The following is a 55,488-nucleotide window of genomic DNA, read 5'->3' on the forward strand; positions in this document are numbered from 1 at the left end:
ATTCGCCTATGACTGCAGATGAGGCATATTATGCAATTGTCGAGGCAGGGTTATACACATTTCATGCGGACAATCCTCGGCATGTCGTTCGTAGCCAAATTCGCCGCCATAGTGAAGGGATTGTTTTTCCTAGCTCTGCACCCACGAAGCATTTCATCCTTGTTGGTGAAAATCGTTATGAGCTTCTGAATAAAAATTGGTTGCCTCAAACTTCGGAGGTGAAAAATTTTTTCTTGGATAAGGAGCATACGAGGGATCCACATGCTTCGACCCTTTCCGAGCTTCAGGCATTACATGAAAAATACATAGTAGAACTTAAGAAAAAGATATTGAGTGACCTGAAAGAGATGTCGCCGTCTGGATTTGAGTTGTTTGCAAAGAGACTAATGGATGTGTACGGGTTTCATGACACCGCCGTGACCAAAGTCTCCAGTGACGGAGGGATCGATGGTTTTGGAAAGCTGAAAGTCGGTCTAGCAAATCTAAATGTTGCATTTCAATGCAAACGCTGGACGAAGGGCAATATACAGCGTCCGGAGATTGATAGGTTTCGTGGGGCTGCCCAGGGGGATTTTGAGCAAGGATTATTTTTTACTACCGCATCATTCTCCCCTGGCGCCGTTTTCGCCTCAATTAAACGTGGCGCGGTACCGATTATTCTTGTTGATGGGGAGTCCATAGTAGATTTAATGATGGATAAGGGATTTGGAGTGCAAGTAGATACGATCTCGATCCCTTCATATGCCCTTGATTTAGCATTAGGGGAAGAGGCAGGCGGATCTTAGTTGACCGTTTTAACTAGATGGGGTGGATGTTAGTAGAACGTGTTAAGAGATTTAAAGCAGTATTATCTAGGTTTGATTTATTGATGGTTTTATTTTCAGTCAGTTTGCGAGGTCTAGAATGGTTGTTATAAAGCCCATCTTCAACGATGGGCTTTGTTTTAAACTTTCGTTATCAAAAGTGCTACATCTTTGAGGGACCGTACATGCCCCATCTTATGCAATCCAACCTCCACCAATGATGCTACATGTCTGATTGGGTTCCACTCCAAACCACTTTGATGCGTGAACTGTCTGAGCAGCGCTTCGTAAATATCCAAGTGCTCACCAAATAGGGTGGGAGCATTGAATTCCTGTCCTTCTAAATCCGATACGCTGGCATTGCCTAGGCCATTTTCATCGGCCAGCGCAAGAGCGATTGCGTACCTACTTAAGATATTTGGCGTTAGCCCAGTTTTCGATTTCAGATATTTTAGTTTCGCAGTAGACGAATTGGATATCTTAAATTTATGCGGAAATGTGTTCATGCGTTGTTAGCCCATCGCCAGAAATATCCTTCCTCGGCTTGAGTGGATCGAGTTTCTGAGTTGTATACCAAGTGATAAGAGTGCGAAATACTTCCTTGAAGTCCTTCATAGAAAGCGTAATCAATTTCCGTGTCTGTCGATAGAATAATCACTTGGTGACTGGTTTTGGGGAAATAATTTTCCACGAGTTTTTTCCGATGAATCGAGTCGAGTCGGCCAAGCGGTGTGTCGATTACTACGGGCAGACTTCGACCCGAAGTTCGCGCTAACGCCTCCAGGATAGAGATCGCAAAAATCTGTTTTTCACCCGCTGAGAGCTCATCTTTACGAAGCGTTATTCCCTCATCGTCGATAAGAACGACCTCGAAGGAGCTAGGATCAATCTGAATGCTGAGATTCCGATCTTCTTTGCGGGCGAGACCATTGAATGACGTGTAAAACTGCGATTCAAGCTCCTTGAGCTTTTCAATTCGGGCACGTGCAGAGAATTCTTTTAAGACATCTCTGGCATTTTGTGCAAGCCCGGTAAGACGTTCTTCTTCCTGGGACTCGGCAATTTCTGTATAGAGGTCATCTAAATGGCGTGCTGCAGTCGACAAAAGGTTGAGCAGGGCCTTTGCTTCTTCCACCATCAGGGATTTTTGTTCTTCTAGAACGGACAAGCGCCCCTGTAGCTGCCCTTGTTCGTTAAACAGCGGCATCAGCACTTTTTCTTCTGGGGCTCTCGCGATGTTTTCTCTCGCAGATTCAATTCCGGTGTCAGTGTCCTGAAGCGTTGCCACTAAGCCAGCAGCTCGTTGTTGGAGTGAGCTCACATCGTTCTTCAGGCGATGGGTGATGCTGAATCGCTGGGTGTCCGAGAGTTCGTGCACTGGTGATTGGCTTTGATCGCTGTTACCGAGTTCTGAGCCGAATGTCCTAAGAAAAATATCTTGGAGGGCGGGGCGCTGTTCCTTGGTAATTTCGAGTGCAGATTCGAGTTCTGCTAGGAAATTGCTTTGCTGACGCTCCAGATATTCGGAAAGAACCTGCGCCTTTTCCGCGCGTTGCTCAGAGTCTAATTGCGCAAGCAGTTTTTCGTTCAGACTTCGAGTAATTGCAAACGGCAGTAAGCCACTTAGCATTTCATGCAAAGTATGCTCTATGGCCTTTTTTTCGCTAACCAATGAGTCGAGGTTAGCTGTTTCTTCCTGCCTTGAGGCGCTCCAGGCGCCGCCACGCGCACTAATGCTTGCCTCGATATTGGCAAGATTTTTATTAGCCTCGACGGTATTCATACGCATAAAGACAAGCTTTTCGCGTGTTTCTGCGAGCTGCATCTTTAGATCATTGTACGTGCGTTCTGCCTCGGCTATCTTTTGCTTGCGATCTTCAGACGCTTTTTTTACTGAGCGGCCTCTGATGATCACGGATAGGTCGGAATGCAATCTGTCGATGAGGTCCAAGCCCAAAAGCTTGTTGATCGACTCTCGCAGAGCATCTCCGGATGTTTCTTCAGCGAGACTAGCGATTTTTTCGCCATCGAAGAAGAACAGCTCGGACACGCCAATTGGGATCAGCTCGTTGAGAAAAGCTTGTGCCTGATCATATGAAAGCTCGGTCAGGTGTTGCCCGTCCCTTGAAATGATTAGGCCTTCTTTTATCTTGCCGCCATGATCAACAAACCAATCCCGGGTCAATTGATAGCTCGAGATGATGCCGTATTGTGCATAGCGAAAGGTTAGCTCGACAGCCGCTCGGGTAGGTTTGGCGATGCTGTTGTGTGCTCTATGGATGCAGTCTCGAAGATATTGGTGGTACTCGGCGACCGTTGCGCCAGACCCCAGTACGCCTTTGCCGTACAGGGCAAGCTTCAGCGCGCTAAGAATGGTTGTCTTGCCACCGCCATTTAAGCCGCCGAACAAAACGATAGGCGCGTTTTTGCCTCTTTTGATCTTAGGAACTAGGTCAAAGTCGTGGGCTCCGCTAAAAACTCGGAAATCTAGTACTGAAAGGGAATCAATAATCATTGCAGCAAGCCATCTATGTCGGCTTTCAGAGATTCGAAAGCGGTTTTATATGTGTCATTAACTGTAGGTACCGCACGCCGCTCCAACGCTTCATCGAGCCCCCCCCAATCCTGTTCCAGGATCTTCTGCAGCTCTTCCAGAATTCCTTTCCGACGTGAGAGGCCAGAGAACGACAACTCGGTATCAATCAGCTTCATGATCAGGACCGCTGGCACTCCGTGTTCCTGTTCCAGTGCATTTAGGATGGCCGCATCTGGCTCAGTGAACGCGCCGGCGTCGTTCTTGATCCACTCAACCGTATCCGCGGGATACACCTCAGCGTAAATTTTGGGGAGTGAGTCAATCCAGTCCGGTTCATTCGGGTCTTTTAGCCATTGCTGGCGGATCACTTGCAGTTCATCACGGCCGATCAGTTCAATATCACGATCGGTCTCACGAATGCCTTTCTCAATTTCCAAAAGCAGCTTTAGCCACTCTTTGCGATATTTCATCCAATACGGGCCAGGCACATGCTTGGTCGAAGCATTTGAGTCGTCATCGATAGCGCCTCTAGCAAAGGTTACTTTCCCTGTGCGACGTTTGTAGTTGCGGTATTCAGTTTTATTTTCGGGTAGTGAGCTGCTATGCAGTTGGTTGCGAAACTGGAGCAACGGCAACATCCAATCCTCGCCACTGTTCACAAGGCCTTCGATTGCCTTGTCATGTGTCACCACAGTGCAAGTCCAGCATCCGAAACGAGAGTTTCCGCATGATGGCGTATTGGTGTCGATGACCAGCGGGCACTCTCCAGCGTTAGAGTCTTTGTACAACTCAAATAGCACCCGGTTTGAGCCACCCCAAGGCCTGGCGGCGCTCATGAGATATTCCCAGACATCATCAGCGTGCCAGAGCTCGATGGGCATGTAGGTATACGCATTCGGTAGTGTGGTATGCCGGCCTAACGCTGATCCGTCGATTTTGTGACGTGTGATCACTTGCGCACGCGTAGAGCTTTCCTCTCGTCTCGAGCCAAGCACCACCACAACCTCACCGAAACGGGCAACCTTGTCCTTGATAAACTCGCTCACTGGATCGATTTTCATCCGCTCTGTGCACCAGCGAAATGCCTTGGTTGGAGCGGGGTAGCCTTTACCAAGAAGGTTGGCCCAGAACGTTTCGCCAGTTTTAGGAGTGACAGAATGGGCTGTCATCGGAATGTGATCTTTAACTGCTTGAGCGTTCACCGAATCAAGCACCTGGCGGATCATGTCGACTACTACAGGAGTTTCTACTCGAGTGTCGGAGGAAACGACATACACGTGCTTATGGCGTTCCTCTGGTGGCAACATCTTCAAAGCATAGTATGTGAGAGAAAGGATGACGGTAGAGTCTTTGCCGCCGCTGAACCCCACTACCCAAGGGCGATTATCAGCCTTGTAAATGCTTTGAAGCTCACGGACAGCGTCCGCCAGTGGTCTACCAGAAATGATCGCTTCTTGGACGAAATCATCGTGCGATGGATAGAGAAATTGATCATTACTCATTGTTGAGGAAACCTGTTTTCTAACTCTCGTTCAACCGTGGACAGCGGTACGCCAAGTTTTTTCTTGATAAGACTTGCTGTGAGCGCCACGTTTATTGTGGCTTTAGAGATCCGACCGTGAACCATCGCGCGACCTTCCCATTCAGGGTTGGCCCGTGACCAATCGATGCTCCGGAGTTGGCTGATGGCATTTTTCCATTCAGACTCCTTACGAATGATTAGCTCTGCTCCGACGAGACCCATTGCTTGCAGCATCACGCCGTGGGCATGAATGTAATTGTCCCGTAATTCGGACGTCGACAGCTCTTTGTTTTTTGCTCTGATCCAATCAGGCATCTGCAAGGACACCTCTTCCCAGAACGATTTTGCGAGCTCCCGCTCATTCTGCTCAATGAGATCGCCTTTCCCTTTTTTTAATAAGACGCGGGAGGCGTTTTTTATAGCGCTGAGGGTGAATAGCTTGGAGCTGCGAGGAGAGAGGCTAGATTTCTCCAGCTCTGTCATCCTGGAGAAAATTTCGACGTTTTTGGCCAGGTACCTGGCCAAATCGGAAATTTGGTCTCGATGATCGTAAAGCGTGCTTATTGAATTACTCGGTCGTACAGCATGCTTGTTGAGATCCGCAAACATTTGCTGACTACGATTGAGGCCCTCATCAATGAAGAAAAGCACTGGAATGTTGTCGTAGCCAATTTCTGGATTTTCCCGAATAGCTTGCTCAATGGCTGCCCGACGGTGCTGGCCGTCATTGATTAGAATTTGAGCATCCATCGGTATGGTCAGCGTACCGATGCTTTGCTCTAGACCAGTATCGGAAGCAGGATTGAAATGGACTACCCCATCAACTGAAGCGGTGATTGCGGATAGGGTGTAGTCGTCACGATTATCAAGCAAATATGCGGAAATTTCAGGAACTCTAGCCAAGTTTAACGTGCGCTGCGCGCGCAAATCCGCAGGCACATTATCCTCGTTGAAAATGAAGATCTTTGGCACGAGGCGCATCGGGCACATCGCTATGTAGCAAGGCCTACCGGCTTGAATGCCTCTGACACAGGGGAAGGAGTGAATATAGGTCGTCATGTGTTCGCATGTCTTTTCTCAGCAGGTACGTCATTTTGCATATTTTTAACATACACGCAAGGCCGGATGCCACGACGGTCGTCTGGCAGCTTGTCGGTGAGGTGCAGGCCAGTCATTGGGGGGGCAAGCTGCGGAACGTGAGCTTCGCAGAAATCATGCAGCGCGGCGCTGGGACAAGAAATGATCGTATGCGGGCTTGTATTCTGGCGTTCCTTTAGATTCCGTTGCTTTGTGCGCATTTAACCGGTCGAAGCCATTGGTTACTGTCGTCAAGGCACCATGAAGGAGGTCAGTTGATGAGCCTGCAGCGCTCGTCGAACGGCTGCGGGTACTTCCCACTGAGGGTCTTTTATCAAGTGCTTTCGCGTTTGCCTATATACATCGCGCCAGAGAAAATTTTGCTGATTCGCAGCTTTTTCAATTTTGAGAATTTGTCTGATGACCGCGCGGGAAAATTCATTCGTCAAACTGGCACTTGGTTTGACATCGCCATGGGTGTAATGAAACTTGTTGCGCAGTTCGATATAAAACTTGCAGGTCAAATAGTCGCTGTTCTGTTCCAATTTGAAGTAAGTACCGATACCATCAAATACCTTTTTAAAACCAGAGATGCGGTCGTTTTTGATCATGTACGAATCAAGGCTTATGCCGCCTTTTGTATGTAAGCGAATCGTTGCATTGTCAAGAAACAGAGCACCTGATGTGTAGCACTCATATGCCCTAAAAATGTGCATAAAAGCTTTGCTGAACAGGTTTCGCTCCATGGCGAGCTGATAGGACAAGTAGTGCAACACCGACATAACTTTGTAGATACAGGGGAATCCATTTTGCAGCGCGGCTGTCGGTTGAATGTTCGCTAAATCTGACGCGCTACTGGGGCAAACGGCCAAGAGGGTGTTGCAGTGAGTGATCAGGCCTGTCAGCTCTTCTTGGAGCAGCGTAAAATTAGGCACGAGTCCAGTAAGGTGGCCAAGGAATGCTTGGAGCTCGTGCAGCTGTAGGCCGTCGAGATCGCTACCGGCGCTTTTACTTTTCAGCTGCTGATCTGGCAGAAAGCTGTAGCCAATAAGCAAACGGCACACCAATCTGGATACCTCGTTGTGCTGCGCACAAGCCGCTTCTACGACACTTTTGACTACTGGATGCAGTCCCTGCATGCCCGGCTCATAGTAGGCGCGCAGATCGGCGTCAATCATGAAACTGGCATCGCGCACTTGAGGTACTAGCGTCACCACTCCCGTATCAAGGCATACTTTAAAAAAACGACGATTGGCATCTTCATGTAAGTAAGCATGGTCAAGGAAATGTTCAACGGTCAACAGGAGGGCATTGCTGGATGCCAAGACACAGACCGGGCGGGTCGCAACTGTTGCATGTACATACTGCGACAAGTCGATCAACAAGCGCTCGCTATCCCCTACGAGGATGAATTCCTCATATTCTAGCACCGCCGCGCACAGCAGTTCACAGGGGCCAGGGGCGAGCGAGCGTCCTTCGACTACGGCGAAGTAGGCGTCCTTAGAGCTCTTCATCGAGCTCTTCACTCTTCGAATAAAGGAAGTCTTTAAATTTTAAGGTACGGGCTAAATCGTCGAACGAGTCCTTGAGATTCTCAGCAATGAGATCATCCACCAGGCGATCGAATGTGGTCTTGGATGAATCCCCAGCGAGCTCTTTCATTTCTCTGGACTTGTCCAGTTCGGCCGCATGCAGGCGCTCCCGATCGATTGCCGCCAAGTTAAAGTTGGTGCGGTAGGATTTTTCGAAAACCTTACGTTTATCTTCACGCATCTGCTTGATAAAGCTGCCGACTTCTTCCTTGGCCAACGCCGAAATCACGCTTTTTTCCTTGGCATCCTCACAAATTGCCTTCTCTCCATTGGATAGGAGCAATCGGACAATCTGGCGTTTGGCCGACTTGGTCACCTTAATGCGAGAGCCGCTGAAAATTGTATCTTGGAGATACAGATGTCGGTCGTCTAACAGGCCTGCCTTGACCGCAAATGAGTGCTCAACAAACTGTTTTATGTAGTGCGCGGCGCGGTTCACAGATATATCGTGAGCCACAAACTTTGAGCAAAGCAGCGACCAGGCCTCAATCATGGCTTTCTGAAAAATAGCCTTACGCGAGAAATCGGGGATGATGCCAGCAATCAGTTGCCCCAAGTCCGCACGTACATGAGCATGCATGGCCTGCGCCGGCTTGATAAGCATGCCGTTGAACAGTACATGATCCTTCACATTGGAGAAAATGTTTTGGTCACTGCGTCGTTCGCGGCGTATCTCCTCTTCTGTAGTAACGAAAAAATCGCGAAATTCCTGGCAATAGTGCGAGAAGAAGGTGGTGTTAAAGAACATCTCGATGAGTGAAGGGGTGATTGTCTCGTTGACTAATCCTACCAAACGCTCGCGATGGCGGGACAAAAAGTCACGCCAAGGGAAATACTCCGGCGCGCTCTTTTCTTCGTCGTACTCATCTGTTCCAAAGTCGAATTCGCTAGCACGCTTGTCAATCCCCAGTATCGCGGCGAGCAGTCGAACACCACTTTTGGTTTTGAAAATTTCTTCGAATGCATTATTGATAACCCCGATGCTGGTAATGGTGTGCTCGCGCGAAATCTCCAATGATTGCTTGTGATTTTTCGTGTTCCATTCGATCAAACCTAGGCCTTCACTCTGCTTCTGCTCGAGCACGGCTTTGCAGAATTCGCGACAGATAATTGAGCCTAGGGTCTGTTCCGACAAGAGGGTCAGGAAATGACCGCTGACCCTCTCCACCGTGGAGTTAACATCGACAAAAAGATTGCGCAAGACCTCGGGTACTTTAGGTTGGCTGTCTGAGTTGTGTGCAATTGAATTAGGCGGATACACAAGACAAATCGGCAGCGTCAGCCCCTCGATCAGCGAGCGGTCGTGAGTCATTAGTGTGTTTAGTGCAAACAAGCGATGCTGCCCATCGATGACCACTAATCGCGCACCTTTGACATTATCACGAGTCAAGTTGACCTCAATTTTAGCACTGTCGACCGTCACGGAGACCTCATGATCCCCATCCGCACAGCTGAAAGTACGCGACTGCTCTTGGGCCATCGCGTAGTTGGTCACCTTTAAAATACCTGGCCACTCGCGAACGTAGAGCTCGCCAACCGAGTCTGCGCCCTCGGAAAATGTCGAGTCGGGGTAGTAATCATCCAAGCAATTATCATGATCAACGGATACCACTGCGACGAGTAGCGGTGGAAGAAAGACGATGTCTTTCTGCACTACGCCCTCTTTCGCTGCGAGGTACTGACTAATCTCGGCGATCGCTCTGTCTTCATCAATGTCACGTTGGATTAAGTAATCAAAATTGAGCTCGGTGTTGACGTCTTTTGCATAGGAGAGGTACGGCAGTTCGTCGACCTTGAAGGAGGTCATGAAGTATTCAATAGGAACGGAACCATTAGTCTTGAAGACGCCAAACGCGCCATTTTTTTCGAATTCGTAACGGAATGGTGCTGCGGCTTGACGTCTGGACATAGGTACTCGCACGAATTTCTTGAATGAATTTGAGGGAGACAAAGGCGCGCGCCTTGGGTCAACGGGACCCGGCCCTCGAACGATGGAGCATGGTGATCAACCGTAGCACGTAAGTCTAGCTGTGTGAGCGACTGGCGGTTGGTCCTGACCATCGTCAAAGACCAAGCTACGGCAAGGCGCTCGCCATGGGGGCAGTTGTCGCTGTGGTCCAGCGGCTTACTGATAAACTTCACCCTCATCGCTAAGACCAGGCTGAAGGATTGCACGGGATATAAAATGCCTCGATTGATCTAGTGGATTGCCGAAGCGTGGCTTTGGAGCAAAGCGAAACGCTCCGGAAAGGGCAGGTCATGGACTGAAAAATCTGTAGGCCTGAATTGTAGGTGGCAAAAAATGCGGCTTCAGGGACGTTTTCTTCAGAAGCAGTACCCAAGAAACCAGTCGGGCTTGGGCTATCGATGTGAGGTCGCTAGCCGTCATCAAATGCAAGAAAAGGGTTGTTTGGTGGTATCGATGGTAGAAGTGAATTCGGCTCCCCAATCAGGTAACCCTTCAAGGTCGATTTCTTCCTAGGCCCTTGCACTATGCACACCCAGATGTTTAAGCCGTTGTCATGCTTCCTGTGGATCTTCAGTTTTTCGAACTGCTTCTGCACCCATCGCCATTCTTCATCGTCGGAGCTTGCGCCCATAGAAATGCCCGGAAACTCTTGAGCATAGCGCTGAAAAAGACCAGGCGTGACCAGGAAGAAGGTACCACCCACCGTGTGGATTTTGGCCTTGCTGTCATTGATGATTAGCTTGTGACTTTGGATGCCTTCCTTGACCCAATTCAGGAATACCTGACCAGGGTTGTCCGACAGGGGTGTTGAGACTTCGAGAGCAGTTGCTGACGGTGCATCACGGATATCGGGCTCCTCTAACTCGAACATATCCAGCAGCCTCCCGAGGTAATCGGCATCCTCCATCATGGCCAATGTATCTGGTTGAGATTCGCTTTGACGTGTTCCGGTACTGACTTCCTTGGGTGCCGGTGCTGATGGAGGAGCGTCAGTCGGGTGGTCATCGACTGCCACGCTCACCGTTCCGCTGAAAGCCTCGGGGCGGTCTTCTTTCCCCCAGATCAACGCCGGCTGAAGGCGCAGAAAGGTAAAGGTCTGCTGCCAGTTTCCCTGCGCGACAAGAGCGGTCCAGATGGCTTTGCCTTCCGGGGTCGACTCGACCAGCCCATGCGATTGCAGCTCGTCGAACACCGCGATATTGGAGGTGGGAATGCCCTCGATTGATTGCGACAGCAGATAGGCTCGCAGCTTGTCCGTGACCGTCTTGCTGACGAGCCAGAGTGTGTCTTGAGTCAACCAACCCGCGGCCCCCGGCTGGTTGAGTTTCAGCTCGTGCTGAACCAGATGACGCAGTCCGCTGATCAAGTGATGTTGCAGCGAATGAATGGGCGCTTGCAGCGCTTTGCTCGGATTGCCACCGATGTTCTGCGCGGTGGAAACACGGTCAGCTTGAATCACCAACTCGCCCAGCGCGCCAGCATGTTCATTCTGACCGGCCAGGACATACAGCAGACTGGCCCACAGCGACGGAAATCCACTGAGCCAGTCCAGGATCGGGCGGTCGAGAATCTGGGTATAGAGCAAGCCTGCGGCGGCACCGTGCAGGTGGTAGTCACGACCTTTGAGGTAGCGAAAACGGTAGGGCTGATCCAGGGGACCGTGCCAAGGGTGCCAAAGACGGCCATCCTGGCGTTCGACCTGCAGGTCCACGCTGATCTTGCCGATGTCATGCAGCAGGGCGCCATAAGCAATACCCGCCGACCAGGCATCGGTCTGGGCGGCCTGGTCTTCGGGCGCAGCGCCGGGGGGCAGAAGATACGACTGACGCAGTTTCAAACTGCAAGCGACCAGCTCCAGTCCATGGTCGAGCATGCCGCCGAGATACGCATGGTGGTGCGTTTCGCTGGCCGGGAGTTGCTGGACCTGTTCGGCGTAGCGGTGGATTGGATTTAAATAGAGTTGGATGAACTGTGCGTGGGAGAGGGCAGTGTACTGCCAGATGCGATCGAGCAATTGGCGGCGATGCTCCGCTGCTAACAAGCTGTGGGCCGACTCGATGGGCAGGTAACCTTCGGCGGCGCTCACGGTCAATGGCGGAGGGGGGGGCTGCCTTTTGCGGCGAAACAGTCTGAGCATCGTGACCTCCGGGAATTGGCTGGGTCAGTGGCCTTTTAGCCTTTTCGGATAGCGCTCTTACCCTTGAGTCCCCATTCCCTTCCAACCCTTACCCGTCCTTTTGGCGCGTGTCCCTTTGTGCGGCAATCGGAATATCGATACTGCTAGGCATCGTTTTGTTGGGGGGTTAGTACGGCAAAGACAAGAGTCGGTACACTGCGGTGCATATTTTTTGGGTCTTGCCATGAACCTCACTGACGCCACGCTCGTGCTGCTGCTCGCGGCGCGTATCCATGGGACCGACGAAGCCGTCAGGGCCTCGGCGAAGAGCGTGGTCAAGAAGTTACCGCGCAGTAAACGCGATCTGATCTACAAGGTGATCGACAGCCGAAGTCCGCTCGAGCTGGTGGATTTTCTGGCGCAGAATCTGGATTCGGAATGACAGGCTGCTAGTGCGCGCGCATCTCTTGTAGATTGCGTCAGAGTCCCGCGGTATGCGGATTTTTCTAAGCACAGAAAAAAGGGCACAACTCGCGTTGGGCCCTGTGAAGCGATTGCAGCGGTGAGGTAACGATTAAGCCCCATCGTTCATGCACAGCGAGTCATCCAAGACGGGGTGCTTCGGTTGCTGCTCCAAGTTGAGCACATACTCCGAGGCGCTTCGGGCCTGACCACTGGCGCGAAAAATCGCACGCTTGTCAGCCTTGAGCAGCCTGAGCCAGGAATCGATGTAGCCCTCGTGCCTCAGCTCTCCCTGTATACCGGTGTAGGCACATAAAAACGCCGCACCCATTTCGGCGATCAACTCCTCAAACGCGTAGCCTGGCGAACCGAATGGACAGGATGACGTCACGCCTTCGCGCTGCAACCGAGCGTGATGCCCGGTCCAGTGCGTCAGCTCATGCAGTGCAGTGGCGTAGTACCCACCTTCATCGTGAAATTGCGCTTTTGTCGGCAGTTGGATGAGATCCCTGATCGGATGGTAAAAGGCTTCGTCGGCAGATCGATGAACGATGTGTGCACCCGAACTTAACAGCAGATTTTCCGCAGCGCTGTTGGGCTGGAAGGGATCACTCTGTTCCGTCTCGAGCAGGGTTTCATTGAGCATTTCGAGCCCCTCCGTTTGCTCGATGTTGAACAGGAAATGCGTCCTGAGAATGCCAAAGTGAGCGACCTTGGGCTGGCCGTTTTCATCGAGTACGGGTTGGCCTGACTCGGTCTTTTCCTCGCGCTCCATCGGCTTGTAGAGCACCGCTAAAGTGCTGTGCTCACCCTTACGGATGTGCCCACCGGCCTTTTTGGCTTGGTTGAAGGTCAGCCAACGATCTTCAGTGAATCCCTGCAACCTGGCCTCGGTCCAGAGCAGCGGTAAATTGATACCCGAATAGGGACGACGCGTGATGGCGTTGATGGGGAAGGGTTGATGATGACCGACGTCAGCTGAGCCACTTGAGGACCAGGGTTTGATCCAGGGGGCTACGCCTTGGTCCAAAGCGGTAACGATCTTGTCAGTCACGTCTTGGTAGATATCGCGCATGGCATTTTCCTCAACAGAAACGGAGGAACGCCTTGCCCGTCGGGAAGGGTTCCCCGGTGGGTGATCGGTTGGATTGATGCAGGACTTGCATGCCGTCTGTGTGTGGATCTGGGTGCCGAGTACGGCAGTTTGCGTTTAGCGTTGGTGTTCTCCTGCAAGCGCTATCAGCAAGGCGTCAGGCTGGTCCGGATCTTGGAGCAGACTAAGGCTCAGTTGCAGCAACGGCTCATGGCGTGGATGATCCATTGAGGCGATATGGGCTACCTCGAACACTACATAGGGCTCGTATGGATAGGCCCGATGAGCCTCGAAGGCTGCGCGCAATACGTTGATCAGCCAATCGACCTGCAGCTTCTGAGGATGACCTGAGCGCTCGAGCAATACTGCGCGTTGCCACGCGCCAGGAGTGAACACGATGGGCAACCGAAGGGTGTTCAGTGTTTCCGGTGTAAGTGAGTCGGGCATGGTATGTCTCCGTTGAAAACGCGAAGAAACCTGTCCCGTGCGGGAAAGAACTTCCCCGCAGTGGGTTGAAGAAAAACAAGAAGGTTTACCTCACGAGCAGAACTCGAAAGGCGCTCAGGAGAGCAGTGGGCGTTCATCACCGTAGAAACGGTGACCGTGCGAACTACCGAACGCTAATCGCACTTGGGGAGAACCATCACCGAAGTGACGTAGCCTTGAAGGCTTTGGCTACCTGGGCAGGGTGCTGTCGATAACAGCGATCCGTACCATGTATTTAGCCGGACGATTTATATGGGTCAATCACTGTAGAGAAGCTGTTTCACGGGGCTTGTCTTCTGTCTTCCAGTGAAGATTTTTCGGCTGCGCAAACTGATAAACGGTCAGGCACGGACAGTTTTCAGTAGTAGGCTGTTATTCCTGTCTCAACCATGAAAACGTTCAGAAGAGGGCGAGGCCATGCCGACGCAGACCCCTGTTCAGAATTCACGTGCCCACCGCTGGGCATATGCCTGTGGCATGTCGATAAAACGTGGGTATCGCAAGTTGAAAGCGTTTGAGTCCCGCGTGGCTGAGCGTGCGGTGTCAGCAGGTATCCCCGCAGGTACATTACTTGTTCGCGGGAGCTTTCTGACTGCCAAGTTGGCGTTGGTTGGGGGGCTGCTCTTTATCGGTTTCTGGCTGGTCGCTTCTGTTGTGGTGATGATCGCTGTGATTGCTTTTCTGCAGTTCAAGGCTGTCATTGATACGGATCTTGAAGGGGATAATCCAGGTCCAGACTATCTTGGGGCTAACTCCTATCTTGGCAACTACGATGACAATGGCCACTACATAGGTCATTTCAAATCATCTGATGACGTCAGATGAGTTTCTTCGTAGCACCCATCAACTGATCTGTTCCTTTCCCCGCTGCTCCATGCGCGGCTTTGCTTGCACCTCCTAACATCCCCTCAAGGCTGTTGCCGATTGAGTAGCCAGCCCAGCTCATGGCGACCAAAAATAGTCCAGGCAGCACCAAGAACATCGCCCCCATCACGTACTCGATCACCTGCGCGGTGACAGTCCCATCCATAAGCCCGGATGTGGGCAGCGACAACAGCACCTGATTGGAAGCCGAAACTTGGTTGTACAAGGTGTCGAGCATGCTGGAGTCGACCCAGCGTGCTAACTCCCACCAGAAGCTCAACATGTGCAGCGTGAACAGCGCGAATGTCACAGTCATGACGGTCTTCAGCTGGTAGGTACTGACCAGCAGGATCAACGGCAAGCTGATGATGACGCCCATGATGAGGAAGGCCTGCACCATTGGCAGAGCGGCGCGTAGCGCATTCATCGCCGGGAAGTTGCTGAAGGAGCCGAGGGCCAACCCGGTGTTGGTGGCCAGGTTATTGAGCCCCTGATTGATCGAGCCGCCACGAGCGCTGGAGCCATAGTCCTGGTACACCTGTCCGGGCGACATGGACATCGATTGCTGGCGCGGGCTGACCAACTCGCGCAAGGTTGCATCCTCGATCTCGTTGTTCGAACGGCCAGTCAACCAACCTTTCAGCTGAGTCAGCAGCGAGGGATCAACCTGCTCGATCAATCGTTCGCGTAACCCTAAACCGCTATCGCTCCACCACTGCTTGCAGGTGGGGTAGCCCGCACCATTCTCTAATCGAGGTAAGGAGGCATCGCGGTTTTCGTCATACGGCCAACTGACTCGCGGCGTGCGTGAGCGATCCGTATCGTAGTAGCCAGGAGTATCGAGAAAATAGCTTGAGCCGATCCAGGACGCGTCGTGACTTTGTGCCTTGTCCAACTGCGGGCGATTGGTGAACAGCCGGGAACGAGAATAGCCATAACAGTCGCGGGTGAAGTCGGCGACTTCCTGCAGCAGTACCTGGCTGTCGATGCGCGAACTGTCGATCTCCATGCGCATCTGCCGGATATCCGGCGCGCAGGGAATGGAGGCGGTGGTCGCCGCGGTCACACCTTTGCTCAAGGTATGCACCAGAAACCACCAGATCGGTACGTTGGCGGAGCGTTCGCCGATAGTATTGAAGGTCGTCCCCCAGGCGGTATCCGCCGGCCTGGCCACACTCACGCCGCAGCGCTGACTCGCCGCATCATCGAACGCCATCGAGGCGAGGCTCAACGGAAAGACCGGCGCGCAGGCGAACAACACGACGATGTAGGCCAGCCACAGCCGATTCTCGATCCGCGGCACCGAGAGCAGTCCCTTGTTACCTTCATCCGCGCCTTGCTGACGGGCCGACAACCACTCTTGCAAGATGATCGCGCCGAAGGGTGCGGCGAACAGCCCAGTATCGGACAATACACTCCAGAGACCGTTATTGATGATCCAAGCCAGCAGGGAGAGGTAAAACTCGAGGTAGCTGTTGGTGCTCATGAGCATGGTGGTGGCCTCACAGTCGGGTGAGTTCGACGCAAGTAACGAGCACGAGCCCTAATGCTCCGATGCGCTTCACGCGCAGTCGATCCTGTGGTCGATGTCGGTAGCGTCGAAGCAGATCCCACCAGAGCGCAAAGAGGGCGCTGTAGAGCAAGGCGCGCCACCACCGCAGATAGGGCCGTACGGATTCGAATGCCTGCTGCCAAGCCTCGAAACTACCCAGCGCAATGCGGCCGAGCCATGCGACTAGTGCGGCGGTCAGGATCATCACCGCGGCAATCCCCAGACTCGAAAGCAAAGTGAATAGCCGTGAGTGTTTCATGGCTCACTTGCGCCTGGCGTCAGCATCATTGAGTCGACCGGGCTCGGGATCGCCTTGCTCGACGGTACGCGAAGCATCAGCACCACCGGCATGCCGATCGAGCACTAGGCTGGCGGTATTGGTGGTCAGCATCTGCCGGACCTGCAGTTCTGTCTGCAGCAGGCGGATTTCACGCTCCAGAGCATCGATGTTTTTCGTCAAGGCGGTCTGGGCCGGTTCGGCGGAAGCGATGTTCGGCTCGTGGCTGCCCGCCAGCAGGGTGCGCAGTAGCAGCAACGCTTTGTCGAGCACGCTGGACAAGGCCGTCTCACTGGCCAGGCGCCGTGCCAACAGATCCTGATCGGGATCGTCGCGCAGGGCTTCAACCACACCACGAGTCACCGGCAGCATCGGGCTGGAGGCTTTCGCCAGGTTGTCAGGGGTAGGTGGCAGAGAGCCAGACAACAGCCCTTGCAGGGTCTTGAGGCGCTCGTTATAGGCCTCCTGGATCAGCGGCGTCAGTCCACTGCCAGCGGTCGCACGCAGAGTTTCGCAGCTGTCGCAGGTCGCGACTTCGCTCTCGCCCAACACCCGAACGGCCCAGTCGGACTCCTCTTGGGGCGAAGCCCATGTCTGACAAATAGCCCCTCCCAGGCAATCACCGCTACTGATCGAGGCACTGTCATCCACCGGACGGTTATGCAGCAGGTTATAGCCTGCGCGGACCACGTCGGCGGTCACCCGAATGGGTGTCTGTCCGTAACCTCCGGCCTTCGAACCGCCGACCCAGGACACCCCATTGTTGCCGTTATGGGCTTCGGTGTTTTTCACCGCTGCCACCGCATCACCGCCGGTTTGCTCCAGATTGCCCTGCATCTCCTGGTTTTTGGCCAGCGAACCCCAACCGGCTTGACCGACCTTATCCGCCATCTTTTCGGCCATGGCCTGGCAGGTTAGCTTGGAGCGGTCGAAGTCGATCCGACCTTGCATCACCCCGTTACTGAGCAACTCATAGAGACCGGGGTTGGCGCGCTGGATGATCAATGCTGGCAGCGACATCACCGCCTGGGTCGCGTTCTGCACGATGCTGCCCATGATCTGCTGGAAACCTTCGGTCACGCCGTTCAGCTGGTTTTGCAGGGTATTGGTGAGGCTCATGTTTCCGCACATCATGTTCGCTCGCCAGGACCCGCCGACACCGAGACCACTGGGTCGGTAGAGCGAGCTCGGTGAGCCCACTGCCGAGCCCCCACCGATGGTGTACATCACCCGGTCGTCGAGCACTTCGCCTTGGGTGCCCAGGCGGTAATCGCCCTCGGCGGCGTGGGCATGCGTGGCAATGGCGAGCAGTCCGTAGAGCACCAGACTCATCACGCCCAACCATAGTCGCGCAAGAAGCCGACTCATGAAGCACCGCCTTCGAAGTCGATGCTGAACAGAAAGGTCTGCCCCTCGCGCTTGCAGCAGCTATAGGGACGCCACAACGACCAGGCGTAGCCGCCATCCACGCTCTGTTCCTGGTTGCTGGGGAAGATGGCGCACGTGGGCAGAATCTGGGGGGAGAGTAATTGCCATTTGTGGGTGGAAGCGTCGTTTTCAATAATCGGGCCAGGCGGCCAGTAGCCGTCGCGTTTGGCCGGCGTGAGCGGTACATACACATGCGGTTGCCCGTTACGGGTGATGACATCGCCGGCCCGTTGCGCCATGACTGCGGCGGCTTTGAAGTCGTCAGGCTGTACCAGAAAACCCTGACGGGGATAGACGTTGCCCCACATGTTTCCCGAGGCCTGACGGCCGATTTCACGGATCCCCGGCATGAGCGACTCGGGGTAAAAACTTTCCGGAATGCCATAACGCCAGGCCAGTGAGTCCAAGGTACTCAGGTAGTAGGGCATGACCGCAGTAGCGCCGCTGGCGCAGGCGTAGCCGGATTGCGAAGCCAGTTGTGTTGCGGCCCAGCCACCGGGGTGACCGATGCCATCGACGTTCTTGAAGCGGGGTAGGTTGTCGCGCTGGGTGTTCGGTGTGATCAGGTTACCGCCACCTTCCGCACCACTGATGGGAGCGGAGAGGGTGGCCATCTCGGTCCATGGGTTATTGCCGGTGGTGGCGTAGCTCGAGACCACCAAATCAGGAATGAAATGACGAACCTTGGTCGAGGTTTTGACTGTGCAGCCGAAGGGCGTGCAGAGGAGCCAGAAACAAATGCCGACGACCCTGTATTCGAGACAGCTTGGAGAAAGCACGGAGGACGTGATGCTGCCGGTGTCCAGTGCCATGCTTGGGCCGCACGCTAGCAGGACGCTCAGCGCCAATGGGCTTAGCTTTGTGGGTGGGATTGACGAGCAGGCAACAGGCATGATCCAGGCTCTCGGTGTATGGCCTGGGCAGATTCGGTTACGGACTGAAGACTGTCAGTGGAAATTATGAAGGCGGGTCTATCGGATTTGTGAGACGTGAGACTATTATTTGACGTGAAGGGAGCTGCGCAGGGTATCGGGTTCTACAAGTAACTGATCTGCTGTAATTTCGAAAATATTGGCGAGTTTGCACAGGACCAACAGCGACGGATTGCCCGTGCATCGTTCGATTTGACTGACGTAGGTGCGATCTACCTCGGCCATGAGCGCCAGCTGCTCTTGGGTAAGGTTCTTTATGCGCCGCATCAAGCGGATGTTTTCCGCCAGCTGCAGACGAAGTTGTTCGTAGTCTTGAGTCATGCGCGCAAATTGCGCCTTGAGGGACTCTCAATCCACGGGATATAGTCTACATTGGCATTGATCTAGGCCATTTGATGCTCATGCCTGTTATCGAGCGTTCATTTGGTTTCGTTAAGCTTTTCGAAGCTGGCTCCAGCGTCTAACAATAAATCAGAAATCTAGGGTGTGTATGGACGAAAACTACATTTCAATTCCTGCGGCGGATGGTTGCCCAAGTCTTCTGACACCTTGGGGCAACGAATTTGCCTCGATGATCGAAAGTGGCGTGCAATGTGCTCAGGCTTGGCTTGATACGCCCGGCGAGATTCCCCTGTGGTGGGAGCTGGCGCAAACCCGCAAGACCTTTCCTGTCGGTGACTGCCAAGATGCTTTTGAAGCCGGATTTCTGTTGAGGATTCAACAAAGGCTTAGGGGCGTAGCCCAATAACTTGGCTCTAGGCGCTCAAAACCCTTGAATGTCTTTAGGTTTGAGCGGCCGGTGACGCCATAACTGTTACTTCATACGTCAGTGGCGAGTGAGCTTGTTTCCGTGGCAACCCACGTCTGTGGACTCCTGTCCGTCACAGGTGATGAACTCAGTGAAAGCTGTGTCGATGAGGCCCAGCCAAATGCCTATTGCACCGATGGAAGTCCGAAGGGCCACCAGTGCTTCAAATACGAGATTCACTCGGGACGGATCAGGCGGGTCGGGTTAACATTGCAGCCTGCTCAGCAACCATAGAAAAAATCATGGATCCTGTCGTTCGAATCGACTCACGTGAAATTGAAAAGAGGCTGTCTTCATCGCTCATCTATGGCAATGATTTGCAGCTAAGCAGGATGCACAAACTCTGTGAGTTGACAGCTTCTCCGGCCTCTCGGGAGATGCTTGCGGCCTTGGACTTTCTGCCGACAATCCTGCTGTTTGGCCCGCCCAACACGGGGAAAACGACACTTGCATACAGGCTGCTAAGCAAGGTTAAGGAGTCAAACAACAATGCCAATCTGTATTACTTGAACTTTTCCCAAGTGATGTCCGCTGAATACGGTGAAACTTCAAAGAACATCGCCAAAGCCTTCGATTACCTGAGTCAGAACACCGCAGACGACGAGTTCAAAATCCTCCTAATCGACGAGATCGACCAGTTCTGCATGTCAAGGAGCAGGGCCAACGAGCACGACGCATCGAGAAGGGCCATGTCCGCCCTCATGCTGGAGCTAGACAAGATTCATCCCTGTAGCCATCCACGATTGGTTGTCATCGCCGCGACCAATGTCCAGGACAAGATCGACAATGCCATTGTCCGGAGATTTTGCCTGAAGCTCAAAGTTAACGAGAAGCTGCAACGGGAAGATTTCGAAGACTACACAAGCAAGCTGATTGGGTGCGTTAGCAGCCTCGCAAGCGGCATCAGTTTGAGCGTTAGCCAAATCAACAGCCTGTACCAAGCTTATATCGAATCGAACATCACCATCCCCGACATCAAGGGTATTTTCAGGAATGTCGTTCTTGAAGACATTCATGATTGGGATATGTTTTTTTCACGACTGGATCATGGGTTCAGATCGGGGTACAGCTCTATCGACAATACCCTGGAGGCCGTTTGATGAGCAGAACCTTTGAAACAGATGAAGACGAGATGATCTATCATCTGGAACTTCATCGTGACACGATCAGTTGGCTTTGCGAACAGTTGGACAGAAAGGGCATAAAAAATAGAAGAACCCGTGGTAACAGCGCTGAAGGCGACATCCTCCTGATCAAGCCAGAGGATGCGGAAATAGTCAGGCAGATGATCCGCGAGCTTCACAAGACCTTCAACGAGTAGCGTGATGACCAGTAAAAAAGTACCACCACCCTCAATCGAGGTGAAAACTAACTATGTTCACAGAGGCGTCGTTGAAGACATGATCAGAAAGCGAGAGGTCGCTGGCGTAGAACCCATTGCCATCCTGACAACAGCAAGGTTTTCTGGTCCAGCCATCGAACTGTTGGACAGCAAAAATATCGCCTGGGCGGTCATCCCAGAGTCGGAGATCAGAGGCACGGAAGGCAAGGAACAGGAGAAGCAGTAACACATGAACATTCAAATCCATGTAGTTGACAAGAATGGCAAGGTGCTGAAAACGCGAGTCTTCGAGATTTCAGAAAATCTGTTCCGGCACTTCGCAAAATCGGAATTCTCCACACTAGGGGTATCACGCAAGACCCCTGTTGTCATTGATGAGGAACTCGTGGAGCTAAAGCTGGTGTTGCTCTCCCCGTTCGTGAGGCAAGCGTTGACTGGCTACCTCAAAGACTACCTGGTCGGCCTTCTGAAGGGATCTTTGGAAAAAATGGGAGACTCCCCCTCAAGGCTCGAATACCAGGAGCACACAAAGGACCTGAGAGAGTTCCCGGACTTGATTCAGTGCATCGAGAACGACGAGTACACCCACCTTGACCGCATGGGTTAATCATCCTGGACCATCGGCCACACCAAACCCTCACGGCGTGCACCTCGCTATATCACCGGGCCGATCGTCCAGCAGCGCAGTTAGCTCGGATCCCGCGGGTCTGTCGTAAATCATAGTGGGGCGCGGCGGAGCTTCGGCTCTTATGGCTGCAACGTTAACACCTGGCTTTCTGGAAACCCTGAATAGATTCCCCTATGTGGGTTCTATCCCTCGGGCTCTATCGATCCGGTCAGCTACCCGATACGCCGCTTCCAGCTCTGAGCAGCCGTTCTCCTGCATCAGTGTCCAGCGCTCGGCTTTTTCCTCGGGTTCCGTCATGGCCAGGGCGAGATAAAGACTGGGCGGTACGGCTCGAAACAGTGTTTCGAGCTTTTTCGATAGCACCACTCCTTCAGTGTATTTCCCTGGCTCTTTGCTGGCGGAAAGCAACAGGGTTTTCTGTGCCGGCGTGAGCCTCTTGAAGCGAGCGATCTCTTCGATTTCCGCGGGTGGCATGTTCAAACAAATCCACCATTCGATCATATTGAGCATGGTCTGCGCCGCAGTGGGAAAGTCGGCAAGATTTTGCGTCGCCAGCCAGAACCAAGCGCCGAGCTTGCGCCACATCTTCGTCCCCTTGACCACGAAGGGCGCCAGCAGCGGGTTTTTGGTGATGATATGACCCTCGTCGGTGACCATGATGATCGGTCGGCCCAGGTACTGGTCGCGCTCGGCGAGGTTGTTTACGGTGTTCATCAGGCTGATGTAGCTGATGGACATCTGTGCCTCATAGCCTTCGCGAGCGTAAGTGGCCAGATCGACAATGGTCACATCGCTCTCGGGCCAAGGCGTGCCCTCGCGATCGAACAGTTCACCCTCGAAACCCTGGCAAAACAGGTCGATGGACTCGCCCATTTCCTGGGCACGCTCGCGACGCTTCTCCGGCAAGTGCGGGTCAGCGGCGACGCGCAGCAAGGCGTCGCGCACGTCGCGGGTCAGCACCTGACGGCCCGCGGTGACGCAGGTCTGCGCCGCATCGAGAATGCACTCGCGGATCAAGCTGCGATCGGCTCGGCTCAGGCGCACCTCTTCCTTGGCTTCGCCGCCGGTGATCATCAGCCGGGCGGTGATTTCCAGTTCGCCGAGAACATCGCGCTGGTCTTCGCGACTGGTTACCACCTCATCGTCCAGCTCATCGATCGACAGACTCGCCACTTGATCCGGTTGCTCGACCAGGCGCCAGGCATCGGCGAAGGGGGCGAGACTGACCGAGGCGCCAGGTTTCAATTGGACCTTGTTGACCGACAGGCCCTGTGTCGCGAAGTAGTCGCCCTGCAAGCCGAATGAGTTGCCGGCCTCGACGATAAACAGGCGAGGGCGGTATACGGCCATGACCTGCATCAGCAGGGTTACTAAGGTGGCGGACTTTCCGGCGCCGGTGGGGCCGAACAACAGCAGATGACCGTTCATGGCCCGGTCCAGGCGTGACAACGGATCAAAACTTAACGGCGAGCCGCCACGATTGAACAGGGTGATGCCCGGGTGGCCGGTGCCCGTGCTGCGGCCCCAGACCGGAACCAGGTTCGCCAGGTGCTGGGCGAACATCAGGCGGGTGTACCAGTTGCGTGTGTCGCGGGCCGGGTTGTAAGCCATCGGCAACCAACGCAGGTAGCTGTTGCAGGCGGCGACTTCATCGCCTTCGCGCACCGGCTGCAGCCCCGCACCTAACAGTGCGTTAGCCAGGCTGACCGAGCGCTGGTGCAACTGCTGTTCATCACGACCGCGCACATAGAACGCCAGCGTTCCCCGGTACAGCTTGTGCTGACGGCCGATGATCGCGCGAGCCTCTTCAACATCTTGACGGGTCTGGGTCGAGGCCAGGTTTTCACCGATGGCTTTGCGAGCCAGGCGGTTCAACTGATCTTCGAGTACATCCTGTGGTTTGACCACCAAGGTTAGGCTCATCACCGTACCTTCGGGTAACTGGTCGAACAGCGCATTCACCGCGTCGCCCTTGCGGGTTTCGCCAGTGAGTTGGCCAATCATCGGTGCCCGTCGCAGCTTGTCCACCACCATGACCCGATGGGGCTGACCATCGAAGTACCAGAGTCCGCGCTGCACATCCGAACGCGGCTCATTGAAAAATAGCCGTTCGGCGAAGTCGTGATCGAAGGGCAGTTCCAGCGACTCTCCCTCGCCCGACTCCGGATAAGCCACGCGGCGGTAGAACTCCTCGGGCGCTTCATCGGTGAGCCTGGGTGCCGGATTGAACCAGGGCACTAACCAGGCATACAGACCTCGGCCATCGACTCGTGTCGATTGCACCCCGCATGCTTGCAGCGAGGCACCGATTCGTTCGCAAGCCTGTTGCAGGGATTGCACCGGGGTGAGTCCCATCTCCTCAGGGTCAGACTCAAGCCAGCGATAGACCACTAGGCGCACGCGCCGGTTGTTGCCGCGCCACGGCAGGCGCGTGACGATCTTGTCTTCGAACAGCCCTCCCGGCTTGGCGATGGCCTTCAGATGTCGGCGAGTAAGTTCTAGGTAAGCTTGGGTGAAAACCGTGTCTCGCGCGCTGTCTCGAATATAGCCAGTGAGACGGCTCAGGTAGGGGGAGAAATCGTTGTCGTCCTGGCAGAAAAACTGCGCCACCCACGGCGCTTGGTCCAGCTCATCAAAACTATCCTGCAGGGCATCCTCAAGGGCATCGCGGGCGGCCATCAGCCAATCGGGTTCGCGCCCTTCGGTGCCGATGGGCAGCAACTCGAACACCGCGCCCACCGAGCGATTGTCATCGAGCAAAAAACACTGCTCGGTGTCGAGGTATTCGACCCAGGGCAGGTGATCGGTGAAGCTGGGGTTGTGTATATAGAGTGCGGCTTCATCAGCCAAGGTGGCGCGAGGGCGCAATGGATTGCGCCAGGCTTTCCACGCAGGAATACGGTTCCGCGAATCACCGGTACGCACTACAAGTCTTCCTGACGTTCACCCGGCAATGCGTACTGCACCCGTTGGTAGAACGGAAAGACAGTCGAGTACCCCGGGACCGGTGCCTGCTCGGTACCGCTCAGGTGCGGATACACGTACAGCACCAGATCGGGATTGGGCAGGCGAGGGAACAGGGTGCGGATCTCGTTCGCCGCTGTGCGCGTGTACGGTTCCTGGAGAGCCGCGGAGACGTCTGCCTGAGCCAGCGGGCGGCGTAACTGCTGCCGAGCCTCCAGCAGTTGCTGCTGAGTGCCTTGCGAACCGGCGCCGTTCCAGATGTCCAGCATGGTGTGCTCGCCATGGGGCAGCAGCGTCTCCTTGTCGGTGGAGCACCCCGCCAGGACCCAGCAGAGCAAACTAATCCAGGTCAGGCAGAGAAGTCTGGTCTTTTTCATGGCGAACGCTCCGGCCCTTGGGCTCGTAGTCGATGGTGATCTCATGGTCGAGGTGCAGGGCGACTTGGGCGGCCGGTGGCACGTACACGGCAGCAAAGGCTTCGCCATACAGTTTGTTGACCCACTCGCGGATGTCGCTGACGCCACCGCTGAGGATTGAATTCAGTGCGCTATTGCCACTGCTGCTGGTGACTCCGAAGGCACTGCCGCCCGAACTGATCACGCTGCTGTTGTTCTGCTCATCCCCGAGCAAGGCGGCGACACCCGCGCCAGCCGCAGTGACCAGGCTCTGGCTGCCGAGGTATTGCTGAGCGTTCGAGCGGCGCTCGCCAGCGATGCAAGGAATGCCATACGGATCGGACAGGTAACCGAGGCCGCCACGGATCTTGTCGGTGTTCGAGCTCTGGGTGGTGGAGGCATTGTGGGTGGCCACCGCCTTTGGCTGAGGCACCGTGCGGATGGTGCCATCGGTAAACACAAAGGTGATTGACTCGACCTGCCCGCGTACGCAAGACAGGGTCCAGTCACCGGACGCCGTGCCGCTCATCACGGCGCCCGCGACGTCCGGCAGGTCGATGCCGTTGGCAGTCAGGTTCTCCGGACCAACCAGCACCTTGAAGGGATAGGGATCATTCACTGTGCCGTCCACCGGGACTCGGCCGATTAGCGCGGTCATGGCGACCGAACCCATCAATGTCGCGTTTTCGGGAATCGTGTAGACCGGCTTCGCGCCTTCGGTACGATCAACGGATCGCGTCAGGTCGCGCTCACTCTTGGTGACGGCTCGCAGCTGTTTCTGGCCGCGATCAATCGCGTTATCGTTCAAGCCTTCCAGAGAGTTGAAAGCGGTAGGCAGACTCAGTGCGAAGGAGGACTTGGTTTTGCCTCGGGCGTCGGTGGACGGAGCATCCGAGGGTTCAATCCACTGCAGCGCATCATTGTCAGAATCCCGCCCTTCGAACTGAGCCCCATCGCCGGGCTCAAGCCCTAATCCGATCGGCATGTCCTTGCCTTTACCGGTCAGCCCCGACAACTGTTCCTGCAACTTCGTCAGCAGACCGCGAGCCTGGCGACTGTCTTGTTCTGCTTTGAGCCGGGCCTCGTTGGCTTGTCGGCGACCTTCATCGACCTGCTGGGTCACACTGTCTAGCGCCATCTGGATGCGCGAATCAACACTGTTTTCCCGCTCGCGCAAGCGATTGTTCTCCGACTGCAGCGAATCGTTGTGTTTCTTCAACCCGAGCATGTCGCTGCGCATGGCCTTCACCTGGCCGACCAGGGTGGCGACCGTATCGCGTGGGGTATCGCCAGCAATGCCGAGCGACTTGGCTTGCTCGGCGGATAACTGAAGGTTGCCCTGATCGGCCGGGTTCTCTGGAGAGGGGGGGCTGCCACCCGCGACCCAGGTTTTCAGTATGATCAACACCACGGCCAGCAGCGCAGCCGGTACCAACCATTTGAGCAAGGCGTTAGCTTTCATCGTCAGCATCTCGCGCAACGGGCGGGAGCAGCACGGCGTGTTCGAGGCCGGCGCCGCGAGTGACGACGTAGGCGATCGTGGTGTCTTCAGCACTGCCGACAGGCCCGAGGAAGGCATGCTGGAAGGCTGCGGCGAACAGCTTGGCCTGAAGCCGACGCGGATCGAGTGGCACCGTTTCTGAACCACGATTGCGCAACTTCACCGCCGTCACCCAGTAATCACCGAGTCGCCAGGCGGCGATGGGCGTGCTGGACACGTTTTCGGTGGGCAGCAGGGTCGGCACTTCGGTGCGCAGCTTGAGCGGGACGCGGCGTACACCAGGCAGGGATTCTACGGTGCGCAGCGGCGCGTACAGGCTCTGTGCGGCATAACGCGTCAAAGCGACCGGGATCGGTGTACGTTCTGGAACAGGGACGGTGCTAGATTCAGACTCGGCAGACTGCGCCTGAGCATTCTTGAGAATACGCATGGGCTCCAGCGGTTGGTCGCCAGGCGTGGCCGCGATATCCAGCAGGATAATCTCGCCCGTCGTGACCGATTGCAGTTGCAGTCGGGTCGGTGCAATGGCTTCCGACGCTCGCAGGTACAGCGTGCCGCCGGTTGATTGAATGCGCAGCTTGCCCGTCAGGGTTGAGGGCACGCCGATTCGAACATCCTCGTCGACAAAGATCACTCGTTCCTGATTGATCACCAGTGGGACCGCGAGGGGGAGGCGTTCCCAGTGCATCAGTTCGACGGCCTGCGCTGCAGCACCCCATGACATCAGTGCGACGGTGAGTCCCAGGGTAGAAATCCGCTTCATGGTTCACCTCCAGGCAGGGCGATTTTTTGCGGAGTGCCCTGATAGCAATCCAGTGCCAGCCCCCACTTATTGCGTTCGGGGTCCAGATCAAAACGCACCACGCGTAATGGATAACGCACCACGACCCGTTTCACCGGTTCGGCGGCGTAATACTCATCGGCGTTGAGGTCGAGCTTGACCAGCCAGCTGTCGCGATCGAGTTGCTTGACCCTGAGTTCTGGATCTTCGCTGTAGCCTCGGCCCAGAATTTCGTAGACGCCACGCACCCGCTGGCGCAGTTCGCCGGCGGCCTTGCGGTACTCATAATCACCGTCGAGGAAGGCCTTGCAGGCGGGTGTCAGGTAGGACTGCAAGCCATAGATGGCGCGACGATAATCCTGCTCGCCATCCGAGGGCCAGCGGTTGAGCTGGCCAAAGATGTACAGGGCAAAGGCATAGACATTCTCTGAGGGGATATCCCACCACTTGCGCGTGCTGCCCGAGCGCAGATCTGGGGGTACATGCACGGTCAGATCGGTCGGTGCCGAACGCCAGCCGTACCAGAGCCCGGCACAGACCAGGGCAAGGATCATTACCGCCAGACGCAGGCTGAAGATATGCGCCTGTTGGGCATCGACCTTGTTTCGAAATCGGCTCATGGCTGCCACCGGGACAGGGCAGGGCGCAGTCGACGCGAACGGCGAACCGTCCAGGCGCCGGAGTGGAGAATCAAACTTCCGCGCCCCAGGCGCCAACGGCTGGCGAGTACCCATTCGAGTTTGCGGTACAACCAGGTCTCGGGGCGGGCCCGTTTGGCCCGACGCAGTAGCGTGCCACCGGCCAATAACACCACGGCCATGCCTGCGATCATGCTGGTCGGCGCCACGGCAATGGAAGCGGTGGCGATCGTCAGAGGAACGCCCAGCAGCAGGCCAATGATTGCGCCGGTGCCAAGCGCTACCCACATCTCATCATTGGTCAAACCGCGTAATACGGCAGGATCGCGATTGAGCCGCTCCGGCAGAAAGACCAAGGTGCCGTCGGCAAGATGTTCGATTGTGTCGCTCATGCCGACCTCACAGAATCGCGGCAGCCTTGGTCAGGAACCAGATGATGATCACCACCAACAGGGCCCCGATGCCGACCACTGCACCCAAGTCCTTCCAGGTCTTACGCTGGTTTTGCACGTCGGCATACACGGTCAGCGAATGCCAGGCCACACCGAGAAACGCAAGCAGGGCGATCAGCAAACCGAGCAGGATGCCGCCGTCGTAAGCGTAGTTTTTGATCGTCTCGATCAACCCGGACCCTTCGCCACGGGAAGGTGCTTCCATGGTCGGTAATTCGGCAAAAGCCAGGCTTGGACCGAGCACCAGCAGCAGACTGATCAAGCGCTGGCTCGCATGATCACGCAGGTTGTTTTTCAGGGGGACAAAGCACTTGAACATGACGGTGATCTCCGCTGTTAGGACAGGGTGAAGAACATCAGAACCAACAACGCGAGCAACACGCGTGCAGCACTACCGCCAAATGCGCCGAAGCGCACACTGCCTGTCGCCCATCCCCGGTAAGCCGTCCACATCACCCAGGCACACCAAAGCAAAGCCAGGACGAGAACCAGTGACAGCCACAGTGTCGAACTGCTCTGTGCCGAAAAGCCGGAGGCATTTTGGAAAGCTGAGCTCTGCGCGTCAGTCATGCTCATGGCGAAGGCCCCGTGGGCGGAGTGTCGAGGCGGTAATCGCCGACCAATTCAGTGGAGTCGCGGGGTTGAGCACGGGAAGGAAACAGGTGGTCCTGCACGCCCTGGCGAATACGTTGGATGTCCAGAGACAGGCGGGGATAGTCGAAGCGATAGCGATCGTCGGGTTCAGCCGTGCTGGCTACCTCAGCTCGCGTTGCAAGGCGTTCGATGGTGTCGAGTTGCCGCTGGATAAGGCTGAGTTGATCCTGCTCATGAGCCGAGGCGGCATAGCTGCTGCCGTGAACGATAGCTAGCGAGAGTAGTAAGCAGCGAAAGACGGTAGTCGGCATGATGCTGTCCTATATGGAGCTGGGAGCAGAATCAAGTCAAAGGTCGAATTATTCCGTAAGAAACCTGAGGTCTGATGAATCGCTTTTTCTGGGAAAGGACTGGGGATGTTTACATTACAGCTAATGTGGTCCTTCGATCTTTGGTGGAGAGAGTGGTTGAGGCTTTAGGGAAATTCCACTCTCGAGGAGTTTCTTTGGTGACGGTACTGGTCCGATCATGCCGGACTACGTTCGCGAGCAGTAGGAACAGCTCCATATCGAATGGCTTGCTCATGTTCGACTACCAATGTAAGTCGATAACAGGTCGATACGGCCGAGCCCCAACTCGTAGCTGATTTGCACTCGGGCATCCTGATCTAGGTGTCGGTCGAGTTGGTAGCAACGGCCACCGTTGATGGGCGCGAGATGATGAGTGATCTTCTCATAGCGTTCGCACGCATAGGCGACCCGAAGTTCGTGGAAGCCTTTGAGGTTGTGCGAATGGAGGATCTCTCGTGCGGGGCGGACGATTTGCCGTTGTAAATCGACATAGCTTTCGTTCGGTGCAAGCAGGTTGCGGCTACCGTTGGGCGAAACCTGTTCGGCAAATTTCAGCGCGTCACGAATAGGATCATTTACCGTGATCCAACGAAGCGCCGACGCACGTGAGCGGCCACCTTGGATGCCATCTCGGATGTTGATTTTGTTGCAGTGTTCAGTCTCATGTTTTAGGCGCGGTAGATCGGCCAAAATGGCCTCGCGCAAGCGCATGCCGGTGGCTCGCGCCAACTGAACGATAGCCGCCGCACGCGGCATTTGGTGTTCGCAGAGCACGTCGACGATCCGCTTAACCTGTTCGTGGTCTTGGCCTTGCGGCACCGAGCGACGAACACTGGTGCGCCGCATTCCCAATGCCATACTCGGACTCGGCACCTTCACAGACTGATCGCCGCGAAGCGCCGCCATAGTCCGGTTCACGCTGGACAACCGGTTTTGCGCAGTAGCGATGCCGATATCACCTTGTTCAACTTGTTGGCGCAGATGCTCTGTGTAGTCCAGCAAGGTCTGCCGATCTATCTGTCGCGCATTGTTAAATCCCGGCCCATCCTCCGAACGACACCAGCGGACAAACGCCTGCCAGCGATCACTGTGCGCCTTGACCGTGGCGTAATGTCCTCCGCCAAAAAAATCGCGCAATGCTTTCGGTCCGGCATAACTCAGTTGTCGGCCATAGCCAAAATTGCGCCCGTCTCTTCTACCAACCAATGCCATGATCAAACTCCTCTCGAAGCCAAACACCTGTGAGGGTTGTCCACTAACGCGGGACTGGCGGTTCCTTACGACCGGGAGCTTGGGAATCTCATTAGCTGGCCTCCTGAACACTTCCGCAGATAAGCATTCGTGTCGCACTCAGAGATATTTTTTGAACGTCGCCGCTGTGATTGCCATGGCCACCCCGAGCATCACGGCGCAAGGCACAAAAACAACCATGGGATTGAGCGAAAAGGGCAGAGACAGGTAAAGGATCCAGGGCACAATAAGCAGTGGGATGACCGCTCGCTTGGCCCGGTGATAGACAAAACTGCTTTCGCGCCCGGCTCCAAATTTTCGCAGGTCGCGGCGCATCAGGCCGTCAATAAAGCCGGTGAACATGGCCAGCAGAAACAGGGGAGTCGCCAAGACCAAAATGATCAGGCGCACCACAAAGGTGAAGCTGACATACACCGCTGCCAGCAAAACGTCCTCAATACTCACATACAGTTGATTGATCCAGCCCCAGAAACCCTTGCCCTGGCTCGACACCTGCGCCTGCTGTGCAAAGTCCGAAAAACCGGTCTGGACCAACAACCATTGGTTGAGGAAGTCCAGCCACTGGACAACCGTCTGCCCAGGCTGCTGGAGGATCAGTGAGGATTTGAAGTGCTCACTGAGCCAGCCCAGTTCGCTGCTCAGCATCGCCTGACTGTGTCGCCAGCCTTGATCACCCCATAACAGCAGCAGACCGGCGAACTCGATGAGGATCGAGAACAGCAACGAGGCGATCAGTAAACCGATAATGCGCGGGACAAGGCCAATCACCGAAACGATCAGTCCAGGACGCTGGATCGGTTGCGATGGAGGGGGCTGAGCTGAAGTCACCATCCTTTACTCCACGATGCGCGCCTCACGGCGCCTCCTGAACGGGTGCACCTGAATCCACCACTGAGGAAGTGCGCGCTGGCGTAACCCTATCCGGATCAAAGTCCAGTGTCGGGCCACCACCGCTCGCGCTCCACCAGTGTCCCGATTGCTCGTTGTAGCTGGCGCGCATCCGCTGAGTCAGTTCCTGCAGATCTTTGGGCATGGCATCGTCGGGCGAAGGCTTGGGCAGTGGCATACGGACTTTCCAGAGCTGTCCGCCCACCTGGAAGGAGAACATCTGCCCCTTGGGCAAGCTGACGATGTGCGCCGGTTCGATCAGCGGCACGCTGGTGCTGCTGATCCGGTCTTGGGAGGACGAGGTGAAGTCCGTGTTGGCCTCCGGGTCGGAGGTGTCTGTTGCCCCCGAGACCAGGGTTTTGGTCAGCACGTTGATCTTGGGTAACTGTTGGGTGAGCAATTCAGCGGTGGCGGTTTCGCGCACCCTAAGCATCTGCAGGGTGTTGAAATTACCGATGACTTGGCCGGCTTTGGCCCGGTTGCCAATACGCGCCTCGATATCGCTGAGAGTTTGGGTGTACGCCGTCACCTGGATACCCGCGCCGCCACCCTTGTTGATCAGCGGAATGAATTCATCGCCCATCAACTCGTTGAATTCATCCGCATGCAGATTGATCGGCAGCTTGTTAGCACTGCCGGCGGAAGGTAAACCATGGTCGATGCCGTGCTTGTAGATATGACCCGCGACTGAGACCAAATCGGCGAACATGGAGTTGCCCACGGCGGCGGCCACTTCGGCATCGGTCAACGCATCCAGTCCGACATAGACGATGCCGCGTTTGCGGATGATCTGCATCCAGTCGAAGATCGGTCGCGGGTCATCCAGGTCGGTGTAGTTCGGGGCGAGCAACTGCGCGGTCTTGCCGGTGGTGAGCTTTTCCAACAACGGCAGCAGCGAGGCGACAATCTTGTCGAAGTAGGTACGGTCGTAACGCACCGCCGAGCGCAATCCATCCAGCACCGGGTCAAAGACCCGTTTCGCCGCCAGGAATTGCTCGATGGCTACCACGCGTTTTTCGCGGCCGACCATATGCCGGGGAATGTTCTTCTCGGTGAGCTTGCCTTCAAGCTGGACGATCACTTCCCACGCCTTTGGGTCGGTCTTGGCGAAAAACTGCTGGGCGTACTCGATGAACAGTGCGTCGATGTTGATCACATGTCGCTGGATCTGCAGGTAGTCTGGGCGTCGGCCCAGCTCGATCAGTGCGCGGGCGATGATGTTGACGAAACGCCAGGCGAACTCACGAAAGGCTGCGGAGTTGCCTTCGCCACTGAGTTGCCCAGCGATGCGTGACGCCACTTCCGAGATGCGCCCGAAACGTCCCACGGCGTTGTAACGCGCGGAGATCTCCGGCCAGCCTAGATGGAACACATAAAACTCCTTTTCCCGCCCGGCACGTTTGGCTTCGACGTACATGCGCTTGAGCAGGTCGGCATCGCCTTTCGGATCGAAAACGATCACTACCTCGTGTTCGATACGATGGATGTCCTGGGTGATGTATACCTCGGCGAGCCGGGTCTTGCCGACACGGGTAGTACCCAGCACCAGGGTATGCCCGACCCGTTCGCCCAGCGGCAGACTGACTTCCGTTTCGTCGGGCTCGACCCCATGCAACAGCGGCGAGCCACCTACTGGGGGCAAAGGGCGCAACGGATTGAAAGCGCTGTCCCAGGCGGTGACACGGGCCAGTGACGAGAGTGGAAACGGTGCATGTTCCAGGCGCCGTTCGAGTTCACGGGCCAGGCGATAGCGGGTCGGTTGCTCGACATAGTGAGCGACCGCCGGATCCTGAGCCTCGACCAAGCGCTGGGTGTGCAGGCGGGTCCAGCGAAAGCCGCGACCCATGAACAAACGTTTACTACTGACCGGAATCTGCCGGCTGGTTAGTTCGTAGCGGGGCAGCCGGCGGATATTGCGCCGATAACGCAACACGTCCCAAGCTTGCCGCAGCCGGATCAGGCCGAACAGGGCATAGGCCAGCGCTGCAACCAGACCGATCTCGGGTGACAGGGCCACGGCCCAGGGTGAGTACACGCACAACACCGCGGCGGCGATACAGATTGCTACGGTGTACAGCTCCACCGCTGGCCGGAGCTTGGACTCCATCGCATGCTCGGCCATGACCTGGACTCACTGTTCCAGTGAGGTGGCGGTGATCAAGACCGGGTAATGCTCAATCTGTAGGCGGGTGGCGATGTCGTTGCCGTTGACCGGCAGGATGGTGATGCCCGGCGCGGCTGCGCGAATCCGGGCCAAGGCTTCAGTATCGGCCACTTCGACGGCGAGGCCGGCCGCACCCATTTCCTGCAGTTCAGCCGCGCGTTGACGCAACCAAGACAGTGACTGGGGATCCTCACCGACCAAAAAAAATGGCCGCAAGCCCGGCATGCTCAGGGCGCGAGACGTGATCTGGCCGGGGCTCAAGTGAGCGCTGCGGACGGGCAGTATCCAGGCTTCATCGGCAAAGGTGGGCAGGTCCGCATGCATAGCCCGATCAGGCAGGATCTGGTTGTTTATGGGCGGCCTGGCAGCTTGAAAATGGGGTCGAGTGGAGTCGCTAGGCTGACCCCCGGCTACGGTCAATTGCGGCTGGGCGAACGGTGCCACGAGCAGGATGCAATAACAGGTAAGGGATATTCGCTTCATGGTGGTGTGCCTTGTTCGACGGAAGTCAGCAGCCGTGCGAGTTGCCGGGAAAAGCCGGCGCGGTAGCGTGCGGCCGGCGCGCCTCCTGCCGGGCGGTGATAGCGTCCGGCCGCTGACACCCAATCACCGGTAGCGGCGTGATGCTCCTGCAACAGCGCGGCGGTCACGGCGAGATTTCGGTAGGGATCAAGGGATTCGCAGGGCCTGGAAAAACGTTGCCCGTGATAACCCAGGTTGGTTTGGCCGAGTCCGGCATCGACCCGCTTGGCGTCATATCGGGCGAGTGCCTGAAGCAAGGCATGACAGGCGCCCTGGCGAGTGCTGAAACGGTAGGGGGTTCCGGCGATGTTCAGGGTCCACGGCCAGGGCCGCAGTCGACCACGGACGCGGGTACCACTCTCCTGCAGGGCAATCGCGAACAGCACCATAGACGGGATGTCGGCGTCATGCGCCACCAATTGGTAGGCAGGCGGCGGGAGTTCATCCGCCTGGATGGCGAGCACCGTCAGCAGGAGCGCAATACCACTCAGTCGAGGCGTTGCCATTGTCCATTCACCTGTTGAAATGTGGCGGGCAATGACCCCGAGGCACCCAGGCTGAACCAGCGACCACGGTCATGGTTCAGGGTGATCTGCCGGCGTTGAACCTTGGCCGGATCGATGTCGGCTTGCCGAGCCCAGCTACGGACGCGTTCATCCTCGCCTTGGCTGCCCACCAGGTAGATATCGAACGCCGTGTCGCTGCTTTGCAGACGCTGCGCTTCGGCGGTGCACGCTGGGCAGTGGTCCTCCACAAATAGAGCCTGGCGCGGCTCGGCCGCTGAGCTGGTAGGGGGCGGGGATGCCATGCCCTGGATCGGCAGCAGCCCGGGAAACAGCTTGGCCCAGGCCGCAGTGTAAGCGTTTTGGTAGGCCAACTCGCGCTCGGCGCGTTTGGCTTCCAGCGCTACCTGTAATTCGGCATAGCGCTGGCGCTCTTGGTCGGTCTGGGCCTCAACCCCAAGTGCGGTCAACGGATCGAGGTTCGGGCTCCAGAAACCGCGCGGGCCGGCTTGGATCTGTTCGAAGCGCGTCCACTCCTGCTCCGTTAGACCCCAGCTTGCAGCCTGTTCAGAATGAGAGCGCCCCAGGGGAGCGGACTGCGTGTCCTGGATCCGTGACTGTGTAGTGGCGGGGTTGCCCATCGCAGCGCCCATGGCCAGTAGCGAAACGAGACAGACAATGGTGGGCAGTAGTGCTCTGTTCATGATCGCTTCTTAAGGGAGGTGCACGGTCTGGTCTGGCTGAGCGGCCACTGCGAAGATGGCTGAGTTCGGTTCCAGCACTTTCAGGTGCCAAGTTCCGAGCTGCTCGCCGCTATGCAGCAGCCGAACATCCATGAGCGAGCGACTGTCATGAGGAGCGACCGCCAGAAAACGCTCACCACCGCGGGACTCGACACTCAACACTGAAAACGGCGGCGAGAGCGATATGGGTTTGGGGTGAGCGGTCTGTTTCGGCTTGGCCGTGGAAGACGTCGATGGTGGAGTTGATGGCTGGGTCTTGAGCTCCAGGAGCTGTTGCTCGACTTGCTCAAGGCGTGCGCGTAGCGCTGTCATGTCCGCTGCGGTGGCGCGGGCTGTCAGACCGTCGCGCAGTTCCTGTATTTCTTGCGCCCATTGATCCAGCATGGGATCGAGGGTATTGGCCTGTTGCTCACCGGAATCGACCATCTGCTTCAAGTCTTTCAGCGCGTACTGCAGTTTCTCCTGTGTATCCATGAGAGTGGTTGAATCACGTTGCAGGGTGTCCAGGGTTTGTCGGTATTGCGTGTTCGTGTTTTGTAGCTCGGCCAGGCGTTGATACTGGTTATACAAACCACCGCTCAGACCGGCAATTGCCAGGCAAAGCAGCCCAATGATGAGGTTTTGAAACGTCGAGGCTTTCATGGGCGTGACTCCGACTGATGGGGCGAGACTGGGGTTATCAGCACGATGCCGGCATCAGTTTTTTGCTGTTCGAAGCAGACCGAACGGCCGACTTCATCGGTCTTGAGTTGCCAGGCGGGGCCAGCCAGCACTTGTAGCGCGCTGCGCAAAGAGATCGGGCCGAGCCGGTAATGTGCTGCGGGCAGAGACCGGGTAAAAAGCACCTTCACCGCCGCGGCATCGGGACAGAGCGAATAGCCCGAGCGCTGCAACACGTACTGCAATGCATCCTGCACTGAAGGGCTCAGGCTGGACGGGATGTTCACGTCAATGATTTGGGCAAGAAGATCGCGTTGTTCCGTGGTGGGCTCGGTGCTGACCAGTGTGTAGCGGCCATAACGAAGTTCTGCCGGATGGCTTTCTTCGGCTGTGCCCCTCGAGTGCTGGGCCCGATTGGAGCCACTGTCGATTTCTGGATCGGTCGGCAATGTATTGGGGATTTGCGCGGTGCAGGCGCTCAACAAACCCAGCAGGCAGACAGGCGTGAAAAAACGCTCCATGGAAAAAACCTCATGTCAGATTCAGTGCAGAAACTGACATGAGGTGAAGGAGCGATTCAGTGAGAAAGTCGATTCAAGGCGGGTCGTGTTAAAACTGAACGCGTTGTTACTCATCAAAAACGGCGAGCCCATCCAAGACGGCAGCGTCGGGGTCGAAGATCAACAATCGCACATCTGCCAATGCCGCCAGATACAGTACGTTGACTAAGGCTTCCGGCGTGCCGGCGTCGAGTTGTTCTTGTCTCAGGGTTGAATAAGGTTTGCCGTCAATGTTCAGCACGTTTTCGTCCGTCCATGGTGTGCCGATCAGTTTGCATCCGATACCGTTGCAATCCGGCAACGCGAACAGTTCGAACAAGAGGCCAGTTTGCCTCGGAACGAAGTGACGGACCCATTCTTCCAGATAAAGCATCGCTTCTTCGGGAAGGTGTGCGGTACTGATCTCCCAGGCTCGACTGTAGTGTCCCGTTTCGAAGTTCAAGCGATGGACCACGGCTTGGGCTTCTTCCAGGGAGTACAGGTCGCCGACGTGATGCCGCTCGTTGAGCACTTCTCCCATCACGGCGTAGATCACTTGGCGCACCAACCCGGTGGACTGGCAGCGTTCATCCAACTCATCCGGAATGGATTGGCCTTCGCTGATCAAGGCGAAATCGTCATTGAACAGACAGGGGAACAGCTGCAGCTCATCGTTGGGCAGATGGGCTTGTGAGTCGTGTACGGGTCGAAAGCAGGGAGGGCAGTCGTCTTCGTAGGTGATCTGCAGCAGCCGTTCGATATGCAGGTTGTCATAGCCGCGAGCAAATGGGTTTGAGGCCGCAAGCAGGGCTGCGGCTTGGTGTGTTGGGTGCATGAGGGGTCTCCAGGATGAAAATGAACAAGGCGCCCGAAGACGCCTGTGAGGATTAAAGCCAGCCATATTCGGCAAGGGAGAGAGGACGACCTTCACCCACGATGAAGTGATCTAGTACGCGCACTTCGATCAAGGCCAAGGCCTCCTTCAGCCGTGCGGTCAAGACGCGATCCGCCTGGCTGGGTTCCGTACACCCTGAGGGATGGTTGTGAACAAAAATGGCGGCCGCAGCGTTATGCGCGAGGGAGCGCTTAACGACTTGGCGGGGGTAAACGCTGGCGCCATCAATGCTGCCGTGAAACAGGACTTCGAACGCCAGCACCCGGTGCTTGGCATCGAGAAAGATCACACCGAAGACTTCATGCTCTTGCTGTGCAAGGTGCAGTTTTAGGTATGAGGCCACAGCGTCAGGTGAAGTCAGGTTAGGGCCGCGGGTGAACAGCCGACGATCCAGAATATGCAGCGCTTTGTCGATCACCTGGTTTTCTTGGACAATGCGATCAGCCTCGAAATCCGAAGTCTCGATCAGTGTGAGTTGGGTGCTCATGGTGGTACCTCCGAAGGTAACAATCAGGGGTACACGCCCGAGGGGAGTGGTGTCCCCGAGGTGGATATAGAGTCGTAGGTGTTAGCCGATGACGCGCTGTTTACAGCCGGGTGAATCGGTGGCGTTGACCGTGAGGTGAACCACAACCGTCGCAAGGCAACGGAGAAAAGGCTCTTATTCCCCAGCCGGTTTCGGGATCGAAGTCGGCACTGATGGGCATTAACTGAATCAGTCCACGATGGATGCCGGCGATGCGTTTCTCGATTTCATCCGTCGTGTCGTAGAGCGATAACGTGCTGTAGTCCTCGTAAGCAGCAGCGAAAAGGCAGTCGTCGCAAAGCCAGAAGGATTCCATGTTGGGTCTCCTGTGCTGATTGAAGAAAAGGCGCTCGAGGGAGCGCCTTGATGAGGAACATCGTGGACTGTTCAGATGGACTGAACGGTACGGAGGGCATCACGGCGAGCCGTGCGGGGAGTGGGTGGAGATTCAGGTTCGACCCGAGCCTCTGTTGAGTTTTCGGTCTCCTCAGCGTCGGCATCAGCCGATGGTGGGGATGACTCACTGGTGGGCGCTTGCTCAGCAGGTGCTGTTGCTTCCTGCCTGGCGGGCGCTTTGTACTCGAACGTGCCGTCGACCTTGATCCAGTCGATGAACAGCAAACGACCTTTCAGACTGGCGCCCGGTTGACCTGTTTTATCGCCCTTCTCATAGAGAAACGGATCGATCCACAAGTCGCCGATACGGAACGACAGCAAGACCTTTTTCTCGGCCTTGACGGCGTCCATATAGAGACGAATCAAGCGTTCAGCTTCGCCCCCCGCGACTTTGCAGTCGAAGCGGGTGTACTCCACCGCGTCGGAGGCACCGTGCAAGGCTGCGATATCGCAGGCCATGAACGGCTGGCCGCGGCGGACTTGTACTTCTCGAACACGGTTGAGGTAGCCGATACCGACGGTGTGCAGATTGAAGTAAGTGGGCGCTTCTTGGGAGTGGTTGGCGTGGACCATGGTGGTTCTCCTGTTTCAAGGGAAAACGGCGACGCACAGTCCCTGACGGGAAAGTGAGCCCCCGTCAGGGTGGGTAAGGTAATGGCGAGCGATGAACGATTCGGCACCGGCAAGCCAATGACGAACAGAACGATGCGTTTGGGGGAATAGCGGTACAGCAGAAGAGCGTCTGCGGTGGTGATCCGCAGGCATGGGGTAGTGGGCATTCATCACCGCTGAAGCGGTAACCGGGCGAGCTTCCGAACGCTGATCGCACTTGGGTAAACCACCACGAACGTGGCGTAGCCTTGAAGGTTCTAGCTACCTGGGCTGGGCTGTCAACGACAGCAAACCACGCCCTTTGTATAAGCCTGTCACAGGGGAGCGTCAAGACGCTGCAACCCAGTTTTTTATGGCCGGAATACAGTGGCAGTCAGTGGACTGAAGAAAGTGAAGAGTTAGCCTGACGGGTCGCCAGGCGAGGAAGAGAACAGCCACCTTTGACGGTCTTGCGCAGTCGACAAGCTCCTCGCAAAGCTTGGTTTAACTGCGCCATGATTCGCCAACCGACCCTTGTCGTGGCCCGGGTCGGAACCTGCTGGCACGCATCCGCGCACAAAGGGTGCCCAGTGTTTCCCCGGCGGGCTCCGGGACTGAATACGGTCGCTGAAGCGGATGACCGCTATTGCCTGGTAGAGGCAACAGCGGTCATCCGCCACCGTGATCAGATCGAGCACAAAACGGGAATGAAACTCCGCAGAAGAGAAGGCTCCGAACTCAAGGAGTCCGACCGAGCTACCCGGAGCGAATCGGTCTTGGGTCGCTGTTGGCGATGATCCTGAGGCACTACAACAGAGAGGGCGGGGCACGTCAAGCCAGCGGGCCATCCCTCATAGGACGCTACGTTGAGCGCGATGAAAGAGGTTACTTACTGCCGAGATGAGCGGCCAATTGTTCGACGGTTGCCAAGATAAAGGCACGGTCGTTTTCTTTCAGTCCACTCAGCAGACCCGCGATCATCTGGCCCTGGTCATGGGGGCGATTGCTCGACGCCGTCAGCAGTTCGTCCATCCGACAGTCGAAAATGTCCGCGAGTTGCATCAGCTTGACTACGGAAAGCTCCACTACACCCCGTTCCAGGCGCGAGATGGCTTCACTGCCGATCCCCAGGCGTTCAGCCACCTCTTCCTGGGTCAGATTACGCTCGGTCCGGTGCTTCGCGATCATGCGCCCGATTTGGGCTTGGGTTGGATGTTTATGTGCCAAGTGATGAGTTCTCCAGTTCAACCCGAATGGTTGAGCAAAGACCCATTGACATGAACATCCTTAACGGTTGAGTATCGACTTATTAGGTTGATATATTGACTGAAATCGCGGTGTATCGCGACGTGGGTTTTATTCCTCCAGGAATCAGAGCCCGAAGTGACCAGTGAAAATGAACGGTCCAATAGGACCAAATGGAGGAACGGTTGAGCATGGAAGAGGAGAGCAAGAACGTCATGGATCTGATCTGGGATCGAACACTGGAGCTGTTCATCAGGATCCATGACTACCCTGAGAACCCCGAACACTTCGACAGCCTTGTTCATTGGCTCAACGAAAATCCTGCGCACCTGAAAGCGTTCAACGAACTCGGGCAGATATGGATTTCGACCGGTATCGCCTTGGCCCGTGAAATCGGACAACCGCTAAGCGACTTAGAGCGGGATCAGCCGCCGTTGATGATGCACTGACCAGTACTTCGTCCCCAATCTCATGTTGATCTCCAATGGTGCGTCAGGGGCGACGCGTACCTTTGCTGATCGTCACAGTACCCTTGCAGTCGGGGTAGTGGGAGCATGACCAGAACGGCCCTGATATACCCTTTCGTCTGAGCATTGAGGCATTGCAAATGGGGCAGGCCGGGCCGGCGTCGACCGGTACTGCCAAGCTGAGCGCTCCGCAGTGTGCGACCAACTGCACAATCCAGTTCGCCTGCTTGGCGACGAATGCATCCAGGGTCAGGCGTCCCGCTTCGATTTCCTCCAGGGCCTGTTCCCAGATCGCGGTCATGCCCGGATCGGCGATGGCCGCGGGTACCGCCTCAATCAGGGTATGGGCCGCTGCGGAGGCCATCAAGGCGCGTTTTTTCTTCAGCAAATAGCCGCGATCAATCAGGCCCTTGATGATGCCGGCGCGCGTGGCTTCGGTACCGATGCCGGTGGTGTCCCGAAGCTTCTGTTTCAGGCGTGGGTCGTTGACCAGCTTGGCCACGTTTTTCATCGCCTTGATCAGATCGCCCTCGGTCAACGGTTTGGGAGCGGCGGTGCGCATGGACTTGAGCTCGACATCGTCCACTGCGCACGGCGTGCCCTGTTGTAAGGCGGGCAATACCTGGGATTTTTGACTGGACTCATCCTCCTCGGTGTTGTCGTAGAGCAGGCCTTTCCAGCCCTGGACCAGGATCTGTTTGCCAACCGCGGTCAATCGTTCTTTGCCACACTCTAGTTCGACCTGGGTTCGATCAACCTCATGATGTGGCAGAAATTGCGCAAGGTAGTGGCTACGGATCAGTTCATAGACATTGCGCTCTTGCTCAGACATCCGCGCCAGGTTCGCCGGCTCGGTGGTGGGGATAATGGCGTGGTGCGCGGTGACCTTGGCATCGTTCCATGCTCGCGAGCGCAATGATCGATCGAGGCTTCCGAGTGCTGGGCGCAATGCGGGATCCGTTTTGAGCAGGGCATCGAATACCGCGGGTACCTCGTCGAACATACTCGCTGGCAAATAGCGGCAATCACTGCGCGGGTAGGTGGTGGCTTTGTGGGTTTCATACAGAGCCTGGGCGATGTTCAGGACTTCCTGAACGCCGAGCCCCAACTTGCGCGAGCAGATTTCCTGCAGTGTGCTCAGGTCGAAGGGCAGGGGCGGCGGTTCTCGAAAAAGCTCCGTCTGCAGCGAGAGTACTGTGGCAGCCTTACCATCAGAGATCGCTTGGACCGCCTGACGGGCAAGCGCCTGCTGCAGACAGCGACCGGCCTCATCACGTCCCGAGCTGGGTGGTTGCCACGACGCGATGAAGGGGTGCCCCATGGAGGACAGGTGCACCTCCACGTCCCAGTAGGGCACCGAGACGAAGCTGGCAATTGCGCGATCCCGATCGACCACCAGACGTAAGGTGGGTGTCTGGACGCGCCCCACTGACAACACGCCGTCGTAGCCTGCACGCCGACCGAGGAGGGTGAACAAGCGACTGAGGTTCATGCCGATCAGCCAGTCGGCGCGGCTACGGGCGAGGGCGGAGTGGTAGAGCGGAAAGGTCTCCTGCCCAGACTTCAGCGACGACAGTGCCTTGCGAATCGACGCCTCGTTGAGTGCGGACAACCAAAGGCGCTGAATGGGGCCTCGATACCGGCAGCGCTCCAGTAACTCGCGGGCAATCATTTCACCTTCGCGGTCGGCGTCGGTGGCGATAACGACGGTGGTGGCTTCGCTGAGCAGGCGCTTGATGATGTTGAATTGTGCCGCGGTCTTGGGTTTGACCTCGACCTGCCATTGCGCGGGAATGATCGGTAGCTGATCCAACGACCAGTTCATGTACTGAGCGCCATAGGCTTCAGGCGCTGCGGTCTCCAGCAGGTGGCCGATACACCAGGTGACGGTGGTCTCGGGTCCGATCAGGCAGCCACCGCTGCGCCGGGTGGCCCCGAGTACCCTGGCGATGTCCCGACCCTGGGAAGGTTTCTCGCAGAGGAAGAGGCGCATAGGACTGCTCCGGATTGAGTTCGGCGCAGCGTGGTCGGAAACAGCAGTGGCGAGATACGAGAAACCTGAATGGCAGGTTCCTCATATTAGTCGGTGAGGGCAGGCTTGAATGGTCCGAGGCCGCTAGCCGACAGTAGCGTGAGCAACAGGGTGGGTCGTCACGAGCAGCGAGGAATAACAGCCCAGCCAACTTCGCGCAAAGGCGCAATTTTTATGCCTAAAGTCAGTCAGTCAGTCCGACGGTGGTTGCCCTCTGCGCTTTTTGGGTTTCGATGCAGGTGAGCTGGCCTGCTCTGTATGTTGCCCGGCGGCTATAGCAGATGACGCCGGTTCACTGGGTCGTTCCCGCATGACCACGTTGTGCACGCGATGAGGCAGGATGCCGACTCGACGGGCCTCGATCTTGAAGGTGACCCGCGCATTGTCTTCGCTGTCCTCCCACTCATCGCGCACGGTGCGGCCTTCGACCAGCACGCGCATGCCTTTCTGATACAGCGTGCTCCAGTGTTCAGCCTCGCGGTGCCAGAGCTCAACCGGCGCCCAATAGCCGCCTCGATCTTCATAACTGCCTTCGCGTGGCACGGGGTTGTCGAAATACACGTTCAGCCGTAGCAAACGCCGTGGTTCGTCATTGCCTGATGGAAATTCCTGGAACTCTGGCGCGCTGCCGATGTTGCCTTCGCCGACGAAAAAAGTGCTCATCCTGATACCTCCACTGCGGTTGTGAACTGGCGCAGCAGCTGTTCGGCACTGGCCATTTTGATCGCGCAGGTCGTGGCCTGGCGGTAGAGCGAATGCACCACGCTCATCTGCAGGTTCAGTGCAATGCGCTCGCCTTCGAAACGGTGCAATTCCTCGCGTACGAGTTGCGGCAGGGCTTGGTTGCCGACTTGGCGTTCCCAGACCGCAACCCCCATACGGGCGAAGTCACGGCTGCGCCAACGCAAAAAGGTGCTGCCAGCGCTGGTGTTCTGCAGCACCAATCGAATATCCAAGTGTGAGTAAAGGGGCTGTCTGGCTTGCTGCACAACAGCCTCCATCAGATGACATAACTGCGCCTCGATTTCCCTCGCCACCTGCGCCAGGTGCTCCAACTCCCCCTTACCCTTAAAGGGCTTTAAAAGGCCTTTTAGGGAGGCGGCGTGTTCGAGCTGTCGATAGGCATCCGGTGTCAACGCTTCGGAGGACATTGGTTGAGCCGAAGTCAGGGGATTCATGCTTGGTCCTCCGGCACGTCCACCGTTGCAGGTGGTTCTCCTGCTTCCTCTGCCGACGCGTCAGCGTCATCCACTGCCACAGCGCCACGACGAATGATCGGTGGCGCGAACTGGGAGCGGCGATGCCCCTCAAGGATGTCCATGGGAGGCAAGCCCCATTTCTCAATGGCCGCCAGGGCACGGGCATTGTTCGCCGCCATGTCATCACGCGTGACGCCGGCATGCCGATAGCGTTGCGCTTGGCCGAACAGGCTGCGCAGCAGATGGGCACCGTCGTCGATCCAGGCTTCCATGTCCCTGCGACCGATCAAGGCGGTGTGATGGGCCAATAGGGTCCGGCGCACCAGGGTGTCGTAGTCGGTCAGCAAGTAGACCGCCAGAAAACCCAGCTGGCTGCCGATGTACAACGGCAAGGTGACGGGGTGGATGTTGAGGTTGTCGCCCATGTCGATCTGTGTCGGCAGGTCCTGCCTGATCCGATCCAGTTGTTGGGTCAGCTCCAGCATTCCAGCTTTAGCCTGCAGCAGTTTTTCTTCGAGTTGCACGATGGCCCAATCGGCATAGGGATCGTCCTGGGCCGCGGTTTGTTTGATCAGGTTGGTGACACTGATGTAGCCGGCCATGCCCATGATCGAGTGGACGCCTTCGCGTGCGGTCCGGCCTTGCCAGATACGGGCAGCGTGATGGGTGTGCAGGGTCAGGGTGATGCTGCTACGCAATGAGCCCAGGTTGAGTTGGTAGTGATCGGCCACGGTGTTGTCCTCGCATCGGCTTGGACGGGAACCTTGCGACAGGTGAGGGGCAAGGGCAGCCAAAAAGCTGAATGCAGTCTGTTCGGTTTGGTGTGAGAGGGTTCATTTTGGTGACGTTCACGAGTGAGGCCGGTGGCCGTACCGGTCGCACTGCGCAGGTTCGTCGCTTTGCGATCACATAATAGAACTCAGTAGATTTGATGCCACTGGCATCAAATCTACTGACGTCCGGGGCGTTTGCCGCGCAGTTGGCGCAGCTCATTCAGGCACGCTTGGGCGAGGGCGGAGGCGGGTTCGCCCTGTTGTCGGGACGGGCGTGACGGGTCTGTTGGGGACGGTTCTGCAATGGAGGAGGGCTTTGTCTGACCTGCCCAAGGATGAAAATCACCGTTCAGTGCGCGCTGGATCAGGCCCATCAGATAGGCCGCTGGCTTACGGATACCTCCTGCGGTACAGCGTGCACCCGCTTCGTTGAGCACCGCCTGACGATCCGCCGGTTTGAGTTTGTTCAGCGCCACGGCGACGGCCTGACGCTCGCTTGGACTCAGGTGCAGCGGCTCGGGCCAGTGCAGGTTATCCACCGCTGGAGTCGCGCGCGGTACAGTACAAATACTTTCTTTTAATACAGTACAGGCGGCGTTCGGATTCCGAACGGTGCCGGAAATATTGGCGTTCAAGCCCGGTTCGGAATCCGAACGAGGTCCCACACGATTCAGAACGCGGTGATCGTCACCCAGTTCGGAGTCGTGTAAGGCGTCCTCGGGTGCGAAATCCAGTCCTTGCTGCATCCAGTGTTCCCCCCAGCTCTCCAGTCGTGTCGGTAATCGACCTAAATCAATATCCGTGTCTTGGCGAATTTCTTCCAGCATGTGCTGGGCGACAATCCGCACCGCCTTGGTGGCATGGCTGAGGCAATGTCCCACCAGCTCGAGGTAATCCTGATCCAGCTCCATGGCTTCAGCGGGGGTTAACGGTTTATCATGCAGGACGTACAGAGAACCTTGCAGACGTCCGCTGAGCTGGTCGCGTCCGCGACTCACCAAGCTGAGCCAGCGCGTGAGCCTGAGCATGGTCAAGACGCGAGCGATGGTTTCACGGGAGGCAGACGTGCCATAGGGCACGCTTGATAGGTAAGGCTGTAAATCCTCATAGCGCGGCGTGACCACGCCCTGGCCTTGCAGCATGAGTCTAAACACTTGCCAGGCATTACGCTCCAACGGCGTCAGCCGACTATCCAACAGCAGCCGACGTGGCACGACTTCGTGTGATTGGCCACTGAACAGAAAGCCAGCCTGCAGAGCCTGGTTGGAAGGTTGTTCGGTGGTAGGGCGTGCGGGCCAGCGTTCACTCAGCTGCTGGGTGCATTGCTGCAGGACTCGCTGCCAGCGGCTGGAAGGGGCAGTGTTCATGTTTCGGAGCTGTACTGGTCAATCTGCTGCCAGACGATGGTCAAGCTGATCTGTTGCTCCTCCGCCAGCATCATCATGGCATCGAGTTGATCCTCGGTACCGTCCTGCGTGCGTAGTTGGCACCATCGCTGCCAGAGCGCATGTTCCTGCGCTTCGCTCAGATGTTGAGGGCGGCCCTTTCGGGTTTCTATCTTGAGCAGACGTCGGCGCAGAGCGGTTTCCGAATGCGCCAAGCCGAAGCACTGATACATGATGGTGCTGCTGGCACCGAGCTTTAGCGCCCGGTTGATCAGTCGCTCGTTCTGTTCGTCGCGTTCGGATTGCTCGATCAACCGATGCAGAACCGGCGAGTCAATCTTGACCTCAACCCAGGGAACGGTGGCATGGGCCAGGCGCGACAGCGTGGTGGGCGGTAAGGATTGCAACAGGTAGATGTCGTCTTCACCCAGTCCGAGGGCTTTGCAGCGTTGCAGATTACCCAGGCGCAGCTCATGCAGCACCTGGGTCAGCATGGCCTGGTTGAGCATATGGAAGGACAGGTTCATGGCAGCTCCTTCGGTGAATCATCTTCAGGGGTAAGCGTTAGGTCGATCAGGCGACGGGCCAGACGGATCAGGCGATACAGCTTGATTAACAAACTGTCGGGCAGTCGCTCCAGTCCTACATCCACGGCGGGACGATCTGTCAGTGGGAGTTGATAGATCCCCAGCAACAGCTGGCCAAACAGGGCTGAGGGCAGTTGCTGGCGATCCTCCCAGTTCACATCGTCTTGAGCGCGCAATAGGGCCAGAAGCAGCAGATGAACGCCGGTCGAGCGAGGTGTCGCAAGATCTACCCGCTCCATATCTAGAGCAAAACCCAATCCATGCTGCTGATCGATGATGCTCTCGGGATGTCCGGCATAGGCCGCCATTTCCCGCGCCAGTCCGGCAATGGCTAAACGCAGCTGTTCGGGGGTATCCAGTGCGGGTGCAATGGTCCAAATATCATCGGTTGAGGAGCCTTCGAAGGTTGGTGTTGCCTCGGTGGAAATCTCGCGATCGATCTGTTCGCGAATCTGTTGAACGCGTGATGGAGGGTTGACTGCTGGGGTGCCATTCGTTTCGGGCGGTGTGAGCAGCTCCTCTCGCGTTGTTTCGGTCTGGGTTCTGGTGTCAGTTGATTGGGGACGGGACTCGGAGGCAGGAGGTCCGGCCGCGGCTTCATCAACGCTCGGCAGATGGCTGTTCTCCGAAGGCGTGGTGACGACAACGCCAGGCGTCGAGATGACCCGTTGGGTGTCGCTCAGCTCCAGGGCCAATATTCGGTAGGACTGTCCGAGCAAATGGCTCATGCGCTCGAGCAGTTCATCCTGGATCTGCTCAAGATCGAAGGATTCGGGATCGGCATCGAAGTCGCCCAGGGTCTCGAGCCAAAATTCGGCGAACGCAACAGTGGCGGTTGGATAACGGTTCCAGGTTCGTTCGGCCTGGCTACGCAGACCGATCAGGCGTTCGACCTGGGGCTTGCCCAATCCGGCATACAGGGTTTGTGGAATGGCGGGCAGTAAGTGTTCGAGGGTGTCCAGCATCCGGCTGATATGTGACTGCGAAATGGGATAGCCACCAGCGGCAAGACGTCGAGCCAGCTCCCGTTGCGAGAGCACAGCGCCAGCTGGTTCGAGCATGGTTTTGAGTTTGGCCACCGCCAGAGCACGTTCGATGAAGGTGAGTTGGCCGTGCAGATCGCTTTCGGCCAGGTGGCCGAGAAGGGCGGTAAGTTCATTGCTCCAAGGTCGGAACAGGCAATGAATGCGGAAGAAGCGCTCGTCGCGGGTTTCCTGCCACAGCTCGCCGAGAATCGCCAAGCGCGTATTACCGCCGTTGCGGATGATGAAATAGGTTTCACCCGGGCGGCGGGTAATCGGCGGTGGTTGATCCAGCCCGCGTTCCCGGATCGAGGCCTTGATATCGTCATAAATCGAATTACGGATAAAACGCGGGTTGTGTTCGTAGGGCCGCAACTGCTCCAGAGTGACCAACATAGGCGTATCAGTGAGTGGATCGGACAGCCGCTCCACTTTTTGACCTGGAGGGAAGTGGTCCTGGTGCAGCTTGTCGGTTATTTCCTCCTGACTGAGCTTCTTCATTTGAACAGCCTCAGTTAACGCCGGTTGCGCAAATGGTCACCGACCTCGAACTTGACGATTTCGGCAGTCCCCGAACCTTCGAAATGTTGGGACAGTTCTGCGAGGAGCCAACCCATGGCCGAGCGTCCACCCTGCAGACGAAAGACCACGGTGCAGTACTCCTCGCAAGGTGGATGACGTGATCGAATGGATGGCTGAACGATGATGGGAAGTTGATCCAGCATCAAAAGACTCCTTGCCAAACGTTGTTGGCAGCAAGGTTGATAAAAATGACTTGGTGAGAAGTGCCGGCTTGGTGATTCGTCTCATTGAACCTCCACGCACCTGCTCACTGTAGAGATCGCTTCGCGCCACTCCGGAAACAGTTCGATGGCCAGTGCTTGCATGGTTTCCAGCGCCGATGGCGAGCGTCGTTTACGTGACCGGCGCGTCTCGATTCGGTGGACCGGTAGGCCAAGGGAGGCGGCATTGAGATATGCCACTCGGTCTGGAACTACGGTGTCTAGAACCAAGATGTTGGTAGCCCCAGCGAAGGTCTCCCGCAGACCGCAGATAATCATCCGCGTGTCCATCCGAATGGCGTTCACCTGGTTCAGTAGCAATCGCAAGGGGGGTGGTGGAATGCCCAGGTGGCGGAACGGTTCGAGTTCGCTGAGCAGCTTCAAGGTGCCGCGGCGCAGTTCGCGGGCGGCGAGCATTTCCGGCGTGATGGGAGAAAGGGCGAGATCGGAGGCCAGGATGGCCATCTCCAGCAGCACGCTACGTGCGCCTTGGGTGTCGATCAACAGCAGGTCATAACTGGAACGGAAATGGTCGAGCAAATTGCGCAGCCGTAATCGTCCTTCAGGGGCATGCAGCAGCAAAGTGCTCAGTCGGCCTTGGTCGTCGTTGGAGAGGATCAGGTCGAGACCGACGACCTCCGTCGTGGAAATTATCTGCGCGGGATCGGTCTGGTTGAGCGCAATAAGTTCGTACGCACCGGCGATGGCCTCGTGGTTCAAGGTGTAATAGCTGGAGAGGGTGGGTTGGCTATCCAGATCGAGCAGCAGGACGCGTAGGCCAGCATCCGCCAGCAGACCGCCGAGATTGGCGGCTACAGTGGTTTTACCTACCCCACCTTTGGTGGAAATCACCGACACCACGCGCATGGCATCAGGCCTGCTGACCTAAGCGTTCAACGACCCACCGATCGATCTCCAGCGAGTCCCAGCCGACCGCGCGCAGTCCAATACGTTTGGCTTGAGGGAATTTACCTTCCTTCATCAGGTTGTAGATGTGTGCACGCTTGAAGCCAGTTTTCCGCTCCACTTCGTCACGCCGCATGATGTGACGTTCGACCTGCAGTTGAGGTGTTTCAACGATGGGGGAGGATTGGCTGGACATGATGGTCACTCCTAGCGCCGCCTGGCGCGTGGTGGGAAGTGACCTGAAGTGAATAGCAGAAAAGCGAGGGAGTCATTGCACTGCAATCGAGTGCATTGCAGTGCAATGATTTGGCTCAAGTGGTTTTTTTGAGAGTGCGATTGGCTGCCGCGAACTTTTTATCCAGCGTTCGTTTGCTGAGACCGGGAATGTCATTGTGGCGCGCGGTCAAAGCATCGACGATTGCGGCTTGGCTCTTGAACACGGAAAGAGGTTTACCTGCGGGCGACACGTCTAAGACGGTGTTGACCAAGGCACCGATGATCTGCAGGTAGGTGTGTTCACTACGATCGCTGAGCTGTCCCTGCGTTTTTACCAGCGTTTTAAGGCTTTCCTGCTCAAGTCCCAGTGCCTGAAGGTCAGCTTCGACATCTTGGAGCTGACGTTGCAGAGCATCGCGCTCTCGCAGGAGGGCATCACGCTCGGCTTGGAGTGCAAAGTAAACACCCAGGCTGATTTTGTCTCGAGGGTCGTCGTTCGACTCGAACAGGAAGTCGGGCCGCTGATCGGGGTAGTAGACCTGCATCCAATGGCGCAGATCAGAGTGTCGTACCGTCAACTGACTGAGCTCTACGGGGGTGCCCAGGGGCACCGAAATACCGAAGCAGCCATACGGTAATTCGCCATTGCGAACGGCGTCATAAATTTTGTCGATGTTCGCCTGTAGGCACGGCCATTGAGGAAACAGGATCCTGAGCTTTTCCGGGCAAGACCAAGCTGCTTGCACGATCTGCGCTTCGTAACGAATGAGATTGCACCAGCGCAATGCGGCGTCGATAGGCCGATAGAAGACTTTAGCCTGCGGGTTGAAGTTGTTTGAAGACATGTGCGAACGGACCTCCATTCCTTATGGATCGGCCTCCCGCGAAACATCTCTACATCGCCTACCTGCTGGAAAACTGCTGGCAGTGGCTGTTTTAATCGGATTTTTTACTCGATGAGGTCATTCCATTTACCAGCATCTGAAGAAGTTACATTTGCTTTGTTGATGGCTTCGTCCCAGGCAGGTGGGGGGGATCGCTAATTGGATCCAATGTGAAGACCATCATTTTCAGGGCGGGTTCAAACCGTCAGTCGTGAACTAGTGGAGATCGTTGTTGATTTTGAAAGTCTTCAGGCGATGGGGTTTGAGGTCGGAAGCGGCCCAGACCTGCCGAACTGACACGTGGTGACCCGCGCATACTTGGCCATCAAACGAACGCTCCAGTGAGTGGCTTCCCGGGGGACACGCCGGGTGGTCAGTGTCAGGATTTCGTTGATTTTTTTGGGCCCAAGTTTGAGTGGTTGGCCGCTACGCGGCAGATCGCTCAACCCTTCGATTCCGCCTCAAAATAATATTTTCGCCATTTGAATACCGTCGACGGCGTGACCTGTAACTGCTAGCTGACGACCTTGGGCGTCAATCCATCAGCCAGTAGAAACAGGATGGGCGCTCGCTGGGGGAGGCTCTGCTCCAGCGCGCAACCAACTTTGCAGGGCGAAGAGATCAGAAGGCGTTAAAGCAAAGGGGGAAGTCGGTCGGGTTATGCGCATAACCAATCCATGACATTGGACGCACAGTATATCGTTACCTGTAGATAAATTAATTAATCGCTCAGACCGCTGCACGCCAGCCGGACGCTCAGGACACTAGATGGTTTGATAGGGGCAGTTAGAGTGCCCCCGCCTTCGCGGCTGCGGGGGCCTACGTGCTACCCAGGATTCGTTCGGAAATGTGTATCATCGTCCGGCAAGCGTCGCCAGCACTACGCGCCAGTCAAAAACGCCAGCCACCTTTTCCCGTGTCATGGTAGCGTTCAAAGAAACTCCTTTCGGATGTCAATACTCGACCGTTCGCCAATATTCCGGTAGTTCTCCGTCAGCCACGCCTCGACCTCGCGTCGTCCGCTGTCGCGCAGTCCGCAAAGGAAGTCCCAACCCGCGTTGTACTTGCTGGACACGCTGAGCGCGCACATCGCCTCGTCGGATCGAATGGAGTGAATCAGCATCTCCTTCATCTCGTCGCGATCGAGCTTGCCTTGCTGGATAAGGTCGGTGACAAAGGCGATGGTGCGCATCTCACGCATCAGCGACGAGTTGAAGCTGATTTCATTGATGCGATTGAGGATGTCGGCAGCGGTAATGGGCACGCCCGGGCGGACAAGTGGGTTGATGTGGACGATCACCACATCGCGCGTGTTGCAGTGGTAGATCAACGGGAAAATGGCCGGGTTGCCCATATAGCCGCCATCCCAGTAGTGCTGGCCGTCGATCGCAATCGCCTGGAACAATGTCGGCACACAGGCCGAAGCAAGCACCGCTTCGACGCAGACGTCCTCGCCCGAGAAGATGCGGATCTTCCCCGTCTCGACATTGGTCGCGCACAGATAGAGGTGGAGCGGGCATTGCTTTCGCAAGGCGGCGAAATCGACTTGGCTCTCCAGCACCCCCCGCAGCGGATTCAAGTTGTCGCGATTGAACTGATAAGGCGAGAAGAGACGAAGCGCCATGTCCGCGAACGCATACATGGGCGAATGGTCCAGCCCAAAGCTGTGGGTCCCTTTCAGCCATGGCATCCAGCGCAACGGGTTATGACGCTCGGCGGACTGTGCCACGGCGTACCAGAAATCGTGCAGCGCCTGGCGTGCGCCGGCCTCGTCACCCTGCAGCATGCCGTAGGCCAGCACGACGGCATTCATCGCGCCGGCACTGGTTGCGCTCACCCCTTCAATGGCAAGCCTGCCGTCCTCGAGCAACCGATCGAGCACGCCCCAGGTGAACGCACCGTGCATCCCGCCGCCCTGCAAGGCCAGAGCGACCGACTTACGCTCATGCGTCATCGACCGTTCACCCCCTCGTTTGGCGCCCATGTATCGAGCAGCGCCTTGGCTTGTAGCAAATCAACGCTGTCGAAGCCTTCGGTGAAGAAACTATAGATGTCAGCCAACATCTGCCTGGCCGCCTCTTTGTCTCCTGCCTCCCATAGCTGAGCAAGGCTCACTGTGGCTCGCAGTTCGAGCGACTTTGCCCCTTGTTGTCGAGCGACCGAGATCGCCTTTTCAAAGCATGCTTGCGCTTGCTGCTGCACGGAAGAATCCTGGCTGTCTTCGCCCGGACATTGGAGGCTAAGCGTTCCCTTGAGCCGGTACAGTTCTGCTTCGTAAAAGTGCTCGCCTGTTCTGTCCACCATAGCCAGAGCGTCGGTCACAACAGCCAATCCTGCCTGCGGTTGCCCGGCGTGCCCGTGAGCTGCGGCCAGCAGGGCCAGAAAATAAGAGCATCCAAGCTCTGCTCCGGCGGCCTGGTAAGTGGCGATACCCTGGGTTATCTGAGCGATTCCCTCGTCAATGTTCCCCTGCTCGGCACGAGCCCAACCCTGGAGAATAGTCCCCCACGCCAAATAAAACGGAAACCCTTGTTCGAGTGAAAGCTTGATGGCGGCATCAGCACACTCCTCAGCGAGTCGTACGTCGTGCCGAAACTGTCCCAGTATCGCCGTAGCAGACAGGGTGAAGGCCAGGCTGATCGGGTGGGAAATCTTCTTGGTCAGAGCAAGGGCCTCCCGGCTGCGCATGCTTGCCTGATCGGGGAAACCCAAGTACCAAAGGCTCCAGGCGGAAAATGTCAGGGCGTAGCCCGGATCCATGCCGTACGTAATGGCATGTGTGCGCTGACGGTCCGGGTTGTAGAGGACACGTGCCCGCTCGTGGTGTTCAAGGGCATTGCGCAGATCACCCTGGAAAAACAAGGTCGCCCCGAGTGTGCCATGGGCTTCCAGGAGCAAGTCCGAATCCTGCGCAGTTTGCGCAACACTGAGCAGTCGCTCACCCAGTTCGCATGCAGTCGAGTATTGCGCACGCAATGAATAGTAAGTCCGTAGCCCCAGTAGCGCAGGGAAAAGCGCCGAGTCGTCGCCTACTTGCGCGCATAGCGCCAGTGCACGGGTGTAGGTGGCCGCTACCTCGGGCGCAGCATAGCCTCGCACGGCCATCAAGGCCGGTCCCAGGCAGAGCAGCAACGTCAGTTCCTGATGAGCACGCGCGGGCGTGTCGGGCAAATGCTCAAGCAATTCCAGCGCCGCGCCGAGATGACGCATCGCATCGAGATGGGCGGAATGCTGGAGGGCCTGTTGCCCGGTACGCTGGAGGAACTCCACGGCCTTCGGGACATTGCCGCTCAGCCTGTAGTGGTGCGCCAATTCGCTGCAGTAATCCTCGATGCGGGTGGGGAAAAGTGCCTCGATGGCTTGCGCCGTGCGTTCGTGCAGTGCGCTACGCCGCTCCGTGAGTAGCGAGTGGCCCGCGACTTCCTGGGTCAGCGCATGCTTGAATGAATACTCCACCTCCGGAAATGCCGGCCGCTGGTAAATGAACTCCGCGGCCTCCAGTCGGGCCAGCAGATCGCGCAAATCGTCGTCCATCCGAGCGCCCCGTCCCTCATAGATGCGCTGGATCAGACTGAACACAAACTCCTTGCCGATGACGGCGAGCGTCTGCAGCAATTCCTTCTGCGCAACGGGGAGCCGGTCGATACGGGCGGCGAGCACACCCTGCACGGTGGTGGGAATATGCAGCGCAGCCGGAGTTTGCTCGATTCGGTAACGGCCGGGTTCGCCGAGCAGCGATTTCTCCTCGACCAGCGTTTGCACCACTTCCTCCATGAAGAAAGGGTTGCCCTCCGTCTTCTCCAGGATGAGCTGTTTGAGGGGGACGAGGGTGGGATCGTCCCCCAGCAGGGCCGCGAGCAGTCCCTGGGCTTCGGCCGGGCCCAGCGGTTCGAGCCGCAGCTGGCTGCAATGACCCGCGCGCGTCCACGCAAGCTGATATTCGGGCCGGAAGTTCACCAGGAGCAGGATCGGAGCACTCGCCACGCGGTCGATGAGGCACGTGAGGAATGCTTCGGTCTCGCGGTCCAGCCATTGCAGGTCCTCGAACAGCAGCTCGATCGGCTGATCGCGACTCTCGCGTGCCAGAAGTTGCGTAATCGCGTCAAAGATGCGATCGCGCCGGATCTGCGGATCCATTTCCGCGAGCGCCGAACTGCGTTCGCCAATACCCAGCAGATAGAGCAGATAGGGCACGAGATCCTCAAAGCTGCGCTCGAGTGTCAGGGTCTTGCCCATGACCTTTTCCCGGCACCGCCGCTCGTCGTCCAGGGCAGTGATCTGAAAATAGCTTTTCAGCAGCTCGATGAGCGGAAAATAAGCAAAGGCCTTGCCGTGGGACACCGAGAACGTCTCCAGCACCAGACAGCCGCTGCGCGAGCGTTCCTTGAACTCATGGAACAGCCGCGACTTACCGACCCCGGCCTCGCCTGCCACTGCGACAACCTGCCCGTGGCCCGCTTTGGCCTGATCGAGCGCCTGATGCAGGTGGTCCAGTTCGACCTGGCGGCCGACGAACCTGGCCAGCCCGCGATGTGCCGCCAGTTGCAGGCGCGTGCGCAGCGCGCCGAGACCCTGCACCTCGTACACGACGAGCGGCTCGGGAATGCCTTTGACCTGGGTGGCCCCCAGAGCCTTGAACTCGAAATAGCCCTCCGCCAGTTTGTAGGTGGACTCGCTCACCAGGATTGACGATGGCGCGGCGGATGCATCGCATCACCAATTGTTTTCGCAATCATATCGCGAAGGAACGAAAGCCTTGTTGGACACCCTACTGGGTGTTGCCCAAGAACCAGGCTCGGGGAGTAGTACCCGGGAGCAAGTTTTAGTTCACTTCGCTGCAATGCTGGGGGCGGGCCTCCTATGTCGGACAACCGGAGCTGAGCAGTGGGTGCAGGAGATCCAAACCGCTTTGCTGGACCAATTGGGCTGATGACAGCTTATGTTCGTATTGCCGCCTTACGCCCGCCGGAAGTCCGGGAGATCTGAAACCAATTTTGCTGTCGTCCTTGAAGCAGCCAGGTTGAGGACGCCATGATCACCATATGGCGAGACGGATTTCGATCCGACCGACTTCTAACGCCAGCCAGATCAGGCCCCAATTGGCCGCCGTGGTGCAGAACCTGCGGCTGTTGGCCAAATTTTCACCTTAA

General features: G+C 56.7%; 58 protein-coding genes and 1 pseudogene. 9 read left to right on the plus strand and 50 right to left on the minus strand.

What is annotated here, in order from left to right; translation table 11 throughout:
* The first annotated feature begins 8 nt into the window (after positions 1–8).
* Positions 9–785, plus strand: a complete 777-nt coding sequence (locus HYI44_RS16710; RefSeq protein WP_225569945.1) for a restriction endonuclease — start codon at positions 9–11, stop codon at positions 783–785.
* Between the two features lie 158 nt (positions 786–943).
* Here the strand turns inward: HYI44_RS16710 and HYI44_RS16715 are convergent, their stop codons facing one another.
* The 7 genes from HYI44_RS16715 to mobH form a co-directional block, all read right to left on the minus strand.
* On the minus strand, positions 944–1,309 hold the full coding sequence (locus tag HYI44_RS16715) for a DndE family protein (RefSeq protein WP_225569946.1): 366 nt from the start codon (positions 1,307–1,309) through the stop codon (positions 944–946).
* Complete coding sequence (gene dndD, locus HYI44_RS16720) at positions 1,306–3,318, minus strand: DNA sulfur modification protein DndD (protein WP_225569947.1); 2,013 nt, start codon at positions 3,316–3,318, stop codon at positions 1,306–1,308. Before dndD ends, HYI44_RS16715 begins: the two co-directional genes overlap by 4 nt.
* On the minus strand, positions 3,315–4,841 hold the full coding sequence (gene dndC, locus HYI44_RS16725) for a DNA phosphorothioation system sulfurtransferase DndC (protein ID WP_225569948.1): 1,527 nt from the start codon (positions 4,839–4,841) through the stop codon (positions 3,315–3,317). The genes dndD and dndC overlap by 4 nt, the downstream gene beginning before the upstream one ends.
* The gene (dndB, locus tag HYI44_RS16730) at positions 4,838–5,920 is read right to left on the minus strand and encodes a DNA sulfur modification protein DndB (protein WP_225569949.1); all 1,083 of its coding nucleotides are present in this window, start codon (positions 5,918–5,920) and stop codon (positions 4,838–4,840) included. Before dndB ends, dndC begins: the two co-directional genes overlap by 4 nt.
* A 269-nt stretch (positions 5,921–6,189) precedes the next feature.
* Positions 6,190–7,452: a hypothetical protein gene (locus HYI44_RS16735; RefSeq protein ID WP_225569950.1), complete on the minus strand. Its 1,263-nt coding sequence runs from the start codon at positions 7,450–7,452 to the stop codon at positions 6,190–6,192.
* A complete protein-coding gene (locus HYI44_RS16740; RefSeq protein ID WP_225569951.1) occupies positions 7,439–9,439 on the minus strand; it encodes a DNA sulfur modification protein DndB in 2,001 nt (666 codons plus the stop codon). Before HYI44_RS16740 ends, HYI44_RS16735 begins: the two co-directional genes overlap by 14 nt.
* Before the next feature lie 469 nt (positions 9,440–9,908).
* Positions 9,909–11,636 carry a MobH family relaxase gene (gene mobH / locus HYI44_RS16745; protein WP_225569952.1) on the minus strand — a complete coding sequence of 576 codons (1,728 nt, stop codon included), beginning with the start codon at positions 11,634–11,636 and terminating at the stop codon, positions 9,909–9,911.
* Between the two features lie 223 nt (positions 11,637–11,859).
* On the opposite strand from mobH, the gene HYI44_RS16750 reads away from it, so the two are divergent.
* Positions 11,860–12,057 carry a hypothetical protein gene (locus tag HYI44_RS16750; protein WP_074845741.1) on the plus strand — a complete coding sequence of 66 codons (198 nt, stop codon included), beginning with the start codon at positions 11,860–11,862 and terminating at the stop codon, positions 12,055–12,057.
* 132 nt (positions 12,058–12,189) lie between these two features.
* On the opposite strand, the gene HYI44_RS16755 is transcribed toward HYI44_RS16750, so the two are convergent.
* Both HYI44_RS16755 and HYI44_RS16760 read right to left on the minus strand, forming a co-directional pair.
* Entirely contained in the window at positions 12,190–13,152 is a 963-nt protein-coding gene (locus tag HYI44_RS16755; RefSeq protein ID WP_225569953.1) for an ArdC family protein, read from the minus strand.
* Positions 13,153–13,287: 135 nt separating this feature from the next.
* On the minus strand, positions 13,288–13,617 hold the full coding sequence (locus HYI44_RS16760) for a hypothetical protein (RefSeq protein WP_225569954.1): 330 nt from the start codon (positions 13,615–13,617) through the stop codon (positions 13,288–13,290).
* A gap of 456 nt (positions 13,618–14,073) precedes the next feature.
* Between HYI44_RS16760 and HYI44_RS16765 the strand changes: the two genes are divergently transcribed.
* Positions 14,074–14,481 (plus strand): DUF3742 family protein, encoded by a 408-nt coding sequence (locus HYI44_RS16765; protein ID WP_225569955.1) that lies wholly within the window; start codon positions 14,074–14,076, stop codon positions 14,479–14,481.
* On the opposite strand, the gene HYI44_RS16770 is transcribed toward HYI44_RS16765, so the two are convergent.
* The 5 genes from HYI44_RS16770 to HYI44_RS16790 form a co-directional block, all read right to left on the minus strand.
* Positions 14,474–16,012, minus strand: coding sequence for a conjugal transfer protein TraG N-terminal domain-containing protein (locus HYI44_RS16770; RefSeq protein ID WP_225569956.1), 1,539 nt, complete (start codon positions 16,010–16,012; stop codon positions 14,474–14,476). The genes HYI44_RS16765 and HYI44_RS16770 overlap by 8 nt on opposite strands.
* A 10-nt stretch (positions 16,013–16,022) precedes the next feature.
* On the minus strand, positions 16,023–16,331 hold the full coding sequence (locus HYI44_RS16775) for a hypothetical protein (RefSeq protein ID WP_225569957.1): 309 nt from the start codon (positions 16,329–16,331) through the stop codon (positions 16,023–16,025).
* A 3-nt stretch (positions 16,332–16,334) separates the two neighbouring features.
* A complete protein-coding gene (locus HYI44_RS16780) occupies positions 16,335–17,717 on the minus strand; it encodes an integrating conjugative element protein (RefSeq protein ID WP_225569958.1) in 1,383 nt (460 codons plus the stop codon).
* The gene (locus HYI44_RS16785; protein ID WP_225569959.1) at positions 17,714–18,670 is read right to left on the minus strand and encodes a TIGR03756 family integrating conjugative element protein; all 957 of its coding nucleotides are present in this window, start codon (positions 18,668–18,670) and stop codon (positions 17,714–17,716) included. Before HYI44_RS16785 ends, HYI44_RS16780 begins: the two co-directional genes overlap by 4 nt.
* Positions 18,671–18,775: 105 nt before the next feature.
* A complete protein-coding gene (locus HYI44_RS16790) occupies positions 18,776–19,030 on the minus strand; it encodes a helix-turn-helix domain-containing protein (RefSeq protein ID WP_225569960.1) in 255 nt (84 codons plus the stop codon).
* A gap of 169 nt (positions 19,031–19,199) precedes the next feature.
* Here HYI44_RS16790 and HYI44_RS16795 point away from each other — a divergent pair, with 169 nt between their 5' ends.
* From HYI44_RS16795 to HYI44_RS16815, 5 genes are all read left to right on the plus strand, one after another.
* On the plus strand, positions 19,200–19,457 hold the full coding sequence (locus HYI44_RS16795; RefSeq protein WP_225569961.1) for a LasR-specific antiactivator QslA: 258 nt from the start codon (positions 19,200–19,202) through the stop codon (positions 19,455–19,457).
* Between the two features lie 302 nt (positions 19,458–19,759).
* A complete protein-coding gene (locus HYI44_RS16800; RefSeq protein ID WP_225569962.1) occupies positions 19,760–20,617 on the plus strand; it encodes an ATP-binding protein in 858 nt (285 codons plus the stop codon).
* Complete coding sequence (locus tag HYI44_RS16805) at positions 20,617–20,838, plus strand: hypothetical protein (RefSeq protein ID WP_217535789.1); 222 nt, start codon at positions 20,617–20,619, stop codon at positions 20,836–20,838. Before HYI44_RS16800 ends, HYI44_RS16805 begins: the two co-directional genes overlap by 1 nt.
* Before the next feature lie 4 nt (positions 20,839–20,842).
* On the plus strand, positions 20,843–21,085 hold the full coding sequence (locus tag HYI44_RS16810) for a hypothetical protein (RefSeq protein ID WP_225569963.1): 243 nt from the start codon (positions 20,843–20,845) through the stop codon (positions 21,083–21,085).
* 3 nt (positions 21,086–21,088) lie between these two features.
* Positions 21,089–21,466 (plus strand): hypothetical protein, encoded by a 378-nt coding sequence (locus HYI44_RS16815; RefSeq protein ID WP_225569964.1) that lies wholly within the window; start codon positions 21,089–21,091, stop codon positions 21,464–21,466.
* A gap of 192 nt (positions 21,467–21,658) precedes the next feature.
* Here HYI44_RS16815 and HYI44_RS16820 read toward each other — a convergent pair whose 3' ends face one another.
* The 22 genes from HYI44_RS16820 to HYI44_RS16925 form a co-directional block, all read right to left on the minus strand.
* Complete coding sequence (locus HYI44_RS16820; protein WP_225569965.1) at positions 21,659–24,412, minus strand: conjugative transfer ATPase; 2,754 nt, start codon at positions 24,410–24,412, stop codon at positions 21,659–21,661.
* Positions 24,412–24,828, minus strand: coding sequence for a TIGR03751 family conjugal transfer lipoprotein (locus HYI44_RS16825; RefSeq protein WP_225569966.1), 417 nt, complete (start codon positions 24,826–24,828; stop codon positions 24,412–24,414). Before HYI44_RS16825 ends, HYI44_RS16820 begins: the two co-directional genes overlap by 1 nt.
* Positions 24,791–26,308 carry a TIGR03752 family integrating conjugative element protein gene (locus tag HYI44_RS16830; protein ID WP_225569967.1) on the minus strand — a complete coding sequence of 506 codons (1,518 nt, stop codon included), beginning with the start codon at positions 26,306–26,308 and terminating at the stop codon, positions 24,791–24,793. The genes HYI44_RS16825 and HYI44_RS16830 overlap by 38 nt, the downstream gene beginning before the upstream one ends.
* Positions 26,298–27,110 (minus strand): TIGR03749 family integrating conjugative element protein, encoded by an 813-nt coding sequence (locus HYI44_RS16835; protein ID WP_225569968.1) that lies wholly within the window; start codon positions 27,108–27,110, stop codon positions 26,298–26,300. Before HYI44_RS16835 ends, HYI44_RS16830 begins: the two co-directional genes overlap by 11 nt.
* The gene (locus tag HYI44_RS16840) at positions 27,107–27,748 is read right to left on the minus strand and encodes a PFL_4703 family integrating conjugative element protein (RefSeq protein ID WP_225569969.1); all 642 of its coding nucleotides are present in this window, start codon (positions 27,746–27,748) and stop codon (positions 27,107–27,109) included. The genes HYI44_RS16835 and HYI44_RS16840 overlap by 4 nt, the downstream gene beginning before the upstream one ends.
* Positions 27,745–28,158: a TIGR03750 family conjugal transfer protein gene (locus tag HYI44_RS16845; protein WP_225569970.1), complete on the minus strand. Its 414-nt coding sequence runs from the start codon at positions 28,156–28,158 to the stop codon at positions 27,745–27,747. Before HYI44_RS16845 ends, HYI44_RS16840 begins: the two co-directional genes overlap by 4 nt.
* A gap of 7 nt (positions 28,159–28,165) precedes the next feature.
* On the minus strand, positions 28,166–28,537 hold the full coding sequence (locus tag HYI44_RS16850; protein ID WP_225569971.1) for a TIGR03745 family integrating conjugative element membrane protein: 372 nt from the start codon (positions 28,535–28,537) through the stop codon (positions 28,166–28,168).
* A gap of 17 nt (positions 28,538–28,554) precedes the next feature.
* A complete protein-coding gene (locus HYI44_RS16855; RefSeq protein ID WP_046816023.1) occupies positions 28,555–28,794 on the minus strand; it encodes a TIGR03758 family integrating conjugative element protein in 240 nt (79 codons plus the stop codon).
* Entirely contained in the window at positions 28,791–29,123 is a 333-nt protein-coding gene (locus HYI44_RS16860) for an RAQPRD family integrative conjugative element protein (RefSeq protein WP_225569972.1), read from the minus strand. Before HYI44_RS16860 ends, HYI44_RS16855 begins: the two co-directional genes overlap by 4 nt.
* Positions 29,124–29,393: 270 nt before the next feature.
* Entirely contained in the window at positions 29,394–30,374 is a 981-nt protein-coding gene (locus tag HYI44_RS16865) for an integrase domain-containing protein (protein ID WP_225569973.1), read from the minus strand.
* Between the two features lie 138 nt (positions 30,375–30,512).
* The gene (locus tag HYI44_RS16870; protein ID WP_225569974.1) at positions 30,513–31,244 is read right to left on the minus strand and encodes a TIGR03747 family integrating conjugative element membrane protein; all 732 of its coding nucleotides are present in this window, start codon (positions 31,242–31,244) and stop codon (positions 30,513–30,515) included.
* Positions 31,245–31,266: 22 nt separating this feature from the next.
* Positions 31,267–33,423 carry a type IV conjugative transfer system coupling protein TraD gene (traD, locus tag HYI44_RS16875; RefSeq protein ID WP_225569975.1) on the minus strand — a complete coding sequence of 719 codons (2,157 nt, stop codon included), beginning with the start codon at positions 33,421–33,423 and terminating at the stop codon, positions 31,267–31,269.
* Positions 33,424–33,432: 9 nt separating this feature from the next.
* Entirely contained in the window at positions 33,433–33,948 is a 516-nt protein-coding gene (locus tag HYI44_RS16880; protein WP_225569976.1) for an integrating conjugative element protein, read from the minus strand.
* Entirely contained in the window at positions 33,945–34,493 is a 549-nt protein-coding gene (locus tag HYI44_RS16885) for a lytic transglycosylase (protein ID WP_225569977.1), read from the minus strand. Before HYI44_RS16885 ends, HYI44_RS16880 begins: the two co-directional genes overlap by 4 nt.
* A complete protein-coding gene (locus HYI44_RS16890) occupies positions 34,475–35,194 on the minus strand; it encodes a TIGR03759 family integrating conjugative element protein (protein WP_225569978.1) in 720 nt (239 codons plus the stop codon). The genes HYI44_RS16885 and HYI44_RS16890 overlap by 19 nt, the downstream gene beginning before the upstream one ends.
* A 9-nt stretch (positions 35,195–35,203) precedes the next feature.
* On the minus strand, positions 35,204–35,875 hold the full coding sequence (locus HYI44_RS16895; RefSeq protein WP_225569979.1) for a chemotaxis protein: 672 nt from the start codon (positions 35,873–35,875) through the stop codon (positions 35,204–35,206).
* Complete coding sequence (locus HYI44_RS16900) at positions 35,872–36,414, minus strand: PilL N-terminal domain-containing protein (protein WP_225569980.1); 543 nt, start codon at positions 36,412–36,414, stop codon at positions 35,872–35,874. The genes HYI44_RS16895 and HYI44_RS16900 overlap by 4 nt, the downstream gene beginning before the upstream one ends.
* Positions 36,415–36,520: 106 nt before the next feature.
* Positions 36,521–37,267, minus strand: coding sequence for an ABC transporter substrate-binding protein (locus HYI44_RS16905; RefSeq protein ID WP_225569981.1), 747 nt, complete (start codon positions 37,265–37,267; stop codon positions 36,521–36,523).
* Between the two features lie 52 nt (positions 37,268–37,319).
* Complete coding sequence (gene radC / locus HYI44_RS16910) at positions 37,320–37,814, minus strand: RadC family protein (protein ID WP_225569982.1); 495 nt, start codon at positions 37,812–37,814, stop codon at positions 37,320–37,322.
* A gap of 100 nt (positions 37,815–37,914) precedes the next feature.
* A complete protein-coding gene (locus HYI44_RS16915; RefSeq protein WP_225569983.1) occupies positions 37,915–38,169 on the minus strand; it encodes a hypothetical protein in 255 nt (84 codons plus the stop codon).
* 71 nt (positions 38,170–38,240) lie between these two features.
* Positions 38,241–38,822: an STY4534 family ICE replication protein gene (locus HYI44_RS16920; protein ID WP_225569984.1), complete on the minus strand. Its 582-nt coding sequence runs from the start codon at positions 38,820–38,822 to the stop codon at positions 38,241–38,243.
* A gap of 903 nt (positions 38,823–39,725) precedes the next feature.
* On the minus strand, positions 39,726–40,067 hold the full coding sequence (locus HYI44_RS16925) for a helix-turn-helix domain-containing protein (RefSeq protein ID WP_225569985.1): 342 nt from the start codon (positions 40,065–40,067) through the stop codon (positions 39,726–39,728).
* Between the two features lie 209 nt (positions 40,068–40,276).
* Here HYI44_RS16925 and HYI44_RS16930 point away from each other — a divergent pair, with 209 nt between their 5' ends.
* A complete protein-coding gene (locus HYI44_RS16930; RefSeq protein WP_133076199.1) occupies positions 40,277–40,534 on the plus strand; it encodes a hypothetical protein in 258 nt (85 codons plus the stop codon).
* Positions 40,535–40,577: 43 nt separating this feature from the next.
* Here HYI44_RS16930 and HYI44_RS16935 read toward each other — a convergent pair whose 3' ends face one another.
* From HYI44_RS16935 to HYI44_RS17000, 14 genes and pseudogenes are all read right to left on the minus strand, one after another.
* Positions 40,578–42,545: a DNA topoisomerase III gene (locus HYI44_RS16935; protein WP_225569986.1), complete on the minus strand. Its 1,968-nt coding sequence runs from the start codon at positions 42,543–42,545 to the stop codon at positions 40,578–40,580.
* A 231-nt stretch (positions 42,546–42,776) separates the two neighbouring features.
* The gene (locus tag HYI44_RS16940) at positions 42,777–43,247 is read right to left on the minus strand and encodes a single-stranded DNA-binding protein (RefSeq protein WP_225569987.1); all 471 of its coding nucleotides are present in this window, start codon (positions 43,245–43,247) and stop codon (positions 42,777–42,779) included.
* Positions 43,244–43,762: a DUF3158 family protein gene (locus HYI44_RS16945; RefSeq protein WP_225569988.1), complete on the minus strand. Its 519-nt coding sequence runs from the start codon at positions 43,760–43,762 to the stop codon at positions 43,244–43,246. The genes HYI44_RS16940 and HYI44_RS16945 overlap by 4 nt, the downstream gene beginning before the upstream one ends.
* Positions 43,759–44,514: a PFL_4669 family integrating conjugative element protein gene (locus HYI44_RS16950; RefSeq protein ID WP_225569989.1), complete on the minus strand. Its 756-nt coding sequence runs from the start codon at positions 44,512–44,514 to the stop codon at positions 43,759–43,761. Before HYI44_RS16950 ends, HYI44_RS16945 begins: the two co-directional genes overlap by 4 nt.
* Before the next feature lie 218 nt (positions 44,515–44,732).
* Positions 44,733–45,923, minus strand: coding sequence for an STY4528 family pathogenicity island replication protein (locus HYI44_RS16955; protein ID WP_225569990.1), 1,191 nt, complete (start codon positions 45,921–45,923; stop codon positions 44,733–44,735).
* The gene (locus HYI44_RS16960) at positions 45,920–46,468 is read right to left on the minus strand and encodes a DUF2857 domain-containing protein (RefSeq protein ID WP_225569991.1); all 549 of its coding nucleotides are present in this window, start codon (positions 46,466–46,468) and stop codon (positions 45,920–45,922) included. Before HYI44_RS16960 ends, HYI44_RS16955 begins: the two co-directional genes overlap by 4 nt.
* Positions 46,465–48,051, minus strand: coding sequence for a ParB family protein (locus tag HYI44_RS16965; protein WP_225569992.1), 1,587 nt, complete (start codon positions 48,049–48,051; stop codon positions 46,465–46,467). Before HYI44_RS16965 ends, HYI44_RS16960 begins: the two co-directional genes overlap by 4 nt.
* Positions 48,052–48,065: 14 nt before the next feature.
* A complete protein-coding gene (locus HYI44_RS16970; protein ID WP_225569993.1) occupies positions 48,066–48,275 on the minus strand; it encodes a hypothetical protein in 210 nt (69 codons plus the stop codon).
* An 81-nt stretch (positions 48,276–48,356) separates the two neighbouring features.
* Positions 48,357–49,199, minus strand: coding sequence for a ParA family protein (locus HYI44_RS16975; protein WP_225569994.1), 843 nt, complete (start codon positions 49,197–49,199; stop codon positions 48,357–48,359).
* Positions 49,200–49,203: 4 nt separating this feature from the next.
* A complete protein-coding gene (locus HYI44_RS16980; protein ID WP_225569995.1) occupies positions 49,204–49,434 on the minus strand; it encodes an AlpA family transcriptional regulator in 231 nt (76 codons plus the stop codon).
* A 115-nt stretch (positions 49,435–49,549) separates the two neighbouring features.
* Positions 49,550–50,299, minus strand: a complete 750-nt coding sequence (locus tag HYI44_RS16985) for a hypothetical protein (protein WP_225569996.1) — start codon at positions 50,297–50,299, stop codon at positions 49,550–49,552.
* Between the two features lie 258 nt (positions 50,300–50,557).
* A pseudogene (locus tag HYI44_RS16990) lies at positions 50,558–51,000 on the minus strand (helix-turn-helix domain-containing protein); the annotation flags it as partial.
* A 269-nt stretch (positions 51,001–51,269) separates the two neighbouring features.
* Positions 51,270–52,292: a patatin-like phospholipase family protein gene (locus HYI44_RS16995; protein WP_225569997.1), complete on the minus strand. Its 1,023-nt coding sequence runs from the start codon at positions 52,290–52,292 to the stop codon at positions 51,270–51,272.
* Positions 52,289–55,018 carry an AAA family ATPase gene (locus HYI44_RS17000; RefSeq protein WP_225569998.1) on the minus strand — a complete coding sequence of 910 codons (2,730 nt, stop codon included), beginning with the start codon at positions 55,016–55,018 and terminating at the stop codon, positions 52,289–52,291. Before HYI44_RS17000 ends, HYI44_RS16995 begins: the two co-directional genes overlap by 4 nt.
* Positions 55,019–55,488: the final 470 nt, after the last annotated feature.

The sequence above is a fragment of the Pseudomonas sp. Y24-6 genome, from assembly GCF_020295325.1.
GTDB classification, from domain to species: domain Bacteria; phylum Pseudomonadota; class Gammaproteobacteria; order Pseudomonadales; family Pseudomonadaceae; genus Aquipseudomonas; species Aquipseudomonas gregormendelii.

Excerpts from the sequence above, each read along its gene's own strand:
- HYI44_RS16710 (WP_225569945.1), top strand. The coding sequence starts at position 9 with ATGACTGCAGATGAGGCATATTATGCAATTGTCGAGGCAGGGTTATAC.
- HYI44_RS16715 (WP_225569946.1), bottom strand. The coding sequence starts at position 1,309 with ATGAACACATTTCCGCATAAATTTAAGATATCCAATTCGTCTACTGCG.
- dndD (WP_225569947.1), bottom strand. The coding sequence starts at position 3,318 with ATGATTATTGATTCCCTTTCAGTACTAGATTTCCGAGTTTTTAGCGGA.
- dndC (WP_225569948.1), bottom strand. The coding sequence starts at position 4,841 with ATGAGTAATGATCAATTTCTCTATCCATCGCACGATGATTTCGTCCAA.
- dndB (WP_225569949.1), bottom strand. The coding sequence starts at position 5,920 with ATGACGACCTATATTCACTCCTTCCCCTGTGTCAGAGGCATTCAAGCC.
- HYI44_RS16735 (WP_225569950.1), bottom strand. The coding sequence starts at position 7,452 with ATGAAGAGCTCTAAGGACGCCTACTTCGCCGTAGTCGAAGGACGCTCG.
- HYI44_RS16740 (WP_225569951.1), bottom strand. The coding sequence starts at position 9,439 with ATGTCCAGACGTCAAGCCGCAGCACCATTCCGTTACGAATTCGAAAAA.
- mobH (WP_225569952.1), bottom strand. The coding sequence starts at position 11,636 with ATGCTCAGACTGTTTCGCCGCAAAAGGCAGCCCCCCCCTCCGCCATTG.
- HYI44_RS16750 (WP_074845741.1), top strand. The coding sequence starts at position 11,860 with ATGAACCTCACTGACGCCACGCTCGTGCTGCTGCTCGCGGCGCGTATC.
- HYI44_RS16755 (WP_225569953.1), bottom strand. The coding sequence starts at position 13,152 with ATGCGCGATATCTACCAAGACGTGACTGACAAGATCGTTACCGCTTTG.
- HYI44_RS16760 (WP_225569954.1), bottom strand. The coding sequence starts at position 13,617 with ATGCCCGACTCACTTACACCGGAAACACTGAACACCCTTCGGTTGCCC.
- HYI44_RS16765 (WP_225569955.1), top strand. The coding sequence starts at position 14,074 with ATGCCGACGCAGACCCCTGTTCAGAATTCACGTGCCCACCGCTGGGCA.
- HYI44_RS16770 (WP_225569956.1), bottom strand. The coding sequence starts at position 16,012 with ATGCTCATGAGCACCAACAGCTACCTCGAGTTTTACCTCTCCCTGCTG.
- HYI44_RS16775 (WP_225569957.1), bottom strand. The coding sequence starts at position 16,331 with ATGAAACACTCACGGCTATTCACTTTGCTTTCGAGTCTGGGGATTGCC.
- HYI44_RS16780 (WP_225569958.1), bottom strand. The coding sequence starts at position 17,717 with ATGAGTCGGCTTCTTGCGCGACTATGGTTGGGCGTGATGAGTCTGGTG.
- HYI44_RS16785 (WP_225569959.1), bottom strand. The coding sequence starts at position 18,670 with ATGCCTGTTGCCTGCTCGTCAATCCCACCCACAAAGCTAAGCCCATTG.
- HYI44_RS16790 (WP_225569960.1), bottom strand. The coding sequence starts at position 19,030 with ATGACTCAAGACTACGAACAACTTCGTCTGCAGCTGGCGGAAAACATC.
- HYI44_RS16795 (WP_225569961.1), top strand. The coding sequence starts at position 19,200 with ATGGACGAAAACTACATTTCAATTCCTGCGGCGGATGGTTGCCCAAGT.
- HYI44_RS16800 (WP_225569962.1), top strand. The coding sequence starts at position 19,760 with ATGGATCCTGTCGTTCGAATCGACTCACGTGAAATTGAAAAGAGGCTG.
- HYI44_RS16805 (WP_217535789.1), top strand. The coding sequence starts at position 20,617 with ATGAGCAGAACCTTTGAAACAGATGAAGACGAGATGATCTATCATCTG.
- HYI44_RS16810 (WP_225569963.1), top strand. The coding sequence starts at position 20,843 with ATGACCAGTAAAAAAGTACCACCACCCTCAATCGAGGTGAAAACTAAC.
- HYI44_RS16815 (WP_225569964.1), top strand. The coding sequence starts at position 21,089 with ATGAACATTCAAATCCATGTAGTTGACAAGAATGGCAAGGTGCTGAAA.
- HYI44_RS16825 (WP_225569966.1), bottom strand. The coding sequence starts at position 24,828 with ATGAAAAAGACCAGACTTCTCTGCCTGACCTGGATTAGTTTGCTCTGC.
- HYI44_RS16830 (WP_225569967.1), bottom strand. The coding sequence starts at position 26,308 with ATGAAAGCTAACGCCTTGCTCAAATGGTTGGTACCGGCTGCGCTGCTG.
- HYI44_RS16835 (WP_225569968.1), bottom strand. The coding sequence starts at position 27,110 with ATGAAGCGGATTTCTACCCTGGGACTCACCGTCGCACTGATGTCATGG.
- HYI44_RS16840 (WP_225569969.1), bottom strand. The coding sequence starts at position 27,748 with ATGAGCCGATTTCGAAACAAGGTCGATGCCCAACAGGCGCATATCTTC.
- HYI44_RS16845 (WP_225569970.1), bottom strand. The coding sequence starts at position 28,158 with ATGAGCGACACAATCGAACATCTTGCCGACGGCACCTTGGTCTTTCTG.
- HYI44_RS16850 (WP_225569971.1), bottom strand. The coding sequence starts at position 28,537 with ATGTTCAAGTGCTTTGTCCCCCTGAAAAACAACCTGCGTGATCATGCG.
- HYI44_RS16855 (WP_046816023.1), bottom strand. The coding sequence starts at position 28,794 with ATGAGCATGACTGACGCGCAGAGCTCAGCTTTCCAAAATGCCTCCGGC.
- HYI44_RS16860 (WP_225569972.1), bottom strand. The coding sequence starts at position 29,123 with ATGCCGACTACCGTCTTTCGCTGCTTACTACTCTCGCTAGCTATCGTT.
- HYI44_RS16865 (WP_225569973.1), bottom strand. The coding sequence starts at position 30,374 with ATGGCATTGGTTGGTAGAAGAGACGGGCGCAATTTTGGCTATGGCCGA.
- HYI44_RS16870 (WP_225569974.1), bottom strand. The coding sequence starts at position 31,244 with ATGGTGACTTCAGCTCAGCCCCCTCCATCGCAACCGATCCAGCGTCCT.
- traD (WP_225569975.1), bottom strand. The coding sequence starts at position 33,423 with ATGGCCGAGCATGCGATGGAGTCCAAGCTCCGGCCAGCGGTGGAGCTG.
- HYI44_RS16880 (WP_225569976.1), bottom strand. The coding sequence starts at position 33,948 with ATGAAGCGAATATCCCTTACCTGTTATTGCATCCTGCTCGTGGCACCG.
- HYI44_RS16885 (WP_225569977.1), bottom strand. The coding sequence starts at position 34,493 with ATGGCAACGCCTCGACTGAGTGGTATTGCGCTCCTGCTGACGGTGCTC.
- HYI44_RS16890 (WP_225569978.1), bottom strand. The coding sequence starts at position 35,194 with ATGAACAGAGCACTACTGCCCACCATTGTCTGTCTCGTTTCGCTACTG.
- HYI44_RS16895 (WP_225569979.1), bottom strand. The coding sequence starts at position 35,875 with ATGAAAGCCTCGACGTTTCAAAACCTCATCATTGGGCTGCTTTGCCTG.
- HYI44_RS16900 (WP_225569980.1), bottom strand. The coding sequence starts at position 36,414 with ATGGAGCGTTTTTTCACGCCTGTCTGCCTGCTGGGTTTGTTGAGCGCC.
- HYI44_RS16905 (WP_225569981.1), bottom strand. The coding sequence starts at position 37,267 with ATGCACCCAACACACCAAGCCGCAGCCCTGCTTGCGGCCTCAAACCCA.
- radC (WP_225569982.1), bottom strand. The coding sequence starts at position 37,814 with ATGAGCACCCAACTCACACTGATCGAGACTTCGGATTTCGAGGCTGAT.
- HYI44_RS16915 (WP_225569983.1), bottom strand. The coding sequence starts at position 38,169 with ATGGAATCCTTCTGGCTTTGCGACGACTGCCTTTTCGCTGCTGCTTAC.
- HYI44_RS16920 (WP_225569984.1), bottom strand. The coding sequence starts at position 38,822 with ATGGTCCACGCCAACCACTCCCAAGAAGCGCCCACTTACTTCAATCTG.
- HYI44_RS16930 (WP_133076199.1), top strand. The coding sequence starts at position 40,277 with ATGGAAGAGGAGAGCAAGAACGTCATGGATCTGATCTGGGATCGAACA.
- HYI44_RS16935 (WP_225569986.1), bottom strand. The coding sequence starts at position 42,545 with ATGCGCCTCTTCCTCTGCGAGAAACCTTCCCAGGGTCGGGACATCGCC.
- HYI44_RS16940 (WP_225569987.1), bottom strand. The coding sequence starts at position 43,247 with ATGAGCACTTTTTTCGTCGGCGAAGGCAACATCGGCAGCGCGCCAGAG.
- HYI44_RS16945 (WP_225569988.1), bottom strand. The coding sequence starts at position 43,762 with ATGAATCCCCTGACTTCGGCTCAACCAATGTCCTCCGAAGCGTTGACA.
- HYI44_RS16955 (WP_225569990.1), bottom strand. The coding sequence starts at position 45,923 with ATGAACACTGCCCCTTCCAGCCGCTGGCAGCGAGTCCTGCAGCAATGC.
- HYI44_RS16960 (WP_225569991.1), bottom strand. The coding sequence starts at position 46,468 with ATGAACCTGTCCTTCCATATGCTCAACCAGGCCATGCTGACCCAGGTG.
- HYI44_RS16965 (WP_225569992.1), bottom strand. The coding sequence starts at position 48,051 with ATGAAGAAGCTCAGTCAGGAGGAAATAACCGACAAGCTGCACCAGGAC.
- HYI44_RS16970 (WP_225569993.1), bottom strand. The coding sequence starts at position 48,275 with ATGCTGGATCAACTTCCCATCATCGTTCAGCCATCCATTCGATCACGT.
- HYI44_RS16975 (WP_225569994.1), bottom strand. The coding sequence starts at position 49,199 with ATGCGCGTGGTGTCGGTGATTTCCACCAAAGGTGGGGTAGGTAAAACC.
- HYI44_RS16980 (WP_225569995.1), bottom strand. The coding sequence starts at position 49,434 with ATGTCCAGCCAATCCTCCCCCATCGTTGAAACACCTCAACTGCAGGTC.
- HYI44_RS16985 (WP_225569996.1), bottom strand. The coding sequence starts at position 50,299 with ATGTCTTCAAACAACTTCAACCCGCAGGCTAAAGTCTTCTATCGGCCT.
- HYI44_RS16995 (WP_225569997.1), bottom strand. The coding sequence starts at position 52,292 with ATGACGCATGAGCGTAAGTCGGTCGCTCTGGCCTTGCAGGGCGGCGGG.